Origin of the sequence: Flavobacterium panici (genome assembly GCF_903819335.1) — a bacterium.
Lineage (GTDB): Bacteria > Bacteroidota > Bacteroidia > Flavobacteriales > Flavobacteriaceae > Flavobacterium > Flavobacterium panici.
The window spans coordinates 230,687-276,429 of sequence record NZ_CAIJDE010000062.1 but is presented as its reverse complement, the minus strand read 5'-3'; the positions used below and the strand labels follow the sequence as shown (position 1 = coordinate 276,429).

The window sequence follows — 45,743 nt, the reverse complement described above, 5'->3', positions numbered from 1 at the left end:
GTATAATAAACCGGAATTGTAAAAAACATAATTTAAAATGTAGGTTACAAGTGTTCTTTGGGAGCGGTAAACAAAAATACAATTTTTCTGATAAGTATTTTGAATTTTAAACCCAAGCACTTTTACTCTGTTTTATTTTTATCAATAAGATTCGCCATATTAGAATTAAACGACGGAAGATTTTCATCTAAAGAAGAAAAGAAATCAAGATCGGCATTTTCTACTTCAATAAGAGCTTTTTGCAAAATTGTTTCGCCTGTATTCGTTAATCGAATGGTTTTTGCCCTTGTATCAGTTTCATGTTCGTGCCTTGTAATAAAACCTTTTTCTTCCAGCGTTCGCAATACTTTTGAAACCATCATTCTGTCAGCATTACTCTGGTTCGCAATATCAATTTGCGTTACAGAATCGCTTTTTTTTGAAAGCCAGCCCAAAGCAGCCAGCAGCACAAATTGAGTCTGCGTTAAATCTAACGGATCTAAAACTTTTTTTAGTTTGCGCTGCCAAAGCATTGTTAGCTGCCCAAGTAAATACCCGGGGCTGTCTTTTGGACTTTTAAAATGAAAATTAATTTCCTTAGCCATAATAATGTTGAAGCATTTGTGTCAATATTAAAAATCAAGTTTGTTGATTTCAAAGATAGCCATCAGAACCTTTAATAGATTGGATAACGGAATTTTTTTCTTCCTTAATCTGTTTCTACAATTACTGATATTTACTTTTATTTTGTCTCCAAAAAAGTAAGTTTATAACCGTCAAGATCTTTTACATGAAAAGCTCTTCCAAACGGAGTTTCTATAATTGGTCCCGCTGTTGTTATTCCGTTTTCGATAAATTTCTCTTTTAATTCGTCTACATTTTCGGTAACAGCAAACCAAAGCGCTACGCCAACTCCTAATTCCCGATCTTCTAAAGGTTCAAGCGGAGTACGAATAGCAAAACTTGCTTTTCCTTCGTCGTATTTAAAAATACAAGCCTGCGGATTAGTATTTCCAACTTCAAACCCTAATTTCTTTTCGTAGAAGTCTTTTGATGCTTCTAAATTTTTTACCTGTAGTGATGCAAATGTAAGTTCTCTCATTTTTTCTAAAATTAAATTGTTGTCGCAAATATAGTATACGCGACAACAATATGCAAATGAATTTGCTTTTTTGTTTTTGATTTTTAGAATTTACACAATCTTGTCATTTCGACTGAAAGGAGAAATCGCACTAGAAATTCTACAAAGTATGTCGCCAATCTTTGTCGATTCCCGAGTGCGATTTCTCCTTTCAGTCGAAATGACAATACTTTGCGTTTATTAGATTAATGCAAAAGATGCGGAGAAAAAAATAGACATAAAAAAAACTCCTTAATTTCTTAAGGAGTTTTTTGTTTTGTAAAAGGCTATTTTCCTTTCACTATTTTTTCGAGATATTCAACTTTATCTTTTTCGGCTTGGATTAATCGTTCATAAAGTTTTTCCTTTTCTTCGTAAAGTTCTACAACTTTATCAAGTGGATTGAATGAAGGTTGAACATTGACTCCATTAATTGTTGAACTGTCATGGCTATTAAATGTGTTGTTAATTACACTTAATATAATTTCATCACTATAACTTTTAATAGCTTCTGCTGAAACACCTAAAACTTCTGCAATAGCGTTTAGTTTTTCTTCATCAACAGTTTCACTTCCTTCAATGTTAGAAACAGACTGTTGAGATATACCAATTGCAAAAGCAAGTGCTTCTTGCTTCATTCCTCTAAGCTCCCTAATTCGGCTTATGTTTCGTCCTATATGTTTTGGTTTTAATATCGTGCTCATAATTCAAAGATAATAATTAAGTATAATAAACCGGAATTGTAAAAAACATAATTTAAAATGTAGGTTACAAGTGTTCTTTGGGAGCGGTAAACAAAAATACAATTTTTCTGATAAGTATTGGAAGAATGTATATTTTTGAAAATTGAAAGCCTTTCTTAATATTAGAAACCAGTTTATTTTATTAATCTTTATTTATACAAAAAATGAGTCTAAATTTAAAAATTCGTAATTTCAAAAGAGTAAAAGAAGAAATAGAATTTATAATTTTGATTTCGTCAATTATTTTGTTGGTGAAAATGGAAGTGGAAAGAGTAGTGTTTTAAATGCTGTTTCATACTTAAATGATGGTTTAAACTCAAAAAAATTTTTTAGTCCTGATAGTATTGTCGAGCTATCATTTGAAGGACATATGCAGAAATTGATATGGGACGATAATGATCCTAATAAAACTTCTAATATTGGTAATATAAATCCAAAAATATATCTTTTGATATTTTATGAACAAGGTAAAGGTGCCAATGGGATAGCGGGGAAAGTAAAATTAGATTCTAACATAGCTGTTCATAGTCTTGAAAGTTTGGAGGAATTTAATTCTTTTTTAGCAGATGTTGGACATGATAATCTTATTGCTAAAAAAATTATTGACAATCATGATCCTTTTAGTAAAGATACCGGTAAATTAATCTTTGAATCGAAGTTAGGTACTATAGATCCAAATATGATAGCAGATGGATTTAAAATTTTATATAACTTAAAACGTAACTTAACAAAATGGATTAAAAATGTAGAGAAGTCAATCACTTTTTTTGTTATTGAAGAGCCTGAAAGTAATTTACATCCTAGTCTACAGAAAGAAATTCCTAAAATTTTAGATCAAATTTATAGAACATTAAATCCTGAAGTTGCAAAAAAAATATTTTTTTTAATTTCAACGCATAGTCCATTTTTAATAAGTTCAGCGGCCAATTATGAACATCAAAATGTTTTTCCTTTAAAAGACGGAAAGCCATTGGTAATAGATTTTAAAACTCAAACATGGCAAACAACAAATATTGCTGAAAGTTACCATGGTTCCAAATGTGCATATGTCGTAAGTAAGATGTTGGGAGCAGAAATTACAGATATGGGATATCCTGAAAATTATTGTATTCTAGAAGAATATTCGTTGCAATTAATTTTGGATGATGCTCGAAATAAAAGAATCATTAAAAATATACAATTTGTTTCTGCTTCGGGTGCAACAAAATTATTGGGTATGTCTGAAACAATAAACGAATTGGAAAAACTAGACACTTTAGTTAAATGCAATCCTTATTATTACGATAAGTATTATCTAATTATCGATAATACGACAGATTTGGATGATAAGGCAAAAGAACGATTACAAAAAATAAAAAATAAACTTAAAAATAGATTTGTCGAATTGTCTTTGCATTCTCTAGAAGATTATTATTATAATGTTGACTCTGAACTTGCAAGTGAAGCAAAAAGTGAAATTGAAAAAGTTAATGGAGTAGAAAAAGGAAGATTAAAAGCTGAGTATGCTATGAAAATAATAGAACATATAACGGACAAAGAAAGCTTTTCAAGATTATTCAATAATGAATTAGATTTTTTGCTGTAGACTATAATAATATACAACTAATTCAATTTGAGGGGCTCTCTTAGATTGTTAACCCGATAAGGTTAATTTGTATTATAAACATGTTTGGAATAGTGACGATAAAAAACATGCATAAAAAAAACTCCTTAATTTCTTAAGGAGTTTCTTGGTGGGCGATGATAGCTTGTTCCGATTTTTCATCGGAAGGTTCGAACCCCCGACCACTTCCGATGAAAAATCGGAATGCTTAGAACCAGGTGAGCTAATCTTTATTATCAATTAATTTCTGAATTTTAATTCTGCTTTTCCAAGATTTAATTTGTAATTCTCTTTTATGTGCAAGCTCTTTTGTTTCGTAATTTTCAGTATAAACAACTCTCCAATCATTTACATTTCCAGTAAAACCTTTGCTTTTTTGATTATGACGAACAAGCCTTTCTTCTAAATTAGAAGTAAATCCAATATAAAATTTATTCTTGCTTTCGCTAAATAAGATATAAACAATAAAATTCATGAAATGTATATAACAAAAAAAACTCCAAAATCAAATGACTTTGGAGTTTTTGGAATTTCTGTGGGCGATGAGGGGTTCGAACCCCCGACCCCCTCGGTGTAAACGAGGTGCTCTGAACCAGCTGAGCTAATCGCCCTATTTTACTAGGTTGCTATCGTTTGTGATTGCGAGTGCAAATATACGCTAGTTTTTGAGTTCTGCAAAGAAAATCGAATAAAAAATAAAACTTTTTTAAAAATAAACTATATCTCGCTGTTTATGAATTTGTTATTAAATCGGTTTTTTTAGACTTTTTTCTAATATTTAAGTTTTGATTGTTACAAAGGCAATTCGGCAACGACAAAAGTGCTTCCGCCAACATAAATAAAATCATTTTTTGAAGCGTTTTGTTTGGCTTTCGCGAAAGCGCTTTCAACAGAATCGTATTTTTCTCCAATTAAATTAAATTTCTCAGCCGCATTTTGAAGCGTTTCAGTCGGTAAACCTCTTGCCGAATTTGGACTGCAAAAATAATATTGTGCTTCTTTCGGGAAAAGCGGCAAAATAGAATCCAAATCTTTATCGTTTACAACACCCAAAACAATATGTAGTTTTTCGTATTTTTCATTTTGAAGCTGATTCATCACAACAGCTAATCCGTGTTTGTTGTGTGCCGTGTCGCAAATGATTTTTGGGTTTTCACCAAGCTGCTGCCATCTTCCTTGTAAACCCGTATTTTTTACCACATTCAATAAACCTTCTTTTAATTGTTCTGTCGAAACTTTAAAATTGGTTTGATTGTTCAGAATTGAAATCGTCTGCTGAACTGTCTTCTTATTATGAAACTGATAATCTCCAATTAAATCAGATAAATAAATTTGATCAATTAAATCTGAAGCAAAAGAAATCGGTGCGTTGTTTTCTTCGGCTTTAGCCAAAAATATAGGCTGAGTTTCATCTGTATATTCTCCAATTACAACTGGAACATTTGGTTTAATAATTCCCGCTTTTTCGCCTGCAATGGCTTCAAGCGTATTTCCTAAAAATTGTGTGTGGTCTAAACCAATATTGGTAATTACAGAAACCAAAGGCGTAATAATATTAGTCGCGTCCAGTCTTCCGCCCAAACCAACTTCAATAATCGCGATATCTGCTTTTTCTGAAACAAAATAATCAAATGCCAAACCAACCGACATTTCGAAGAAACTCATATCATTAGCTTCAAAAAAATCTTTGTGTTTGGAAATGAACTCACAAACAAAATCTTCTGAAATTTCCAGGCCGTTTACTTTAATCCTTTCCCTGAAATCTTTTAAGTGCGGCGAAGTATACAAACCTACTTTATAACCCGCTTCCTGCAAAACCGAAGCCAGCATGTGCGATGTTGATCCTTTTCCGTTTGTTCCCGCAACGTGAATCGTTTGCAATTTCTTTTCGGGATTACCAAGATGCTCTGCCAGTAACTTGATGTTTGTCAGGTCTTCTTTGTATGCCGAAGCACCCTGAAGCTGATACATTGGTAATTGATTAAACATCCAGTTTGTTGTTTCCTTATAGTTCATTTTATTTGGATAAAATAGTTGCTGATTGAAATAATTTCCAGTTTTTTTAGTTTAATATAACAATGAAAATTATCTTTATTGCAAAATTGAAATATTTTTTAGAATTAATTATTAAAAACCAGAATTAAAATATGTTTAGCTACATTCAATTACAAGCTGATACTCTCGCAAACGCCTCAAACGTAGTGATCGAAAAAATTGCTCACCCAGAAACCGAGATTTCTGTTTTAGGATTTATCTTAAAAGGAGGTTTCTTCTTAATACCAATCGCACTTTTATTGTTTTACACGATTTACGTAATTTTTGAACGCTACTTATATATCCAAAAAGCGTCAAGAATTGATGCCAGATTAATGCAGGACGTTGGCGATAAATTACATGCCGGAAACATTGAATTAGCCAGAACAATTGTAGAAAGAAATGATACAGCTGTTGGAAATATTTTAAAAGAAGGCGTTTTAGTAATTGGAAGACCAATTGCCGAAATCGAATCTAACATGGACCGCGCTGCCGATATTGAAATTGGTGAAATGGAAAGACGTTTAGGTCATTTAGGACTTATCGCCGGTATTGCGCCAACTCTTGGTTTCATCGGAACTATTTCTGGGGTAATTAAAATTTTCTACAGTATTTCGGTTACAGAAAATATCAGTATCGGAAATATTTCCGGAGGTTTATACGAGAAAATGATTAGTTCCGGTTCTGGACTTATCGTGGGAATTATTGCCTATAGTGCTTACCACTTACTGAACGGAAAAATTGATGATTTTGCTTTAAAAATTCAGAAACAGATATTAGAATTTGTAAACATAATTCAAAGATCATAAGGTATGTCGATTAAGAGAAAAAGAAGATTTCACGCTGAGGTTGCGACTTCATCATTAAGTGACATTATGTTTTTCCTGTTGTTGTTTTTCCTAATTATTTCAACACTGGCAAATCCGAATGTTATTAAGATGACGCTTCCAAAAGCAAAATCAAATGAAAAAACGAATAAACAATTAATCAGTTTATCGGTTACAGAGGACAAGCAGTTTTATATCGACAAACAGCCCGTTGCTTTTGAAGAATTAGAAACGACTCTAATGAATAAAATTGGAGCAGATAAAGATCAAACTGTCGTAGTCCGAATTCCGTTTAATTTGCAAGTTCAGGATTTAGTTGATGTATTGCAGATAGGAGTGAAGAATAATTTGAAGTTTGTAATTGCTACAAGTCCGAAGTAAATTTAATATTAGGGCGTGACCACAATAAAAAAATGGGCCAATCAGCATAACGTTGATTCGCCCATTTTTTTATTCCGGTCGTCCCGATAGCTATCGGGAGCGCTACTTCGGTAGCCAGCTTCTATCCCTCACGCAAAACAACACAATCAAAGTCCTTGCGAGGAACGAAGCAATCTCACTTCTATAAGTAAGCGCAATTTTGTCATTTCGACCGAAGGGAGAAATCTCCGCAAGTAACTCCGCAACGTGAATCTAATCTTTGTCGAGCTTCTTGCGGAGATTTCTCCCTTCGGTCGAAATGACAAACTGGACGAAAAAAAGGCTTTCTGAAAATCATCAGAAAGCCTTTTTTTTATGAGAACAGATTTAGTGTAAATCCGTGAAATTCGTGTTTTTTAATTCAAATTGAAATTATAAATAATCTTTCCAACTTGTTTTGCGGCTGCATTTTCATCGGCAGACCATTTTGTGTTTAATGCGGCTATTTTTGCTTGTTCTAATAAACAACTAGCCTTGTTTGTAGTTCCTTTTATTCCGGCAGTTGCACTCACGGTTTTCCCATTTTGATCGACCGTAACTTCAACCACAACAGTTCCTTCTTCGTTACAAGTATATTTAGGAGCTGGTTTAGATAATGCTTTTCGACCATTTAAAGAGTATCCAGTTCCTCCGCCAGAACCACCGCCGCTTCCTGGTCCGTAACCGCTTCCTGTACCAATTCCATTTCCGGTTCCGTTACCGCCTCCGGTTCCTCCGCCAGAACCACCAGATCCGTAATAACCGCTGGAACCTAAGCTTCCGTTTACTTTTCCTTTATTTCCAGACGCTTTATCATCGCCGTCGCCGCCTTTTTTCGAACCTTTTAAAATGCTTGACAAAGCATCGTTTGTAGAGTTTGAAACTTTAGGTTTTTCGGGAACAGGTTTTTGTATTGGTTTTTCAACCGGAACAGGTTTTTTAGGTTTTTCTTTTACAGGAATAACAACATCAGTTTCATCAGCTTTTGTATTTTCCTGAGAAATAATAGCTTCTTCTTCAACTGCTTTTGCCGGAGCTTGTTTTACTTCATTTTTCACTTCCAGAACTTCGCTTTTATAATTGGCTCCGGAACCTAAATCGCTGTCACCAAAATTTACCGTTACGCCGCCACCGCCACCGCCGCCATCTGCAAGTGCAACGTTATTTTCCGGATTGTATGGAGGCCAAAAACGTATAAAAAACAGCAATAGAATGATTACCGCATATATAGCAGTTGTGAGTAGTAATGATTTCTTTTTATCTGAAGAAATAGTGAAACTCATTGTAATTCTGAATTTTGAAATTGTATTAAATAAAAACGTTTAAAAGTACTAAAAATTGTTTAGACTGAAAGAGCTGTGTGTAATTTAACCGCAAAGTTCGCTAAGGTTTTACGCAAAGAACGCAAAGTTTTATCTGTTTAGATTTGTGTAAATCTGTGGGCTGAATAGGAGGTAAAGTTCTCAAAGCTGGGATTTGTTTTAACGCAAAGTTCGCTAAGGTTTTACGCAAAGAGCGCAAAGTTTTTTCTGTTTAGATTGTGTAACTCTTTGTGGTGAATAGAAGGCAAAGTTCTCAAAGCTGGATCTTATTTTTAACCGCAAAATTTTACCTGTTTAAATTTGTGCAAATCTGTGGACTAAAAATTCACAAAGCAGAAATCCAAATAATCCTTTTAATCTGTGGCAAAACAAAAAACGAGCCAAATAGAAATCTGGCTCGTTTATATATAAAGTATAAAATAGCTTATACTAATTGTTTCAATGCAATTTCGAATGCCGTTGCACTAATATTTGTTTTAGATGAATTTAAAGCGTGCGCTTTAATAATCGCATTTTTTATAATTTCAGAAGTATCGTTAAAAATAGCCTCATCTGTCATTTGAACTTTTTTCTCCATGAAATAAGCAAAAACTCTTGCCATTCCGCAGTTTGAAATAAAATCCGGGATTAAACTAACTTTATGATCCACTTCTTCCATAATTGAACCAAAGAAAATTTCTCTGTCAGCAAAAGGAACATTCGCTCCGCAAGAAATAACTTCCAATCCGTTTGCGATTAAGCTGTCGATTTGGTTTTGAGTAACCAATCTTGAAGCGGCGCAAGGCGTGAAAATTTCAGCACCAATGGTCCAGATTTTAGAATTAATTTCTTCAAACGGAATCATATTATCGGCAACTAATTTATTTCCGTCTTTATTTAAAAACAACGTTCTGATTTCTTCAAAAGAAAAACCATCTTCTTTAATTAATCCGCCGTCGCGATCAATAATTCCGATTACTTTTGCGCCCATTTCAGCTAAATAAAAAGCAGCTGCAGAACCAACATTTCCAAAACCTTGTACAATTGCTTTTTTACCTTTAATGTCTCCGCCGTAAGTTGCGTAGAAATGACGAACCGCTTCGGCAACGCCATAACCCGTAATCATATCAGCAACCGTATATTTTCTTGTAACGTCTGGTGAGAATTTTGGGTTTTCGATAACCTTAATTACACCTTGACGTAATTGACCAATTCTATTAATTTTATCCGCTTCTGTAGGCTTGAAGTGTCCGTTGAAAACACCTTCCTGCGGATGCCAAACACCACATTCCTCTGTCATTGGGATTACTTCGTGAATTTCATCAACATTTAAATCTCCACCAGTTCCGTAGTAACTTTTTAATAATGGAGAAACCGCTTTGTACCAACGCTGTAAAACTCCTTTTTTGCGAGGATCATTTGGGTCAAAATTTATTCCAGATTTAGCGCCGCCAATAGCCGGGCCCGAAACAGAAAATTTAACTTCCATTGTTTTGGCCAGTGACAAAACTTCGTTCATGTCTAAGCCTTTTCTCATTCTTGTTCCTCCTCCGGCAGCTCCTCCGCGCAGCGAATTAATTACAGTCCATCCTTCAGCTTCTGTTTCAGAATCTTTCCAGTTAAAAACAATTTCAGGTGCTTTATTTTCAAATTGTTGTAATAAATCTTTCATTTTGTTGTGATATGTTTATTTTGTGTAAATGTATAAAATAGAATAATGCGAATAATGTATTTTGCATCAAATTTATTAAACAAAAAAGAAAAGCCGAAAACTATTCGGTTTTCGGCTTTCTGAATATGTAAAATTTTAAGGATTATATTCCTAATAAGTGTTTTTTCAAAGTTTCGTCAACTGGTTTATCAGAAAGCCAGATTCCGAATAATGCTTTTTTGAAATCAAATCCCTGAACTTTTCCTTTCAAAACTTCATTTTTAAAAACATTGATAGTTTGGTCCAGCGGATTGTAAGCTAAAACGAAAACATCTTTTTCTGTAATTGCGTCGCTTAAGTATGTTTTGAATTGTTCGATTCTTGGTCGTAATTGTTCCAGATTGCTTCCTGCAGATTTTTCGAAACCAACATTCATTGCTTTGGTTAATTTATTTGAAGAAACCATAGAGGATGTAATTTCAATTCGAATAGCCATTTCGGTATCGCTGTCAATAATAAATTTTGGATCCTGGCTTAATTGAGATAAATACAAAGCTTGCACATAAACTTCTAACCACATTTTAGATCTGCCGCCAGCGCCGTTAAGCTGCAAAGTTTTGTTTTGATAATCTATCTTTCTAGGAACAGTAACGCCATTTACCTCTAAATGAGTCTGGGCAGAAACTGCTGAAAATTGTAAAGTTAAAAGGAGTGTAAGTACTAGTAAAATCTTTTTCATGCTCTGTCAATTATTTAATTTTAAGGCAAAAATAATGTTAATTTATCAATATTATTGCCTTTTTTTGGAAGTTTTTTTTTGGAAGTTTTTTATTTTTTTTACTCTATCGGTTTAGTAATCAAATTAGTAAGACTAACTTTACGTAGATTTACGCGCTTTAGGAATTGTTTAATCTTTTCTGTGGAGAAAATGACTTAAAATTTACTTTTTTGAGGTTTTTAAATCGCATTTTTTAATCTTGTATTTTACAAAAAACGCTGCAAAATTATAGTCTGGTTGAAGCAAATCATAAATTATTACGAAAACGTTATCGTTATTCTTGTTGATCTATTAAATTTATATGCATGCATTGTAAAATCCGCATTTAAAAATTATCTTTGGAAGCCTTTTAACCATAAATTGGCTTTTCAAAAAAAACAAATAAAAAACCACGAAAACTGAATTCCAAATTCGGTTTAGAAAAAACAATAAAATAAAACTATGGATTTTAATCTTACCGAAGAACATTTAATGATTCAGCAAGCTGCAAGAGATTTTGCTCAAAACGAATTATTACCCGGAGTTATTGAACGCGACGAGAAACAAATTTTCCCAACCGAGCAGGTTAAAAAAATGGGTGAACTTGGGTTCATGGGAATGATGGTTGATCCAAAATACGGCGGAAGCGGACTTGATGCAATCTCTTATGTTATTGCAATGGAAGAAATTTCTAAAGTTGATGCTTCGGCTTCTGTAGTAATGTCTGTAAATAATTCTTTGGTTTGCTGGGGATTACAAGAGTTTGGAACGGAAGAACAAAAACAAAAATATTTGCCGGGATTAGCTTCAGGTCAAATTCACGGCGCTTTCTGTTTAAGTGAGCCGGAAGCAGGAAGTGATGCAACTTCGCAAAAAACAACTGCGATTGATATGGGCGACCACTATTTGGTAAACGGAACAAAAAACTGGATTACAAACGGAAACACAGCTTCTGTATATTTAGTAATTGCACAAACGCATCCTGAATTAAAACATAAAGGAATCAATGCTTTGATCATGACGAAAGATATGCCAGGTTTTTCTGTTGGTCCAAAAGAACAAAAAATGGGAATTCGCGGTTCTGATACACACTCTTTAATGTTTAGTGATGTAAAAGTTCCGAAAGAAAACAGAATTGGTGAAGACGGTTTCGGATTTAAATTTGCTATGAAAACGCTTGCCGGAGGTAGAATTGGTATTGCGTCTCAGGCATTAGGAATAGCTTCTGGAGCTTATGAACTAGCTTTAAAATATTCTAAAGAGCGTAAAGCTTTTGGAACTGAAATCTGCAACCACCAGGCAATTGCTTTTAAACTGGCAGATATGGCGGTTAATATTGAAGCGGCTCGTCATTTATGTATGAAAGCGGCTTGGGATAAAGACCAGCATAAAAATTATGACGTAAGTGGTGCAATGGCAAAATTATTCGCTTCGCAAGTTGCAATGGACACAGCGGTTGAAGCAGTGCAAATTCATGGAGGAAATGGTTATGTAAAAGAGTACCATGTAGAACGTTTTATGCGCGATGCAAAAATCACTCAGATTTACGAAGGAACTTCAGAGATTCAAAAAATCGTTATTTCAAGATCTGTTATCGCCGGATAATTTTCTTTTAAATATATTCAAAACCCTTTCAGGCTTTCTGCTTCGAAAGGGTTTTTTGTTGTCCAGTTAAACTATAATTTGAACACTGATGACGCGGATTCGCTACCGCGAAGACACAGATTGACGCGGATTTTTTATTTTCAAAAACAATAGAAATCCGTTTTATCAGCGTCTTCGCGATAGCGAATCTGTATAATCCGCGTGCTTAAAACTTATCAGAAAGATAATCACGCAATTGTTAAATTAATTACATTTACACCAACAGATTTAATTTTTATGTACGAAGATTTAAAATATTGGTACTTGCGGGATCATAAATTGTTTAGAACGCTGAGTTATTCACAAATCAAGCAATTGTGTATTATTACCGGTTTTAAAAAAGCAGCAAAAGGAGAAATCATTTATTTTTCTTCTTCAGATGTGCCTCGTATCTTTTTACTTAAAAAAGGAAATATAAAAATTGTTGCCATTGATGATGATGGCAATGAAACCATAAAAGACATTATTCAAAAAGGAGATTTATTTGGCGAATTGACTTTAGAAACAGATAATAAAGTCGAAGAATATGCAAAAGTACTTTCTGATGATGTTGTAATCTGCAGTTTTTTAATGTCTGATTTTGAAGATTTATTGTTACGGAATCCAACATTGGCAATTTCATACACCAAATTTGTTGGTTTAAAAATGAAACGCGTTAAAAATAGTTATGCCAATTTAATTTCTAAAGATGCCAAAACGAGATTGTACCAATTCCTAAAAGACTGGGCAGAACAAGAAGGCGTTAGAAACGGAAACACGGTAGCTATTGAAAACTATTTAACCCAAAATGATATTGCGCAAATCATCTGTACTTCAAGACAGACTGCTACGCAATTACTAAATGAAATGGAAACGAACCAGCTCATAAGTTATAACAGAAAAGAAATTATCATTCAGGATATCACCAAATTATAATTATTTTAAGCGAAGTGTAAATTAGCCGACATTTTGCTTTTTCATAGTACAATAATTTTACATCATCAAAAAGATGTAAAACCACTACACTATGAAAAAAATGCTTTTAATTTTTGTGGCAGCGCTAACCTCGGCTGCTCACGCGCAAAGCGAGATTCCTAAATCTGCGCTTGATATTGCTCCTTTATTAATAGGAGAAAAAATCCCGGAGTTTACTTTAAAAACTGCTGAAAATGCAGATGTAAACCTTTCAGCATTACTTAAAAAGAAAAAAACAGTTCTTGTTTTTTATCGCGGCGGCTGGTGTCCGTATTGCAATTTACATTTGCAGGCATTGGCAGAAGCCGAAAAACAAATCATTGATTCAGGTTATCAAATTATAGCCGTAAGTCCTGATTCTCCAGAAAATTTAAAAATCACAGAAGAAAAGGACAAAGTAAAATACACCTTACTTTCTGATTCAAAAGGAGAATTGATAAAAGCTGTAGGAATTGCTTATCAGGTTCCGGAAAACTACAAATCAGTAATTAACGTACATTCTAAAGGAATCAATACCAGTTTACTGCCAGTTCCTTCTGTTTTTGTTGTTAATACTGAGGGGGATATACTTTTTGAATATATCTCGCCAGATATTAAACAGCGCATTTCCACAGAATTATTAGTGTCAGTATTAAAAAACCTTAAATAAAACAAAGATGAAAAAGTTAGTATTATTGTTATTGATTTTAGTTTCAGGCAGTTCATTTGCTCAAAATGATGCCAAAAGAGTTAGCCAGTATAATTTAGAAAATAAAATAGGGATTCAGGGTTATGATCCGGTTGGCTATTTTAATCAGGGAAAAGCAGTTAAAGGGAAAAAAGAAATTTCGACTTCATATCAGGGAGTGACTTATAATTTTTCTTCGGCTGAAAATAAAAATGCGTTCTTAAAAAATCCATCAAAATATGAACCTCAATATGGCGGATGGTGCGCTTATGCAATGGGAAGTGCAGGAAAAAAAGTAGAAATTAATCCAGAGACTTTTAAAATCAGTGATGGAAAACTTTATCTGTTCTACAATGCTTATTTTAATAATACGCTGAAAAGCTGGAATCCGGATGAAGCAGAGTTAAAAGTGAAGGCTGATAACAACTGGAAAAAAATATACAAATAACCCGAAGCCATGAAAAAGGAAATTTTAATATGGATTTTGAGAATAACGGCTTCGATAATTTTATTGCAAACCTTGTTTTTTAAATTCAGCGGAGCAGAAGAAAGTGTTTATATTTTCTCGACTTTAGGCGTAGAACCTTACGGAAGAATTGGTTCTGCAATTGCCGAATTGATTGCCGCAGTTTTGATTTTAATGCCAAAAACAACCTGGCTTGGCGCACTTGGCGCAGCTGGAATTATGATTGGGGCTGTTTTGTCACATTTATTTGTTTTAGGTATTGAGGTTCAAAACGACGGCGGATTACTTTTTGCTTTAGCTGTTATTACGTTGTTATGCAGTTTAGGCTTGCTTTATTTCAATAAAAACAAATTGTTTAATCTTCTAAATTAAAAGTTATGTTACTAAAATCAATACGCCGCAGTTTAGATGAGTTAACGGATTTATTAAATCAATTATCCGATAAAGATTATTCAAAATCCTGCCAGGCTTTAAGCAATGCCACTATTGGCGAACACACACGACATATCCTTGAAATGTTTCAATGTCTTCAAAACGGATACGAGTCGGGAATTATAAATTATGATAACCGCGAGAGAAATATCAGAATTCAAACCGAAACCGAGTTTGCAAAACAATGCATTACCGAAATTAAAGCGGGTTTGCAAAGCGAGAATAAAATAATGTTTCTGGAGCAGTTTATTGACGGACTTAATATGAGAATTCAAAGTAATTATTATAGAGAGTTGCTTTATAATCTCGAACATTGCGTGCATCATCAGGCTTTAATAAAAGTAGCGGTACTGCAATTTGAAAATATTTTAGTAGATGACAATTTTGGCGTAGCGCGCTCGACTATCGAATATAGAAAACAATGTGTACAGTAAGTTTTATTAATAATAAAGGAGTTGCCATTATTACTTCAAACCGGGACGAAAAAGTAATTCGTCCCGGTGCTGTTGTGCCAAGAAATTATTGTCACAACGGTAAAAATATAATGTATCCAAAAGATTCAAAAGCAGGAGGAACCTGGTTTGCAATGGATGAAAACGGAACTGTTTTGGTTTTATTAAATGGCGGAATTACAAAACACATTCCCGCACTTCCGTATAGAAAAAGCCGCGGATTAATTGTTCTGGATATTATCGAAAAGGATTCACCAAAAGATTTTTGGAAACAAATTGATCTCCATAATATTGAACCCTTTACGCTGGTTCTGTATCAGGAAAAAGTTTTGTACGAATTGATTTGGGACGGAAGCAGTAAGCGAACAACAAAGCTGGATGAAACCCAAAACTACATTTGGTCATCGGTTACTTTATATCCTGAGGAAATTAGAAAAGAACGTTCCAATTGGTTCTTTGATTTTGTAAAAGATAAAAATGAAATCTCGGCTCTGGATATGCTCGATTTTCATAAAAATACACACAGCGATGACGCGCAAAATGGTTTAATCATTAACAGAGAAAATGTGATGAAAACCTTAAGTGTGACGCAAGTAGTTACTGAACAAAATAAAGGCGCAATGAAATATTACGACTTAATAAAAACAGAAGATTTTTCAACCTCTTTTATTCGAATTTAAAATGTAAACCTATGAAACTATTTTTTCACAAAGTAACCAATTGGGAATATTGGCCCTTTCAGGTTTTATACATTCCTATTTATTTTCTTTGGGCCTATTATGCACTCAAAGCAAGATCAATTTTCTTCTTTAATGCCTCAAACCCCAAAATTAAAAATGGCGGTTTTATTATGGAAAGTAAAAAACAGATTTACGATTTACTGCCTAAAAAGCATTATCCAAAAACAGTTTTGATTCGGGAGAAATCGGAGTTAAAAGATATTGTCAATTTATTGGTCGAAAAACAAATTTATTTTCCTTTAATCGCAAAACCAGATATTGGCTTGCGTGGTTCCGGCGTAAAGAAAATCAAAACAGTTTCTGAATTGACTGATTATGCGAGTAAAGCAAATTTCGATTTTTTACTGCAGGATCTTATTCCGTTTGAAAAAGAAGTCGGTATTTTTTACGTACGTCGTCCACTTCAAAAAAACGGAAAAATTACAGGAATTGTTTCTAAAGAATTTTTGATTGTAACCGGAGACGGAAAAGCTACAATTGAAGATTTAATCAAACAAACTCCCAGATTTGAACTGCAGTTTGAGGTTTTAAAAGAAGAATATGGAAAAGAACTGCAGCGAATTTTGCCTAAAGACGAAACATTAAATTTAGTTCCGTTTGGCAATCATGCCCGAGGCGCAAAATTTCTTGACGGCAGCGATTGGATTACACCAAAATTGACAAAGACAATTGATGAAATTGCAACCCAAATTCCGGGATTCTATTTCGGACGTTTTGATATCATGTATAACACATTTGAAGAATTAGAGCGAGGAGAAAATTTTCAAATTGTTGAACTTAACGGAGCCGCGAGCGAGCCTACACACATTTACGATCCCAAACATTCCGTATGGTTTGCCTGGAAAGAACTGGCAAGACATATTACGTATATGTATGAAATAAGTGTTGAAAACCATAAAATGGGAGTTCCATATTTAGATTACAAAGTGGGAATGCGCGAGTACAAACTGCATTTGGTGCAAAACAATAAAATCATGAATTTTTAAAAATGAAAAGTTTAAAAAATAGCTTAGTTGGATTTGTCGTGAGTTTTCTGGGCTCAATTCCGTTAGGATATTTAAACCTTGTTGGATTAGAAATTTATACCAAATCAGGACTTCATGATTTAGTTTTCTTTTTATTCGGAGTTATTGTAGTCGAAACTTTTGTTATTTATTTCACGCTGCTTTTTGCTAAACAACTCACTAACAATAAAAAATTAATGAAGATTATTGATTTTTTTGCGGTAGGATTTATGTTTGTTCTGGCCTTTGCTTTTTATTTCAATTTTAATCAGGAAACAAAATCAAACGGAATTTTACAGAACTATTTAATCTATTCTCCGTTTGTAATTGGGATTATTTTAAACTGTTTCAATTTTTTACAGCTTCCTTTTTGGGCGAGCTGGAATTTATATTTGCTTAACGGAAAGTACATTACCATCGAAAGAAAGTTAAAATATTATTATATTGCAGGAACTTTGATTGGTGTTTTTTTTGGGATGTTTAGTTTGATTGTAATTTTGCAGACTTTTTTTCAAAAAACGAATCATTTTTCAGAGTATATAATGCCGGTTTTTATTCCCGCTTTTTTCATAATTCTGGGAAGTATTCAGGTATTTAAAGTGTATAAAAAATATTTTAAATCAGCAGCTTTAGAAGTTTAAAAGCTAGAGTGCATCAAATTTTCGTTTATGAAAAAACTATACTTTCTACTTCCATTTGTTTTTATTGCCTGTAAAACGAGTACGTCGACAGTCAGTCAAAAAGAAACAAAACCAGAATCAACTGAGATCACTTATAAAGTGGAAGAATCTGATGTTTCTGATTTTTTAAAATATCTTTCTTCGGATGAACTAGAAGGACGTGAAACGGGAACAAAAGGAATAGAAAAAGCGGCAGTTTTTTTAGAAGATTTCTTTAAAAAGAATAATGTAAAACCGTATTTTGCTTCTTATCGAGATACCTTGACTAATTTTAAATCTCCGGCTTTTAATATTGTTGGCGTTTTAGAAGGAACAGATCCGGTTCTTAAAAATGAATATGTTGTTTTAAGTGCACATTACGATCATATCGGAATTGAAAAAAAGAAACAAGCTGACCAAATTTTTAATGGTGCCAATGATGATGCTTCGGGCGTAACCGCTGTTGCACAATTGGCAAAATATTTCAGTAAAACGCACTCCAATAAAAGAAGTATTCTTTTTGTGTTTTTTGCCGGAGAAGAAAAAGGTCTTTTGGGATCAAAAAGTATGGCTCCGAAACTGAAAGCAAAGAACTTCAATTTATATACACAATTAAATATCGAAATGATTGGCGTCCCTATGAAACGTGATTATCTGGCTTACATTACAGGTTTTGATAAATCGAATATGGCCGAAAAAATAAATGAATATACCGGAAAAAAGACAATTGGTTTTTTACCAAAAGAAGCCGAATATAAACTGTTTTACAGATCTGATAATTATTCGTTTTTTGAAGCTTTCGGGAAACCGTGCCAATCTATAAGTACTTTTGATTTTGAGAATTTCGATTTTTACCACCACGTTTCAGATGAATTTAAAGTAATGGATATTCAGCACATGACGGCTTTTATTCAGGAGTTTTTACCTGCTGTAACTAAAATTGCGACAACTCCAACAGAAGAAATTACAATGAATAAATAACAGTCCATTATTTTGGTTTTGCTTATTTTTGCTGCATGAAAAATATTATTGTTACCGGAACGAGTAGAGGAATTGGATATGAATTAGCATTGCAGTTTGCCAATGCCGGAAATCAGGTTTTGGCGATTTCGAGAAAAATTCCAAAAACACTTTTAGAACATCAAAACGTAACTTGCTTGTCAATTGATTTAGCCAATGAAACGGCGTTGCAGGAAGTAGAAAATTTTCTTTCTTCAACATGGAAAAAAGTTGATGCTGTAGTTCATAATGCCGGAGCTTTATTATTAAAGCCTTTTGCAGAAACCACACAAGCTGATTTTGAAAGTATTTATAAAGTAAATGTTTTTGCTGTAGCAAATCTTACCAGAATTTGTCTGCCGTATTTACAAAAAGGAAGCCACGTTGTAACAATAAGTTCAATTGGCGGTGTAAGAGGAAGTTTAAAATTTGCCGGATTAGCAGCTTATAGTTCAAGTAAAGGCGCAGTAATTACGTTAACCGAATTATTAGCAGAAGAATATAAAGAGAAAGGTATTTCATTTAATGTTTTAGCTTTGGGCTCAGTACAAACCGAAATGCTGAATGAAGCTTTTCCGGGTTATCAGGCTCCAATTTCTGCTGAAGGAATGGCGACTTATATTTATGATTTTACTCTTAACGGGAATAAATATTTTAATGGAAAAGTACTCGAAGTTTCATCAACGAACCCGTAATCAAATTCCAATTTTTTAAATTCTAAATTCCAATTGAAAAACAACTCATAACTCATACTTTATAATTCATAATTATTTTGAGCGACACATTAGCAAAATATATTCCGGAGCACGCTGTAAAGCCTGTTTTTGATTTGATTGTAGCCAATCAGGTTCATCTTAAAATCGTAAATGAGCGTCAGACGCGTCATGGTGATTATAGGAGAGGGCCGAGCGGTAAACATGAAATTACGGTTAATGCGAGTTTAAATAAATACCGATTTTTGATTACACTGATTCATGAGATTTCCCATTTAGTTGCTTTTGAGAAATTTGGACGAAATATAAAACCTCACGGAAATGAATGGAAATATTCTTTTCAACGTTTAATGGTTCCGTTTATTCGGCCAGAAATATTTCCGAGTCATTTGCTGCCTTTATTGGCACGTCATTTTAAAAATCCTTCGGCAAGCAGTGATACAGATACGACTTTATCTTTGGCACTAAAACAATACGATAAAGAGAGCGATAAGAATTATGTTTTTGAAATTCCATATGGAAGTGTCTTCCGAATTAAAAACGGAAAAATATTCAAGAAAATAGCGGTTAGAACCAAACGTTTTGAATGTCTCGAAATAAGTTCAGGAAAGACCTATCTATTTAACCCAAATGCTGAGGTTGAACTTTTGCCGGGCAATCATTAGAATATAAAAATTCCAATATATTAAATTCCAAATTCCAATTTTATTAAGATTGTAGTTTGGAATTTTTTTATTGAGATTTCCCCAATTTTATTGAATTTTAAAAACGGTTAGTTTTACGTACAAATAAGATATTCGATTTGTCTATATTTAGAAAATTATTTCATTCTTATAAATAGATTATGATAAAAAAACTACTTAAGATTATTTTTGTTTTAATGCTTTCCAATTCAATTTATGCACAAGAAACCAATGAAAATCAAGTAAAAGAAAAATCGAATCCCATTATTTACGGTGAGTTTTTTGGAGGTTTTGTTGGAATGAAACATTTTGGTTTTGCCGGTGGCGGCGAATTAAATTATCAGTATAAAAAAAGTCTTTTTACTTTACGGTATTCGCATGAAACGGGATATGTCAAAAAAGATAGTGTTTTTGCTTTTAAAAATGTAGAAGATAATGACGAATATGCTGTTTTATATGGCAGAAGATGGTTAAGGAATAGCCATTCTTTTAGTATTTCTGCTGGAATAAGTTCTAATAATTTAAAGCTGTCTTTCAAAGATTCTGATGATAATTATTATTATCAATATAAAAGATTTGTTGGTGTGCCATTCGAAGCTAACTTTAAGTGGTTTGCACCTAAGAAAAGATCTAGTTTAATATTTAATGCATTAACTCCCAGTATTGGACTTAAGCTGTTTGGCAGCATATCTAAGAATAGTTTTGTGGGAGCAGGACTGGTAATTGGATTTGGATTACCAAAAGAATATTAAATCACATCAGAACTAAAATCTCAATATATTAAATTCCAAATTCCAATCTTAATAAAATTGGAATTTGGAATTTAATATATTGGAATTTAAAAAACTTCTAGCCTTTCAAATAAGCTTCACGTACTTTTTTAAACAAGTTTGAAGAGTAAACAAATTTGACAATGTCTTTGTTGTCTGTTATGAATATTTCTTCTTTAGTTCCCTGCCAAGCTTTTACTCCTTTTTTTAAGAAAACAATATTCTCTCCAATTTCCATTACAGAGTTCATATCGTGCGTATTAATTACAGTTGTGATGTTGTATTCTTCTGTAATTTCCTTAATCAAATTATCAATCAATGTTGAGGTATTTGGATCAAGACCAGAGTTAGGTTCATCACAAAATAAATACTTTGGATTATTTACAATTGCACGGGCAATCGCCACACGTTTCTGCATACCTCCAGAGATTTCAGAAGGAAGTTTTTTGTGTGCATCAACCAAGTTTACTCTTTCTAAAACAAAATCAACACGTTCTTTGATTTTTGCTTTATTATCATTGGTAAACATCTTTAAAGGAAAAGCGACATTTTCTTCAACAGTCATCGAATCAAATAAAGCACTTCCCTGAAAAACCATTCCAATTTCAGTTCTTAATTCTCTTTTTTCATCTGGATCTAATTCAGAATAAACTCTGCCATCAAATTCAATTGTTCCCGAATCCGGGGTATGAATTCCTAGTAAAGTTTTTAATAAAACAGTTTTCCCAGATCCACTTTGTCCAATAATCAAGTTGGTTTTTCCAGTTTCAAAAACCGTCGAAACGCCTTTTAAAACTTTGCTGTCACCAAATGATTTTTCTATGTTTTTTACTTCGATCATTATCCTAATAATAATTGAGTTAATATATAATTAAAAAGAATAATACAAACAGATGTCCAAACAAATGACACCGTACTTGCTTTACCCACTTCTAATGCTCCACCTTTCATGTAATATCCGTGAAAAGATGGAATTGTAGCTAATAACATTGCAAAAATTAAAGTTTTAATGAAGGCATATGTAATGTGAAACGGAATAAATTCCATTTGAGCACCCTGAATAAAATCCTGACTAGTCGAAAATCCGCCGTATGCACAAGCAAGCCATCCGCCAAAAATTCCCAAAAACATACTAATACCAATTACAAAAGGGTACATTAGTAAAGCTACTATTTTAGGGAAAACAAGATAGTTTAAGGAATTAACACCCATAACTTCTAAAGCATCAATTTGCTCTGTAACACGCATTGTTCCGATACTTGAAGTAATGTAAGATCCCATTTTTCCGGCCATAATTACCGAAATAAAAGTAGGGGCAAACTCCAGGATTACAGATTGACGTGTAGCAAAACCAATTAAATATTTTGGAATTAATGGATTAGTTAAGTTTAAAGCCGTTTGAATGGCAACAACTCCTCCAATAAAAAAAGATATAAAGCAAACAATTCCAAGAGAGTCGATAATTAAGTCATCGATTTCTTTAAAAATCAAATTTTTCATAACAGGCCATTTGGTCTGTTTATTGAAAATTTCTTTAAGCATTAAAAAATATCTTCCTATTTGGGATAAATAACGAATTAGCATCATAAGTTTTACAAATATTGGCTAAATTAAGGATTAGTTTACAGTTTACCGTTTCACTTTACAGTTTTTTAAGTTTTAAAAAACTAGAAAAGCTTTTGTTTCATTTTTTGTAAACGGTAATTTCTAATAAATTTAGCTTGTTCAGAGGTAACTAATAAAGGAGTTTTAGCTTTTTTAGCTTTCAAAAATCCTTTGATATAATCTAAAAAGAGGAAAGGTTTTTTCTTCATCATTGCCAGTTTTGCCGAAGCAATTGCCGTGATCCAAAAACCATAACCTAAAGTATAAAAAGCTTCGCCTTGTTTATAACGAGCCGTTTTGTTGTAATTAGCGCCTGTTGGTTTTAAATGTTTTACGTGTAAAGATTCGTCGGTAACTATTTTCCAATCGTAGTATTTACAAAGTAATTCATCAACCGTGTCCCAGCCCATTGCAGGTTTTAAACCGCCAATTTGTTGATATGTTTCTTTTCTATATGCTTTTAAAGCACCACGTATATGATCTTTGTCGGTTAGATTTTCAAGAACCCATTCGCCGTTTTTGTCGATATAACAAAATCCGCCAACCATTCCGATTTTGGGATCAGATTCGAAATGTTTAATTATAGTTTCAAAATAATTAGGAGGAAAAATTAAATCGCCGTCTATTTTTACAATAATATCATAATCCTGATCCAAAGTTTCAAAACCTTTCTGGAAAGCCTGAATTACTTTACTTCCCGGAAGGTGAATCGCATCTGAAGTTTTGTTTACAACAGAAATAAACGGATTTTCCTTTGCAAAACTCAAAATAACTTCTTCTGTTTTATCAGTAGAATTATCATTTACAACTACAACTTTTGATGGCAAGACAGTTTGAAAAACCAAAGATTCTAAAGTCAAGCCTATTAAATCTTGTTCGTTGTGTGCGGGAATGACGATGTAATATTTCATTTTAAGAATTTTAGATTTTAGATTTTAGATTTTAGATTGTGTGGAAATCATCTAAAAATCAAAAATCAAAAATCGTTAATCTGCAATCTTAGTTCTTAACTTTTTCAGCCGCAACAATATAATATCTCGGAGTGAAATATCTTAATAAGGGTCTGAATCCGATTTTTTTTACTGGATGTGTAAATTGTAATCGATCGGTAATTTTCCAGCCCGTTTTTTCTAAAAGCCAATCCAATTGCCAATCTTCAAATTCATGGTAATGTCTGTCCCACATATCGGTTTTAGAACGATATGCTGGTGAAAACCATAAGCGTAATGGAATTGAAATTAATAGTTTGTCACATTTTACGTTTTGTAAAACTGTATATGGATTTAGTAAATGTTCGAAAATTTCAAATGCAGTAAAAACAGTATATTCTTCCGTTTGTAGCGCCGTATGGTCGTTGTCTAAATCTTCACCTTTTGTATTTTTTACGGTATAGCCATTTTCTTCCATTATTTTAGAAAACGGATTTGGAACACCAAAATCAAAAATGGTTTCTGATGTGCTAACGTGCTTTTGTAAAAACTCTAAGGTAAGTTTGAATCTTTTATTCGGAAACGTTTTTTCGTACATAGTTATTGCGAGGAACGAAACAAGCTATCGTTCTTGATTTTAATTAGGTCGCAAATATACTAAAAAAGTCCGCACTATTAAGATGCGGACTTTTTTAGTTTACAGTCTCAGTAACAGTTTACAGTCTGTTAAACTGAATACTGTGACTGTAAACTGAGACTAGTGTCTATAAACAAAAGCATTGATATTCATTCCGGCTCCTACAGAAGCAAAAATGATAACATCGCCTTTATTGATTTCTTGATTTTCAATTTTTCCTTGTAGAATTAAATCGTATAAAGTTGGTACAGTTGCAACACTGCTATTTCCTAAATCATGAATACTCATTGGCATAATATCTATAGGAGCCGTTTTATCGTATAATTTGTAGAAACGTTCGATAATTGCTTCGTCCATTTTTTCGTTTGCCTGATGAATCAGGATTTTTTTCACATCGTCGATGGCAATTCCGCTTTGATCCAAACAGCTTTTCATTGCTAATGGAACATTGCTCAAAGCAAACTCGTAAATTTTACGACCGTACATTTTGATGTATTTAATATCCGGATCTAAATCTGGATTGTATGATTTTCCGAAGAAAAGATAATTTGCTTCATCATTAGCATAAGTAGCACTTTCATAAGATAAAAGACCAGATTCATCAGTAGAAGCTTCTAAGATAGAAACTCCAGCTCCATCAGAATAAATCATCGAATCACGATCGTGATCGTCAACAACTCTCGAAAGCGTTTCTGCACCAATTACCATAACTCTTTTTGCCATTCCAGATTTGATAAAAGCATTAGCTTGTAAAACACCTTCAATCCAGCCCGGACATCCAAACAGAATATCATAAGCTACACATTTAGGATTTTTAATACCTAATTTGTTTTTAACTCGAGTCGCTAAACTTGGTAAAATATCAGTTTGATGCGTTCCGGTTTTTACATCGCCAAAGTTGTGGGCAAAAATAATGTAGTCTAAAGTTTCGGCATCGATTTTTGCATTTGCAATTGCTTTTTCAGCTGCAAAAAAAGCTAAATCTGATGCTGTATATTGAGGTTCGGCATAACGGCGATTTTCAATTCCGGTAATCCCTTTAAATTTTTTTATTACGACTTCATTCGGGTAACCAAAAGGGGTTCCATCTTCATTCAAAAAAATATGCTTGTCAAAATCTGTGTTTTTTACTTCTAAATTAGGAATATAACTCCCAATGCCAATAATTTTTATTTTCATTTTTTCCCTTAATTATCCGATAAATTTCCTGCTAAAGTATAAATAAAAAGATGATAACTATCATAAAAAATACTATGCATGCATATAATTATGAAATAACTATTTTTTGAATGATATAATGGTTATTTTCTAATGATTTTTTAATTTTTCCGAGATTTCAAACGATTGAAGTGAAAGTCGTAGTAAAAGTTTTTTTTGTTTCAGGTTTCAAGTTTCAGGTTTCACGTTACGTTGGAACCTGAAACTTGAAACCTGAAACTTGAAATTTCAAATAAAAAACAAAACCCGACAGGTTTTAAAAACTTGTCGGGTTTGAATATGTATAAGAAAACTTATTTCTTAGTTTTCCATGTAAGCTTCGATAGGAGCACAGCTGCAAACTAAGTTTCTGTCACCGTAAGCATCATCTACACGACGAACTGATGGCCAGAATTTATTGTCAGCGATATATTCTAATGGATAAGCCGCTTTTTCTCTGGTATAAGGAAAATCCCAAGCATCTGTAGTTAACATTGCCAATGTGTGAGGTGCATTTTTCAATACATTGTTTTTATCATCAGCAGTTGCAGCTTCAATTTCTTTTCTAATTGAAATAAGAGCATCACAAAAACGATCTAATTCTGCTAAATCTTCAGATTCAGTTGGTTCGATCATTAAAGTTCCTGCTACAGGGAAAGAAACCGTAGGAGCGTGGAAACCATAATCCATTAAACGTTTTGCGATATCACCAACTTCAATTCCGTTTTCTTTAAACGAACGACAATCTAAAATCATTTCGTGAGCTGCTCTTCCGCATTCTCCAGTATAAAGAATTGGGTAGTGTCCTTCGAAACGAGATTTCATGTAGTTAGCATTCAAAATAGCGTGTTCAGTAGCGCTTTTTAATCCTTCAGCTCCCATCATTGTGATGTAACCATAAGAAATTAAACATACTAAAGCAGATCCGTAAGGTGCAGATGAAATAGCTGTAATGGCTTGTTCGCCGCCTACTTTTAAGATTGGGTTTGTTGGCAAGAACGTAACTAATTTTTCGTTCACACAAATTGGTCCAACTCCAGGTCCACCGCCGCCGTGAGGAATAGCGAATGTTTTGTGTAAGTTTAAGTGACAAACGTCAGCGCCAATTGTAGCAGGATTTGTTAATCCAACTTGCGCGTTCATGTTTGCACCGTCCATATATACTAATCCGCCGTTATCGTGGATTAATTTTGTGATTTCGATAATTGAAGATTCGAAAACTCCGTGAGTCGAAGGATACGTTACCATTAAACAAGATAAATCATCTTTGTGCTCAATCGCTTTTTCTCTTAAATCTTTTACGTCAATATTTCCTTCCGGAGTCGTTTTAGTAACGATAATTTTCATTCCGGCCATAGCTGCAGAAGCAGGATTTGTTCCGTGAGCTGATGATGGAATTAAACATACATTACGGTGACTTTCGTTTCTTGATAAGTGGTAAGCACGAATTGCCATTAATCCAGCGTATTCTCCCTGAGCTCCAGAGTTTGGCTGTAAAGTTGTTCCAGCAAATCCGGTAATTACATTTAATTGCTGCTCTAATTTTTTAAGCATTGTAATGTAACCTTCAGCTTGCTCAACTGGTGCAAATGGGTGAATGCTGTTCCAGTTCGGCATTGATAAAGGCAGCATTTCAGAAGCTGCATTTAATTTCATCGTACAAGAACCTAATGAAATCATCGAATGATTCAACGATAAATCTTTACGCTCTAATTTTTTGATATAACGCATCAATTGGCTTTCAGAATGATGATTGTTGAAAACATCATGCGTTAAGAAAGGTGACGTTCTTTCTAATGAAGCCGGTAATTGACTTGCAGTTGCTAATTCAGAAACAGTGAAAGTTTCTTTTCCTAAAGCCTCAGCAAAAATCGCAATAATTTGGTTGATGTCAGCAATTGAAGTTGTTTCGTTTAATGAAATCGAAACAGAGTCAGCATCAGGATAGAAGAAGTTTACTTCGTTTTTCTCAGCAACTACTTTTACTTTTTGAGCATCTGCTTTTACCAAAATAGTGTCGAAGAAAGCTGTATTGGTTTGGAAAACTCCTAATTTATTTAAAGCTTCGGCAGTTGTAACTGCAGATGCGTGAACTTTGTTTGCAATATATTTTAATCCTTCTGGTCCGTGGTAAACGGCGTACATTCCAGCCATAACCGCTAGTAAAACCTGAGCAGTACAGATGTTTGAAGTCGCTTTTTCACGTTTAATGTGCTGCTCACGAGTTCCTAAAGCCATACGTAAAGCACGGTTTCCATTTACGTCAATAGAAACTCCAATGATACGACCCGGCATAGATCTTTTGTATTCGTCTTTAGTTGCAAAAAATGCAGCATGAGGACCACCATAACCCATTGGAACACCAAAACGTTGTGAAGTTCCAACCACAACCGCAGCTCCCATTTCTCCTGGGGAAGTTAAAGCAGCCAATGATAAAATATCAGCAGCAAAGGCAACTTTAATTTCGTTTTCTTTTGCTTTAGCAACAAAAGCACTATAATCATTTACTTGACCGTATTTTCCTGGGTATTGTAAAATCGCTCCGAAGAATTCATTCGAAAAATCAAATGTTTCGTGGTTTCCAACAACTAATTCAATTCCAATTGGAGTCGAACGTGTTTGTAATACAGATAAAGTTTGAGGTAAAATTTCTTCAGAAACGAAGAATTTGTGTGTATTGTTTTTCTTTTGATCTCTCGAACGAACGTCAAATAATAAAGCCATAGCTTCTGCAGCAGCAGTTCCTTCATCTAATAAAGATGCGTTTGCAATTTCCATTCCCGTTAACTCGATAACAGTAGTCTGGAAATTTAAAATTGCTTCAAGACGACCTTGAGCAATTTCTGCCTGGTAAGGCGTGTAAGCTGTGTACCATCCTGGGTTTTCGAAGATATTTCTTTGAATTGGAGCAGGAACAATAGTTGGATGATAACCCAAACCAATATATGATTTGAATACTTTATTTTTCTTTCCTAATTCCTGAATATGATTTGCAAATTCGTATTCTGTCATTGCAGGATCCAAATTCAAAGGCGCTTTTAAACGAATATCGTCCGGAAGGGTTTCATAAACAAGTTGTTCGATCGAGTCAACACCAATGGTTTGTAACATGTGTTGAAGATCTGTTTCTCTTGGACCAATGTGTCTTAAAGCAAAAGCATCTGTTTTCATCTGTAGCAGTCTATTTTTTTTAAAGATCAAAAGTAATTTGCCGAGTGTTTCTATAAGATTTCACAAGGTTTATTACAATTTATAGTAAATGTGTTGTTTTTTTGTGGCGCAAAATTAAGTATTATTAATAATTTAATGGGTATTTTTAACTTCAATTTTTATCAAATTTATAACTAAAGAGTTGATTTGTTACCAATTGATTAGATTTGAGGCATGAAACTTCTAAAACAAATATTAGATTTTTATTTAAACAGCAGTATTCACGTGGCTTTATCGTGTTATGCTTTGGTTCGAATTACTTTTCATTTCTTTCATATTCAGTATGATGAACCTATGGCATTGTTTGTTTTTTTCGGAACAATTGTAGGATATAATTTTGTAAAATATGATGCTTTGGTTCGCGTGAAAAGAAAACCGGTTGGCATTCAATTAAAAATTATCGCTGTTTTAAGTTTCATTTCGGTCATTTTAGTCGGCTATTATTTTTTCCACCTAAAGCGAATTACCCAAATTGTTTCCGTAGTAATTTTTGCCATAACAGCACTTTATACTTTACCGTTTTTCCCAAACAGAAAAAATGCCCGAAATTGGGCAGGTGTAAAAATTTATATCGTAGCACTTTGTTGGGTTGGTGCGACTTTGGTTTTGCCATACATTAATGCCGAAATTCCCTTTACAGCTAACTTTTTTATAAAATGCGTCCAGCGTTTTGTATTGGTTTTTGTCCTGATTTTAGTTTTTGAGATTCTGGATTTAGCAAATGATGATCCGCATTTACAAACCGTTCCGCAAACCATTGGCGTAAAACGAACTAAGATTTTAGGATTTTCTCTTTTAGTTCCTTTTTGGGTTTTAGGAATTTTGTCTTTTACGCTTCACGATCTTATTATCAACCTGATAATGGTTTTGACTTTGATGTTGTTTATTTTGTTTGCCAATACAAATCGATCTAAATATTATACTTCTTTTTGGGTCGAAAGTGTACCTATATTTTGGTGGCTGATGATTGCTTTTTTATAAAAAGACGTAAAAGTTTCTGAATAATTTGGGCGTGTCCCTCCGGGTCGGGCTATCCGCTCCAAGTCCTCGCACTTCCTTCGTCAGGCTGTGGGCTATCCGCTTCTATCCCTCACGCAAACCGTAAAACGAGAAAATTCATTTTCAAAAGAAGATTTGTTGCCACAATCTTGTCATTTCGACGAAGGAGAAATCTCCGCGAGAAGCTCGACAAAGATTGGATTGTCGTTGCGGAGTTACTTGTGGAGATTTCTCCTTCGTCGAAATGACAAGATTGCGTTTAAATATTGGGCTTTGCCAAATTAATTTGTTAAAATCTTCGAGAGCGAAAAATCTATTTCGCTTTCTGTTCAGCCAAAGCTTTATTTAATTCAACTTTAGCTTCATTTAGTTTTTTTCTTTTTTTATCGATTTTTTCTTTGTCTTTAATAGCTTCATTCAAATCGGCCGTTCTTTCGTTAACTTTTTGCTGTTTCTCTTTTACCTTTTTGTCCAGATCTTTGTTCACTGTTTTAGTCGTACAGTTTTTCTTGGTCTGCGCTATAGCATCTTCAACTCCTTTAATCTGATTTTGATTTCCGGCTTTTTTAGCAGCGGTCAATTTTATATTTAGCTCACATAATTTACGTTCGCAGCCTTTTAAGTTTTTGCAATTGCTCTGCGAAAAACCAATAAAAGAAATTGCAAAAAGAAATACAGTTAATATCGTTTTTAATTTCATAAGTATGTTTTTGATTAATTTATCTGAATCATTCAGAAATGAATTACTTATAAAAGTAAGAAAATTATATTTGATGATTATGATTCAGTTTTCTCCTTCAAAAATGCATTTTTTTTAAAGTTAATAAAAGCAATGATGCCTATGAATTTTAAGTCATAGGCATCATAATTAATTTAATGTTTTTAAAATATTATTTTTTAATAAATGCCGTATTTAAAACTCGATTGTTTGAATTTACTTTTATAAAATAAGACCCTGAAGGCAATTTTGAAACGTCAATAGAAGTAAGGTTTTTAGCATTTGTATATGCTATTACAACTTGTCCTAAAGTATTATATATACTTAAAGATGAAATTTCCTGATCTTCTGCTTTGTTTATAAATAATACATTATTTACAGGATTAGGATAAAAAATAAGGCTATTTGCAATTGAGAAATCTTCATTTCCAAGAGTTGATTCGATTTTAGTCGTAGCTGTATTTGTGTTTATAGCAGAATTATAATCAAAATAAATACTAGATGAATTACTAAATTCATCACCTAGCTTCAAAGTAGATTTTGTTTTGATTTTAAAAGCTACATAGCCGTCATTATTAGCATCATCAAATGGTAAATTTATACCTTCAAACAGAAATTCAACTTTATTTGCATCAGAGATTTTGGTCGTAAAAATGTGACTGCCAGTTTCAGGAATCAAGGTCGATATGTCAAATTTATTTGTATCGATAACATCTTTTACTGTAATATTTTGTGCTTTGTAGGTTCCTGAATTCTCAAAACGAATGACGTAGTGAACATATTCTCCAATCTTAGAAGATTGAATTGAAGCTCCTTCCAAACATGTTTTATCATTTGGATCAAGTGAGTTTACTACTAATTGATCAAAATTAAATTTATTATCGTTTGGGGTATCATCTGTCGAAGAAGAATGAATTTCAGCAATATATTTTAAAATAGTCCCTGCATTAGTAGGAGGTGTATCTGTAGGTTTGTTTAAACGAACATTAACAGTGGCTTCACGAGACTGAAAAGGTTGTAAATTACTAAAATCCCAAGTTAAAGTATTAGTAGTTTTACTTGATGCTGCAGGGGTTGTTGAAACTATATTTAAAACAGAATTGTCAAATGTAAGGGTTACAGACCCAGATTGCAGTTGATTTCCTTTGTTTTTATAAAGCAGTTTATACTTAGAATTAAAGCCCGGAATTGCTGCATTTACAGGGATTAAAATAACTTCTAAATCAGGATGTGTACCATTCGGGGTGATGCAGAAATTAGAAATTGAGGGACTAGTTTGTGAAGGAAAATCCACATTAACAATTTTAGGACTTATATTAAAATAAGATGGGTTTTCTAATTTAGGAGTAATTGCGTGTTTTCCTGAAGGCAGAGAAATGGCATAATCTCCAGAATTGTTTGCTATAAATTCGTTATTTAGTCCACCAGATGCAATGGCAAATTTCAAATTAGGAAATGCCACATCATTTAAATCACATCCGTTATTGTTAGAATCAAATTTGTTTTGACCATTTAACAAAAATGCATCTCCTCCAAGTAATCTGACAGATCCGTTACACCAGGCACCATTATAATTGGTAAATGACCCAGCTGCAAGGATTTTTCCATCAGGTTCAATAGAAACAGATTCTACTGGGCCGTTAAAGCCTGTTCCAATATTAAAAGCAGGGTCAAGTGTTCCGTTAGTATTTAATCGTATTAACCCTTTGATGTTAATGTCATTATAAGTAGAAAAATTACCGCCGCATAAAATTTTTCCATCTGTTTGAATTGCAATAGATGTTTTGCTTGTAAAATTAAATGTTCCATAATTAAAAGAATTGTCAATACTTCCATCTTTATTTAGACGTTGTAATTTGTATGAGTCTATAACCAGTATTTTTTCATTACTTAATAATTTGATTTTACCAAAAAGACCTGGAACAATTTCACTTTTAAATGTTGCATCTACTGTTCCATCGATATTTAATCGTATTAAACCTGGCCCATTTATTAATATTTTCCCATCTGTTTGAATTGCAATTTGATTTACGCTGTAGGAATCAGTATTCGTATAATGAAAAGAGTTATCTAATTCTCCAGTTTTAGTTAAACGTAATATTCCACCTGTAATAGCTACTCCTTTGTATGAATCCAAATATCCTCCTACCAATATTTTTCCGTCGGTTTGAAGAGCAATACATTTTATATCAGGAGATTTACCATTATATTTAAAATTTTGCCCAATACTAAATGTTTGATCAATAGAATAATCATTGTTTAATCTGATTAGTCCATCTGCACTAACATCATTATATTTGGTAAAAGTACCTGCGATTAAAATTCTTCCATCAGGTTGAATTATGCCATCTATGCAAGAAGAAGCTTGACTTTGTTCATTTAAGTCTGCTTTATTGTCAAAACCATTAAATAAATTACTATTAAGCGAAAGTGTACCGTTATTATTTATTAGTTTCAAACCTCTATGATAGGGAGATCTTGATTCACCTAATAATATAACTTTTTCATTTGTTTCTCTAATAATTTTTTTAACAGCTATTTTAGAACTTTTCTCTCGGTTTACTAAAACACCATTTTTGTCTAATTCAAAAAAAGTACCTATAGAATAATTATTATATAATAAAGGGGTATAACTTGTATTAGAACTGTAAGACGCACTAACGAATAAGTTGCCATTTGGACGAAGATTTATTGAATTTATTCCTGCATTAGTTCCTATACCTGTTACAAAAGTATTATCGGTAGTTCCGTCACTATTCAACCTTATCAAATTTCTTGAAGGAGCTCCATTATAAGGAGGAAATACTCCTCCAACCAATATTTTTTTGTCAGGTTGTTCCATTACAAAAGTGACTTTAACACCACTGCAAGTACCTAGATATTCACCAACTAAGTCAGGGCATACAAAAGATTGATCTAAAGACCCATCAATATTTAATCTTAACAAACGATTCACAGGAATATTTGTTTGATTATATTTTTCGCCAAATACGGCAAATAGGCCTCCGACTAGTATTTTTCCATCAGATTGAACAGCCAGAGAATAAATAGGACAATTAAAAGTATAATTTCCATTAGTGAATTTCGAGTCTATACGACCTGCAGCATCTAACTTGAAAATTTGTAAGTCTTGTAAAGAAGAATATCCGCCAGCAATAAATAAACTGCCATCATTACTTGGAGCAAAAGCTAATACGGTATTTGGGAAACTACTACTTTTTACAAATGTAGGATCAGAGTCACCATTTGGATTTAATCGCCATAAACTTCTATCGTAAAGGGCATATATTTTATCGTTTGAGTCAGTTTGTATCTTATTGATAATACCTATTTCTACTTTTTTAAAAGTCTTATCCAGGCTTCCATCTGCATTAAGTCTGATTATAGAGGTACTTAATATTGTATCATCGTAAGAATCAATTTTACCAGCTATAACTATTTTTCCTGTCGATTGCAGCGCGATTGAATAAATTCTGCCTTTTAGCCTTGTGCCCAGATCAAAAGTGCTGTCATAGGATAAATCAGTATTAAGCCGAATGATATTTCCTGTTTTTTGAAACGCCCCATTAGTGAACTGATATCCTGTAAAATCACCAATAATTATAGTTTTGCCGTCAGGTAAAACAACGCTTTGAGAAACATTACCATTTAAAAATAAATTATGATCAGTATAGTCGTAAGTAACATCAATGGCTGCGGGATTTTGTGAATATAATATTGAAAATAAAAAAAAAGAAATTAATAAGTAGAGTTGTTTCATATAGATTATGGTATTTGTTTTCGGTATGTAAAAGTATATAAAAACTTATAGTATATTAAGTTTGTTGATTTTTTTAAAAACAACAACTAGAATTTAATTACGGTTTCTGATTTGTAATTGAAGTTTTTTCTGAAACTTCTTTCAAAACTTTATTTCTTTCCAAAAGAAAATTAGTAAGATGCTTTTCTAAAAATAAAATATCGAAAAGTTCTCCAAATATCCCAAATGGAGTTTCATATTGTAATACATCTTTCATGATTGTTATTCCATTTTGTTCCTCAAAAATATGTTCATGCCTGAAAGATTTGAATTTTCCGTCCTCCATTTCATCCACAAAATAATCGTAGAAATCCATTACAGGAATTCGGGTTTTGTGTGTAAGATAAAATCCGAAATGTTTGCCACGCCAGGTTACCGTTTCGTTTAAATTTATTAAACCAGAAGTTACACCGGCAATTGCTTTTTCTTTTGTGGGACTTGCAGATTGTTGGTGAATATCAATATTTCGTGAAGCATCAAAAACGATTTGTTTTGGTGCTTTTATTTTTGTTGTGAGGTGTATTGTTGTCATGATTTGTTAGGTTTAAGTTTTTTTTGCACAATCTTGTCATTTCGACGAAGGAGAAATCTTCGCAAGTAACTCCTCTATGTGAATCCAATCTTTGTCGAGCTTCTCGTGGAGATTTACTTCGTCTGTTCGCTATCGCTCGAGTCTCCTTCGTCGAAATGACAAAACTGTGTGAATTTGGGATCTATATTAAATCTCGAAAAGCATTATCAATATCTCCAAACTTAAATTGGAATCCATTTTCCAAAAGCCTTTTCGGAATCACATTTCTACTTTTTAAAACGAGTTCTGTTTCTGTGCGAATAAAAAATGCTCCAATTTCTAGAAAGAATTTGTTAAGCGGAATTCCAAAAGGAAAACCAACAGCTTTTCTAAGTTTCTGCATAAAATCGATATTTCGAATAGGTTCTGGAGAAACCACATTTATAACGCCTGTAATTTCTTTTTGAATAATAAGATCAACCGCATTCGCAAAATCTTCCTCATGAATCCAGCTTACAAACTGATTTCCGTTTCCTTGTTTTCCTCCAAAACCAATTTTAGCCAAAGTCTTCAACGGAATTAAAGCACCGCCATTTTTGCCTAAAACAATTGAAGTCCGCAAAGCCGTTTTTAAGGTATTGGGAGTTTCGGTTTTAAAGAATGCTTTTTCCCAAGATAAAGCGACATTTATAGAAAAATCATTCCCAATTTCGCCGTCGATTTCATCCATTTGTTTGTCTAAAGAAAAACGATAGATTGTTGCTGTTGAAGAATTCAGCCAATGTTTCGGCGGATTTTTGCAATTCAAAACAGCTTTGTTTAAAATCTTGGTACTTTCAATTCTAGACCAAAGAATTTCTTTTTTATTCTCTTTAGTATAACGACAATCAACAGATTTTCCGGCGAGATTAATTAAAACCGTCGCATTCTCCAATTCATTTTCCCAACCAGATAAAGTTCTGGCATTCCAGTTTATATATTTAATTCCATCAATTGTCTGAGATTTTCCTCGGGTCAGAATTACAATTTCTTCAAATTTATCTTTAAAATGATTGACTAAAACTTGTCCAAGAAAACCAGTTCCGGCTGCGATTATGAGTTTTTTCATTGGGTGTAGATTTTTTGCCACTAATTGCATGAATTTCCACTAATTTTTTTGTTGAATATTAATTCGTGAAAATTCGTGCAATTAGTGGCGAACATTATTTGTCAATTAAAAAGTGTTCTTTTTTTCAATATCTGGAAATACATCATCAATTCTTCTTGCCAATTCTGGTAGTTTAATTGTTGGGACAGCCGGAAATAAATGATGTTCTAAATGATAAAACATGCTGAAAGTAATTTTGTTTTTCCAGCCTTCTCGCTGTGTTCTGGCAAATTCCGGAGAATCTTCTGTATCATGGTGCACGGTCCAGACAGCAAAGAAAGCCATTAAAAATTCAGCGAAGACCATTATAATAAAATGATAGATCAGGAAATGAATTTGAAAATAGAAAATTATAAAGGTTACAACTGCAATTGAGAAAAGCTCTAAGATTACGTTTTTGACATAATTTCTATTTCCTTTTTGCAAGGTTACTTTATGAATCAAAAACATGTGAACTGGCCCATAAAGAATAGCGCCGTACCAAGTCATTTTTGCTGATTTTCCTTCGTAATCTTCATCAGACAAACAATATTTATGATGTCGGATATGATTGAATTTAACAGCATGAATTGAAACCATCAATAAAATACTGTTTGAATAAAGTGTAAACCAGGTTAAGAATTTGTTTGTTCCCAATGAATTATGAAAACCATTATGCACTTGTCTTAGTCCGGCTAGAAAGAAAAAAGCTGAAAAAGGAATAGCTGCTAAATAATATCCGAAGTAAGCAAGCGTCATAGAAATTAGAAACCACGGAATTGTCAAGTTGTTTTCAATTAGCATTTCTTTAAAGCTAAGCGTTTTTAAATCTTTCCATTGTACTTTTTTGAGTATTTCCTGATGTGTCATTTTATCTAAATTTAGGTTTTATCAAACCCGACAGGTTTTAAAAACCTGTCGGATTTAGAACTGATAGTTATGCTTTAAAAACCAATCTTTCTTCTCTTTGAGCTTCTTTGGCTTTTCGTTTTCCTCTAAAAAAGAAATACAAATTGAAGAATAACATGATACCAAGATAAATAGAAAAACCGCCAATTTTATAACTTAAGTTTTCAATTAATTCCTGATAACTGTCTCGGTATAATTGCATTTCTAAGATCATTAAGGCAAAACCAATGTTTAGAAGATAAAATCCGGTTTCAAAAAGTTTGTTGGTTGCTTCTGCAATTTCTTCTCGGCCTTTAAAGATGTCAAGCATAAAGATTTTTCCATTTTTAAAAAGCGTTTTAGAAACGTAATATGTTAGAAATAAAGCGACTGGTAAATAAATACTGTAACCGATTAAGATTTTTGTAGTTTCCATAATATTTAGTTTTTGTTGTTATGAATTAGTTTTTGAATGTATTTAGTTATAATTAAAATGTTGAGGTAATGCAGGATTGAAATAATAAAAATTATGACAGCTGTTTTTATACAGATCGTTTCAATCAATTGTGTTGATGAAATAATTTTCCGCCAGGAAATTAATGTCATAGCGCAATAACCAATATTTAAAAGGTAATAAGCTAAAAGCAAAACCTGATTAATTTTTTGACAGAGGTCAGCATGATTCGGGATTAGATCTGCCACATAAATATTTCCGTTTTTGTAGCAGATTTTTCCAACTTTTAGAATGATGAAAGTCGTAATGCTGAGATATATTAAATATCCAATGATGTTGAAATTCATAATTTCTTTTTTTGATTGTAAATAATAAATGTTAGGAAGAATATTAATGAAATAGGCAATAAGAAAAGCCAGGTAAATTCTCCGTTCCAAATGAGGAAGAAAAGGATTACTAAGCCAAAATAGATGTAGATTAGTTTGTTTCTTGGAAATAGTATTACAAATAAAATAGCGGCTAAAACTTGTAACGCTCCTGTAAATGCTATTCCATAACCGCCAAGTAATAGAAACATTAGAGCAGCTATATTTATAATTTCTAAAACTTTGAAAGTTGTTTTCATAACTATTTATTGTTTTTAAACTTTCAGAAAAAAATGAAAGTTTTAATTAAATTTTTTTACTTCATCATTTTGATAACTAATTTCCCTAACCAGTTTTCATTGAATTCAGTCATTTTATCTAACATATTATCTGCCTTTAAAACGAAATCGTATAATTTGGAAGTTTGATCAACAAAGTGTTTTTCTTCTGCAGAATCTTTTGCTTCAATCGTCGAAACTTCTTTCAAGATTTTAAGCGCAGGTTTAATTTCTCTTTTGCTTCTTTCTCTGGAGATTTTTGCCGCTAGTTCATCTAAATCTTTTTCGGCAGTAAAGAATTCTCTTCTCTCGCCGGCTTTAAATTCTTTATAAACAATTCCCCAATCCATTAATCCTCTTAGATTCATGCTTGCGTTTCCGCGTGAAATCTGCAATTCTTCCATAATGTCTTCCATAGAAACAGCTTCGTTTGAGATCATTAATAAAGCGTGGATTTGCGCCATCGTTTTATTAATTCCCCATTGAGAACCTAAAGCTCCCCAGGTTTGTACAAACTTATTTTTTGCTTCTTTGAATTCCATAGATCAAATGTAAGTAAAAGTTTTTAAACTTTCAAAAATAATTGAAAGTTTATTTTTTTTGGACCTTTTTAGCGGAATAACTTTTAGTGTAAGAATATTTTTATGTTGTGTTTTTAAGTATTTCATTACTAGTATTTTGTGTTTTGTGACATTTTTTAGATTGTAGGAATTGTTCCAAGGTAAATTAGCTGCTGAAAATTTTAATAGGCTAGCTAATCTATTTTCAATTTTATTTTAATGTGGAGCAGAACCCACTATAAAAAACGAGGCGGAATCTGAAAAGCCTTATGAGTAGGAACCCAAAAACAAATTTATCATGGAAACTTTACAAGAAATTTTAAAAGAGAATGCAACGGTGAAAACTATTGGTACACCAGCAGAATATGAGGTTTATGCGGAGTATATATCAAATATTATTAAGCAGCTTCCTAATCCGGGTAAGTTGAAATTATTAACGAATACTTCAAGCGCACAGGCTTCATTTTATTTTCTGGACGACTCGACTAGTGCAGTTAATGCGACTTTGTACAATAACTTATTGAATCAAAGAATTGAAGGAGAAGGAACTGCTAATGGTGTTGAGCAGGTTGGACTTACACAGGATGCTTTTACAAACAGTTATCTTAGTGTTTTTACAAAATTAAGATATCAATTATCTCCAAATGACAGAGCAACACAGCAAATAGTGAATGCTGAAGTTGCTTCTACAGTAAGAGCACTTATTCCTATTTGGAATGCCTGGTATGAAGCAATTGAACCAAAAGATGTTAAAAAGTTAAATGCTACCAATACTGACATAGCGTTGATTCAAATGACTAATACTTTAAATACGGTTTGGCTTAACCCTGAATACAAAGAAATTCTAGAAAAAGATTCAGCTTATCCATATACACATTTAAATGATTTTAATAGAATTTACAGTAAAATTCCGTTATCAGTTTCTAAACAAATGAGAGATTATATGATCGAAGTGTTTAATAAATCTGGTGCTGCGGGAGCTATTACTGCAGATATTGCAAATGCAACACAGACTTTAGCAGGAATTATTGATAATATTCAAAAACCTACAACAGGTGATAATGGAAATGGCGGAATAGCAATTACAGGATCAGATAAAGCAGTTCCGGGATTGGTATTTGAACCAGCACGATCAAATGCTCTTGTAAATCAGCTTAGAACTAATCCACCTTCTTCAGAGTTTAGAGTTTCAAAAAGAGTTACTAAATCTACAGAAACAACATTAAACGTTCAGGCTTCTGTAAGCGCAGGTATATCTATTCCAATTTTATCATTCTTTTCTATTGGAGCTAACGGCGGTGCTAAAACCAGTATTTTTGAAAGAGATTATTCAGGCTCAAATTTTACAGTAGAGGTAGTAGTTAAAAATGCTACAGTTAGTCCGCTTATGAGCAGTAGTCCATTACTTTATAATATTTCAACAAATCAGGGATGGATGTCAACTTCTCCGGTAAAAGATGCCATTAAAAACGGATATCCTGCTCCAACTGGTGTTACGGGTTATGTGTTTAATAGTAATCCAAATTTTGATTTTAAAGAAGGTGCAGATTTTGGATATATTAATTCATTGATATTTAGCCAATTTCTTGAAATAAACATTGGTTTCGATAAATGTGACAGCAAACAAGTTAGAAAATACTTTGAAGAGCATATAAATACAGGCGTATATTTCTTAGGCATTCGTTTAGGAGGAGCAAGCCAGTCTTCAAGCTATAGCTATTCTTTTAGTGATGAAACAGCTACTTCAATCAGAGTTACTATAAAACCTGAAGCTCCTGGTTATGTTCCTGGAACAGACAGTATCACTCAGTCATTATCTCAATTAGTTGCTGTAGGAGTTGTATATCCTTTTGCCTAATTATTGTAATTAATAATTAAAGAGGGTTGTTAATCATACGAGATGATTGATAACCCTCTTGTTATTAAACTTTGAATCTAATTTTTAGAATTTAAAAGAGTACCAATGGAAAATCTTATATCAAACATTGTTGACAGAACATTTGTTGAAAGTGTGCTTGATGATTCTGTCGAAAATCAAACTTATGCTGAATATATGTCTAATATTATTCTGCAATTGCCAAATTCTGAAAAACTCCAGCTTTTAACCGGAACGTCGAGCGGACAGGCCTCCTTTTATTTTATGAACAATGGAGGACAAGTTAATGGCAGTTTATATAATAATTTTTTAAACCAAAGAATAATTGGCCAGGGAACTCAATATGGAGTTAGACAAGCAGGCTTAACATTAGATTCATTTACAAACAGCTATTTAAGTGTTTATCTCAAATTAAGATATCAATTATCTCCAAAAGATAAAGCGGAGCAAGAAGAAATAAACAGCAAAGTTGCCTCAACAGTTAAAAATTTAATTCCATTATGGAATGCTTATGTAGATAAATACCATCCAAAGAATATTGGTAAATTAAGTGAAACGAATACCCATATTGCCTTAATTCAAGTTACAGATGCTTTAAATACCGTATGGATAAATCCTGAATATATTTCGGTTTTAAAAACAGATCCTTCTTATCCTTATACACATATTAGTGAGTTTTCTATAATTTACAGCAAGTTTCCAACAGAAGAATACTTTACTTCAGATATGAAGAAACTAATGGAAAACATCTATAGTTTATCTGGTGTTTCAGGAGCAGTTACGGCAGAAATTGCTAATGCGGTTCATACTTTAGCCATTATAATTTATAATCTTTATTATCCCAGTATCGAAAATAAAGGACTTTCAGTAACCAACTCAGATAATTTAATTCCGGGATTACTTTTTGAACCTTCAGATCCTAATAATATTTTAGAACAGTTACGTAAAGTTCCTGTTGTTTCCTATATGAACAACAATAATGTGCAGAAATTATCCTCAGAACTCTTAAAAATAAACATTCTCAATTCAGAAGAAATTACTATTTCTCCATTAAAATTTTTGTCGAATGTTTTAGAAGATGGTACAATGAGCAGTGTTTTTAAAGAAACATTCTCAGGAACATCTTATTTTGTTGAAGCAATAGTTAATAATCCGGTTATTAATCCGCAGTTTATGACGACTCCGGTTCCTTTTGATATTATTACAAATACAGGCTGGATGTTTGCTGAACCGGTAAAAGATGCTATTAAAAATGGATATCCGCCTCCATCAAATATTACAGGATATATTTTTAATAGTCAGCCAAATTTTGATTTCACCGAAGGAGGAGATTTTGGATTTATCAACTCTATGGTATTTAGTCAATTCCTGGAGTTGTATATAACCTTTACAGATTGTAATGCAAGAAAAGTGAAAAATTATTTTGAAGAGAATAAATTTTCAAACTTTAATTTTCTTGGACGATCAATAGGAAATCCATCAGAAGAATTATCTTATTCATGTCAGATCGAAAATGAAAGCAACAGTGCTGCGACAGTAATCATTAAAACTAATCCGTCGTTTATACCGCCAACCGCCGACATAACAGAATCTTCATGTCAAGTAGTAGCTGTTGAAATCGTTTATCCATTTGCCTGACATTTTTTAAAACGAGTGTTTTTACGCATCCTATTTTCTCGTGTCGCTTTTTGTTTGATTCATGTCAAAGAATCAGCACTTCATATCATTTTTTATATTATGTCTACTTATCTAATATAGTTTTGAAGTAGAAATAAACCAAAGTATTCTTATTTAAATAAGAATATAAAAATAAAATATCAAATAGGTGGAGCAGACCCCACTTAAAAAAACGAGGCGGTTCCGAAAAGCCTTATGAGTAGGAAAACCAAAAAATACAAAAGTTATGGCAGATTTATTAGCAGGTGCTTATTTAGTAAGCGGAACAATAGGAAATGTAGGAACACCAGGTGCTCCAATCGTATCATTTAGTTTAGTTGTTGTACCATCACAAAATTCAGTTTCTGGTACGGCAGTTATTAAACAAGCAGTAAATGGTCCTGATTCTCATATTGTTGTTCCTGTGACAGGAAAAATATATGCAGCTGGACTTGGACAGTATACACAATTAGTTAGTTTTAAAGGACAATATGTTCAAACTTTTCCAGCTCCGGCAATTGGTGCTTTTTTAGCCGATTTTGACGCTCATTTATCTGTTGATGCAGAATGGAACGGAGTAGGAGGTTTTTCATACTACCAACATCATATTGAAAACGTACCTGTAAAAGCAGTAAAAAATTTACAACCAGAGTTGGCATAATAAAAGACCCAAATATTAACAACTCGAATTACGAAACATATTAGGATTTAATTGCGCCTGATTTGGTTACAGTTTTGATTGAAAGGGTCGTCTTTTTAGACGGCCTTTTTTATTGCCAAAAAAATAAATCACAAAAACATGAATAGAAAACCGATTATTATAATCGTATTAGTTGTCTTTATTGTTGCAGCTGTTACAATATTCTTTTTGAATAAAGAAAAAATATTTGGAAAAGCCGGAGTTTCAGGATATGCTAAAACGGAAGCAGCAGCTACACCTTGCGAATGCGAAGCAAGCTGGTTTCCGCACGAACAAACACCGCCGCCTGCAGAAGGAGACGGAAGCCCTTTTGATACTTCAAGTACCACAAATTGTATTTTTCATCAATGGTCATGGCAGAAATTCCTTTGGGTCACAAAACCACTTCCATCTGGAAATCCGTTGTTTTTAGATTCTTTGGATGTTGTTAGTCCTGAGATGGCGCCAGTTGCTCCGCAATTGGGATTAAAATTAGTTTTAAGCTCCATTAATCAGGCAGGTCCGGAAGGTGTTTTAGTTTCTAACCCAAAATTTGTTTCTGGAAAAACAGCTGGCGATACGGTATATTATTCTATACACGTTAATAAGACATTACATGATAAAGCTATTATTGCGGCTTCTGAAATTAACAGCGGAAAAGTTCCTTATTCTAATTTAGAAACATTTCCTGTTGGTTCATTGGAGTTAAAAGTTTCATGGATTAGTACCGATGCAATTCCGAAAGAAAAAATTGGAGAGTATTTCGTTACTAAAGCAGCATTCAAAAATAAGCAAGGACAATATGTAGCAAAACCTGTTGCTTTATTAGGAATGCACGTTGTGGGTGTTGTAAAAAATCATCCTGAATTTATCTGGGCAACTTTTGAACATAAAGAAATAGCTCCGGTTTATGACTGGAAAAATAACTCTGTTACGTCAGCTACTGAAATGCTGCTTTATCAAAAGGGAACAACTTCTGGCTTGAAAGGAATAAAATGGGATAAAGTAAACAAGAAACCATTAGAGCCGTATAAAGCTTTTGTTCTTTATGAATATGGAGTTCCTAAAGTGATAAGTACAAATGCTTATATGACAACGAGCCAGGCAGAACCTGCTAATTTTGACAACATCGATACGATCAATAAATGTGTAGCTTCAAAATTAACAGATGTTTTCAAGAATTATTTCTATAACGGATCGATTTGGTTAAATACAGACGGATTAACTCCGGCACAGCAGGCACAAACTATTGTAAAAAGTGATATATCAAGTGTTCTTCCAGATTCATTGGCAAGAGGTTCTGCTAATTTAGCCAACATTACAATGGAGACTTACACGCAGACTTTTCAGGATAGTATACATAAAATTAATGCTGGTAATTTAGCAAATTGTTTTAGCTGTCATCAATCTCAAAATTTTGACACTACAAGAGGAATTGGAAAATCTCCTTTGTATTTAAGCCACGTGTTTGAGTCTTATTTGTATACTACAAAACCTCAGCCGGCAACTGCTAAAAATGTTAACTTAAAAGCTAAACGCATCGAAGAAACAAAAGCACTTAAACTTAAACAGTTTGAAGAAGTGTTTGTTCGCCGACATAAATAGTTCATTTTTTGCAAAACAAAAAATGTCTTATTTTAATTTTGCTCCAAATGAAAAGCCGAAGTATTACTTCGGCTTTTCTATTTTTATCGTTTATCTTCTTTAGAATAATTAGAAGGGCCATTAATGTTAATTGGAGTTCCCAGAAAACGAGGTTCCCGATTTCTTAAAACATCAAAAAAGGATTTAAAAATGGAACCATATTCTCTAAAACAAACATATTTATATCCGTGATATTCTCCATTGTTTGCAGAATATCCAGCGGATTTTATTCCAAGTTTTTGTCCAATATAAATCGCTCGGTTCAAATGATATTCCTGAGAAATTAATGTCGCTTTTTTAATCTTGAAAATATGTTTTGCACGATACATTGTTGAATAAGTATCGAAACCTGCATAGTCAATAAATATTTTTGTAGTGTCAACTCCATGATTAAAACAATAGTTTTTCATAACCGTTAATTCATCATATTCATCACGGCCATTATCTCCCGAAAGTAAAATTTTATTGATGCGTTTCATTTTGTACAATAAAATTCCGGCATCAAGACGATCTTTTAAATATTTACTTGGCTGATTTCCATTAATTCCCGCACCAAAAATAATTCCGACATCATTTTTAGGAAACTTTTTAACCGAATAATAAATCTTGTTTTTGGTAGAAGATTTTACATAGTAGTTTACAGAAACAATAGCAATCAATCCAGTAATGGCAAGATAAAGAACTATTCTAAAATATTTTTTCACGGCTTGTATTTGTAAGATTAAGATTTAAAAACACGAAGATAACTAAAATTATTTCTAAGAGAAATCAAATAAAAAAACCGAAGTGATTATGCTTCGGTTTAATGTAAAAATTTATTAGAGATTAAGATTAAAAAATCTAAAATCTACAATCAAAAATCTGCAATTACAGAAGTCCCGCTCTTTTTAATAAAGCTTCAGGTTTAGGTTCTTGTCCTCTAAAACGTTTGTACAAAGTCATAGGATGTTCAGTTCCACCTTTAGAAAGAACATTATCTTTAAATTTCTTAGCTATTTCTTCATTGAAGATTCCGTTTTCATGGAAATATTCAAAAGCATCAGCATCTAAAACTTCTGCCCATTTGTAGCTGTAATATCCGGAAGAATATCCGCCTTGGAAAATATGAGAAAAAGCTGTACTCATCGCATTTTCTTTTACATCAGGATACAATTGCGTGTTGGCAAATTGTTCTGTTTCGAAAGTTTTTAAATTGGTAATGCTTGTTGGATCTTGTCCGTGCCAAGCCATATCTAATAATCCAAAACTTAATTGACGTAACGTTGCTAAACCTTCCTGAAAACTTGCACTTTCTTTAATTTTCTGAACATACTCAATCGGAATAATTTCTCCCGTTTCATAATGATTCGCAAACAAAGCCAAAGCTTCCGGTTCGTAACACCAGTTTTCCATAATCTGACTTGGTAATTCTACAAAATCCCAGTAAACAGAAGTTCCAGATAAACTTGGATAAGTTGTATTTGCCAGCATTCCGTGTAAACCGTGCCCAAATTCGTGAAATAAAGTCGTTACTTCATTAAAAGTCAATAAAGAAGGCTTTGTTTCTGTTGGTTTTGTAAAATTACAAACGTTAGAAATATGTGGTCTTTCGTTTACACCGTCTTTTATAGATTGTGATTTGAATGAAGTCATCCAAGCACCGTTTCTTTTTCCTTTTCTTGGGAAGAAATCAGCGTAGAAAATTGAAACTAAATTGTCATTAGCATCTCTTACTTCATAAGTCGTAACTTCTTCGTGGTATTTATCGATATCAAAAACTTCCGTAAAAGTTAAACCGTATAATTTTTTGGCAACGGTGAAAGCACCATCTAATACTTTCTCTAATTGAAAATAAGGTTTCAGTTTTTCATCGTCTAAATTAAAAAGCTGTTGTTTTAATTTTTCAGAATAATAAGCTCCGTCCCATTTTTCTAATTGCTCAATTCCGTCTAGTTCTTTTGCGAAAGCAGTTAATTCAGCAAATTCTTTTTGAGCTGCCGGTTTTGCTTTTGACAGTAAATCATTCAAAAAAGAAA

The 45,743-nt window shown here is 33.0% G+C and carries 46 protein-coding genes and 1 tRNA gene (1 of these 47 cut by a window edge); 21 read left to right on the top strand and 26 right to left on the bottom strand.

Features of this window, described 5'->3' with window-relative positions; all coding sequences use genetic code 11:
• Nucleotides 1-122 precede the first annotated feature (122 nt).
• From FLAPXU55_RS21255 to FLAPXU55_RS21245, 3 genes are all read right to left on the bottom strand, one after another.
• Nucleotides 123-584 (bottom strand): MarR family winged helix-turn-helix transcriptional regulator, encoded by a 462-nt coding sequence (locus FLAPXU55_RS21255; protein ID WP_180861150.1) that lies wholly within the window; start codon nt 582-584, stop codon nt 123-125.
• 137 nt (nt 585-721) lie between these two features.
• Complete coding sequence (locus FLAPXU55_RS21250; RefSeq protein WP_180861148.1) at nt 722-1,081, bottom strand: VOC family protein; 360 nt, start codon at nt 1,079-1,081, stop codon at nt 722-724.
• 305 nt (nt 1,082-1,386) lie between these two features.
• Entirely contained in the window at nt 1,387-1,803 is a 417-nt protein-coding gene (locus FLAPXU55_RS21245) for a helix-turn-helix domain-containing protein (RefSeq protein ID WP_180861146.1), read from the bottom strand.
• A gap of 418 nt (nt 1,804-2,221) precedes the next feature.
• Between FLAPXU55_RS21245 and FLAPXU55_RS21240 the strand changes: the two genes are divergently transcribed.
• On the top strand, nt 2,222-3,427 hold the full coding sequence (locus FLAPXU55_RS21240; protein WP_219637279.1) for an AAA family ATPase: 1,206 nt from the start codon (nt 2,222-2,224) through the stop codon (nt 3,425-3,427).
• 241 nt (nt 3,428-3,668) lie between these two features.
• On the opposite strand, the gene FLAPXU55_RS21235 is transcribed toward FLAPXU55_RS21240, so the two are convergent.
• The 3 genes from FLAPXU55_RS21235 to FLAPXU55_RS21225 form a co-directional block, all read right to left on the bottom strand.
• Nucleotides 3,669-3,920 (bottom strand): GIY-YIG nuclease family protein, encoded by a 252-nt coding sequence (locus FLAPXU55_RS21235; RefSeq protein ID WP_180861142.1) that lies wholly within the window; start codon nt 3,918-3,920, stop codon nt 3,669-3,671.
• Between the two features lie 61 nt (nt 3,921-3,981).
• Nucleotides 3,982-4,056: transfer RNA gene (locus tag FLAPXU55_RS21230), tRNA-Val, on the bottom strand.
• A gap of 181 nt (nt 4,057-4,237) precedes the next feature.
• Complete coding sequence (locus tag FLAPXU55_RS21225) at nt 4,238-5,461, bottom strand: bifunctional folylpolyglutamate synthase/dihydrofolate synthase (protein WP_180861140.1); 1,224 nt, start codon at nt 5,459-5,461, stop codon at nt 4,238-4,240.
• A gap of 131 nt (nt 5,462-5,592) precedes the next feature.
• Here FLAPXU55_RS21225 and FLAPXU55_RS21220 point away from each other — a divergent pair, with 131 nt between their 5' ends.
• Together FLAPXU55_RS21220 and FLAPXU55_RS21215 are read left to right on the top strand one after the other, a co-directional pair.
• Nucleotides 5,593-6,288, top strand: coding sequence for a MotA/TolQ/ExbB proton channel family protein (locus FLAPXU55_RS21220; protein WP_057124348.1), 696 nt, complete (start codon nt 5,593-5,595; stop codon nt 6,286-6,288).
• Nucleotides 6,289-6,291: 3 nt separating this feature from the next.
• Nucleotides 6,292-6,687: an ExbD/TolR family protein gene (locus FLAPXU55_RS21215; protein WP_053470764.1), complete on the top strand. Its 396-nt coding sequence runs from the start codon at nt 6,292-6,294 to the stop codon at nt 6,685-6,687.
• A 395-nt stretch (nt 6,688-7,082) separates the two neighbouring features.
• Here the strand turns inward: FLAPXU55_RS21215 and FLAPXU55_RS21210 are convergent, their stop codons facing one another.
• The 3 genes from FLAPXU55_RS21210 to FLAPXU55_RS21200 form a co-directional block, all read right to left on the bottom strand.
• On the bottom strand, nt 7,083-7,988 hold the full coding sequence (locus tag FLAPXU55_RS21210; protein ID WP_180861138.1) for an energy transducer TonB: 906 nt from the start codon (nt 7,986-7,988) through the stop codon (nt 7,083-7,085).
• A 463-nt stretch (nt 7,989-8,451) separates the two neighbouring features.
• Nucleotides 8,452-9,678: a Glu/Leu/Phe/Val dehydrogenase dimerization domain-containing protein gene (locus FLAPXU55_RS21205; RefSeq protein WP_180861136.1), complete on the bottom strand. Its 1,227-nt coding sequence runs from the start codon at nt 9,676-9,678 to the stop codon at nt 8,452-8,454.
• 142 nt (nt 9,679-9,820) lie between these two features.
• Nucleotides 9,821-10,396 (bottom strand): chalcone isomerase family protein, encoded by a 576-nt coding sequence (locus tag FLAPXU55_RS21200; RefSeq protein ID WP_053470767.1) that lies wholly within the window; start codon nt 10,394-10,396, stop codon nt 9,821-9,823.
• Between the two features lie 480 nt (nt 10,397-10,876).
• Between FLAPXU55_RS21200 and FLAPXU55_RS21195 the strand changes: the two genes are divergently transcribed.
• The 13 genes from FLAPXU55_RS21195 to FLAPXU55_RS21135 all read left to right on the top strand — a co-directional run bounded on the left by FLAPXU55_RS21195 (nt 10,877) and on the right by FLAPXU55_RS21135 (nt 20,579).
• Nucleotides 10,877-12,019 (top strand): acyl-CoA dehydrogenase, encoded by a 1,143-nt coding sequence (locus FLAPXU55_RS21195; protein WP_053470769.1) that lies wholly within the window; start codon nt 10,877-10,879, stop codon nt 12,017-12,019.
• Nucleotides 12,020-12,295: 276 nt separating this feature from the next.
• Entirely contained in the window at nt 12,296-12,973 is a 678-nt protein-coding gene (locus tag FLAPXU55_RS21190; protein ID WP_053470939.1) for a Crp/Fnr family transcriptional regulator, read from the top strand.
• A gap of 91 nt (nt 12,974-13,064) precedes the next feature.
• Nucleotides 13,065-13,661 (top strand): peroxiredoxin-like family protein, encoded by a 597-nt coding sequence (locus tag FLAPXU55_RS21185; protein ID WP_180861134.1) that lies wholly within the window; start codon nt 13,065-13,067, stop codon nt 13,659-13,661.
• Nucleotides 13,662-13,668: 7 nt separating this feature from the next.
• The gene (locus FLAPXU55_RS21180) at nt 13,669-14,127 is read left to right on the top strand and encodes a YHS domain-containing (seleno)protein (RefSeq protein WP_180861132.1); all 459 of its coding nucleotides are present in this window, start codon (nt 13,669-13,671) and stop codon (nt 14,125-14,127) included.
• Nucleotides 14,128-14,136: 9 nt separating this feature from the next.
• Nucleotides 14,137-14,517, top strand: coding sequence for a DoxX family membrane protein (locus FLAPXU55_RS21175; protein ID WP_180861130.1), 381 nt, complete (start codon nt 14,137-14,139; stop codon nt 14,515-14,517).
• A 5-nt stretch (nt 14,518-14,522) separates the two neighbouring features.
• Nucleotides 14,523-15,011, top strand: a complete 489-nt coding sequence (locus tag FLAPXU55_RS21170; RefSeq protein WP_053470773.1) for a hypothetical protein — start codon at nt 14,523-14,525, stop codon at nt 15,009-15,011.
• On the top strand, nt 14,999-15,709 hold the full coding sequence (locus tag FLAPXU55_RS21165; protein ID WP_180861128.1) for an NRDE family protein: 711 nt from the start codon (nt 14,999-15,001) through the stop codon (nt 15,707-15,709). Before FLAPXU55_RS21170 ends, FLAPXU55_RS21165 begins: the two co-directional genes overlap by 13 nt.
• A gap of 11 nt (nt 15,710-15,720) precedes the next feature.
• Nucleotides 15,721-16,755, top strand: coding sequence for an ATP-grasp domain-containing protein (locus FLAPXU55_RS21160; protein ID WP_180861123.1), 1,035 nt, complete (start codon nt 15,721-15,723; stop codon nt 16,753-16,755).
• Nucleotides 16,756-16,757: 2 nt separating this feature from the next.
• Complete coding sequence (locus FLAPXU55_RS21155) at nt 16,758-17,414, top strand: hypothetical protein (protein ID WP_180861122.1); 657 nt, start codon at nt 16,758-16,760, stop codon at nt 17,412-17,414.
• A gap of 27 nt (nt 17,415-17,441) precedes the next feature.
• Complete coding sequence (locus FLAPXU55_RS21150) at nt 17,442-18,413, top strand: M28 family peptidase (protein WP_180861121.1); 972 nt, start codon at nt 17,442-17,444, stop codon at nt 18,411-18,413.
• 35 nt (nt 18,414-18,448) lie between these two features.
• Nucleotides 18,449-19,126 carry an SDR family NAD(P)-dependent oxidoreductase gene (locus FLAPXU55_RS21145; protein WP_180861120.1) on the top strand — a complete coding sequence of 226 codons (678 nt, stop codon included), beginning with the start codon at nt 18,449-18,451 and terminating at the stop codon, nt 19,124-19,126.
• A gap of 77 nt (nt 19,127-19,203) precedes the next feature.
• Nucleotides 19,204-19,809 (top strand): SprT-like domain-containing protein, encoded by a 606-nt coding sequence (locus FLAPXU55_RS21140; RefSeq protein ID WP_073486799.1) that lies wholly within the window; start codon nt 19,204-19,206, stop codon nt 19,807-19,809.
• A gap of 179 nt (nt 19,810-19,988) precedes the next feature.
• Nucleotides 19,989-20,579 (top strand): hypothetical protein, encoded by a 591-nt coding sequence (locus FLAPXU55_RS21135; protein WP_180861119.1) that lies wholly within the window; start codon nt 19,989-19,991, stop codon nt 20,577-20,579.
• Between the two features lie 97 nt (nt 20,580-20,676).
• Here FLAPXU55_RS21135 and FLAPXU55_RS21130 read toward each other — a convergent pair whose 3' ends face one another.
• The 6 genes from FLAPXU55_RS21130 to gcvP form a co-directional block, all read right to left on the bottom strand.
• Complete coding sequence (locus FLAPXU55_RS21130; protein ID WP_053470781.1) at nt 20,677-21,438, bottom strand: ABC transporter ATP-binding protein; 762 nt, start codon at nt 21,436-21,438, stop codon at nt 20,677-20,679.
• Nucleotides 21,438-22,184, bottom strand: a complete 747-nt coding sequence (locus FLAPXU55_RS21125) for an MlaE family ABC transporter permease (protein ID WP_053470782.1) — start codon at nt 22,182-22,184, stop codon at nt 21,438-21,440. Before FLAPXU55_RS21125 ends, FLAPXU55_RS21130 begins: the two co-directional genes overlap by 1 nt.
• Nucleotides 22,185-22,264: 80 nt before the next feature.
• Nucleotides 22,265-23,113, bottom strand: coding sequence for a glycosyltransferase family 2 protein (locus FLAPXU55_RS21120; protein WP_180861118.1), 849 nt, complete (start codon nt 23,111-23,113; stop codon nt 22,265-22,267).
• 88 nt (nt 23,114-23,201) lie between these two features.
• Nucleotides 23,202-23,729 (bottom strand): methyltransferase, encoded by a 528-nt coding sequence (locus FLAPXU55_RS21115; RefSeq protein ID WP_180861117.1) that lies wholly within the window; start codon nt 23,727-23,729, stop codon nt 23,202-23,204.
• A gap of 159 nt (nt 23,730-23,888) precedes the next feature.
• Nucleotides 23,889-24,947 carry a 3-oxoacyl-ACP synthase III family protein gene (locus FLAPXU55_RS21110; RefSeq protein ID WP_180861116.1) on the bottom strand — a complete coding sequence of 353 codons (1,059 nt, stop codon included), beginning with the start codon at nt 24,945-24,947 and terminating at the stop codon, nt 23,889-23,891.
• A 339-nt stretch (nt 24,948-25,286) separates the two neighbouring features.
• Nucleotides 25,287-28,136 (bottom strand): aminomethyl-transferring glycine dehydrogenase, encoded by a 2,850-nt coding sequence (gcvP, locus tag FLAPXU55_RS21105; protein WP_180861115.1) that lies wholly within the window; start codon nt 28,134-28,136, stop codon nt 25,287-25,289.
• A gap of 213 nt (nt 28,137-28,349) precedes the next feature.
• Here gcvP and FLAPXU55_RS21100 point away from each other — a divergent pair, with 213 nt between their 5' ends.
• The gene (locus tag FLAPXU55_RS21100; RefSeq protein ID WP_180861114.1) at nt 28,350-29,156 is read left to right on the top strand and encodes a UbiA prenyltransferase family protein; all 807 of its coding nucleotides are present in this window, start codon (nt 28,350-28,352) and stop codon (nt 29,154-29,156) included.
• Between the two features lie 331 nt (nt 29,157-29,487).
• Here the strand turns inward: FLAPXU55_RS21100 and FLAPXU55_RS21095 are convergent, their stop codons facing one another.
• The 9 genes from FLAPXU55_RS21095 to FLAPXU55_RS21055 form a co-directional block, all read right to left on the bottom strand.
• Complete coding sequence (locus FLAPXU55_RS21095) at nt 29,488-29,874, bottom strand: DUF1090 family protein (RefSeq protein WP_180861113.1); 387 nt, start codon at nt 29,872-29,874, stop codon at nt 29,488-29,490.
• A 190-nt stretch (nt 29,875-30,064) separates the two neighbouring features.
• A complete protein-coding gene (locus FLAPXU55_RS21090; protein ID WP_180861112.1) occupies nt 30,065-33,652 on the bottom strand; it encodes a DUF7619 domain-containing protein in 3,588 nt (1,195 codons plus the stop codon).
• 97 nt (nt 33,653-33,749) lie between these two features.
• Nucleotides 33,750-34,223 carry an SRPBCC family protein gene (locus FLAPXU55_RS21085; protein ID WP_180861110.1) on the bottom strand — a complete coding sequence of 158 codons (474 nt, stop codon included), beginning with the start codon at nt 34,221-34,223 and terminating at the stop codon, nt 33,750-33,752.
• A 181-nt stretch (nt 34,224-34,404) separates the two neighbouring features.
• On the bottom strand, nt 34,405-35,310 hold the full coding sequence (locus FLAPXU55_RS21080; protein ID WP_180861108.1) for a TIGR01777 family oxidoreductase: 906 nt from the start codon (nt 35,308-35,310) through the stop codon (nt 34,405-34,407).
• Nucleotides 35,311-35,415: 105 nt separating this feature from the next.
• Nucleotides 35,416-36,198 (bottom strand): fatty acid desaturase family protein, encoded by a 783-nt coding sequence (locus tag FLAPXU55_RS21075; protein ID WP_180861106.1) that lies wholly within the window; start codon nt 36,196-36,198, stop codon nt 35,416-35,418.
• 67 nt (nt 36,199-36,265) lie between these two features.
• On the bottom strand, nt 36,266-36,652 hold the full coding sequence (locus FLAPXU55_RS21070; RefSeq protein WP_053470792.1) for a hypothetical protein: 387 nt from the start codon (nt 36,650-36,652) through the stop codon (nt 36,266-36,268).
• Nucleotides 36,653-36,657: 5 nt separating this feature from the next.
• Entirely contained in the window at nt 36,658-37,017 is a 360-nt protein-coding gene (locus FLAPXU55_RS21065) for a hypothetical protein (RefSeq protein ID WP_180861104.1), read from the bottom strand.
• Nucleotides 37,014-37,295: a hypothetical protein gene (locus tag FLAPXU55_RS21060; protein WP_180861102.1), complete on the bottom strand. Its 282-nt coding sequence runs from the start codon at nt 37,293-37,295 to the stop codon at nt 37,014-37,016. The genes FLAPXU55_RS21065 and FLAPXU55_RS21060 overlap by 4 nt, the downstream gene beginning before the upstream one ends.
• Nucleotides 37,296-37,351: 56 nt before the next feature.
• Nucleotides 37,352-37,855, bottom strand: coding sequence for a GbsR/MarR family transcriptional regulator (locus FLAPXU55_RS21055; RefSeq protein ID WP_053470795.1), 504 nt, complete (start codon nt 37,853-37,855; stop codon nt 37,352-37,354).
• Nucleotides 37,856-38,171: 316 nt separating this feature from the next.
• Here FLAPXU55_RS21055 and FLAPXU55_RS21050 point away from each other — a divergent pair, with 316 nt between their 5' ends.
• From FLAPXU55_RS21050 to FLAPXU55_RS21035, 4 genes are all read left to right on the top strand, one after another.
• Nucleotides 38,172-39,731, top strand: a complete 1,560-nt coding sequence (locus FLAPXU55_RS21050) for a hypothetical protein (RefSeq protein ID WP_180861101.1) — start codon at nt 38,172-38,174, stop codon at nt 39,729-39,731.
• Between the two features lie 105 nt (nt 39,732-39,836).
• Nucleotides 39,837-41,387, top strand: a complete 1,551-nt coding sequence (locus FLAPXU55_RS21045) for a hypothetical protein (protein WP_180861100.1) — start codon at nt 39,837-39,839, stop codon at nt 41,385-41,387.
• A 265-nt stretch (nt 41,388-41,652) separates the two neighbouring features.
• Nucleotides 41,653-42,066: a DUF1842 domain-containing protein gene (locus FLAPXU55_RS21040; protein WP_053470798.1), complete on the top strand. Its 414-nt coding sequence runs from the start codon at nt 41,653-41,655 to the stop codon at nt 42,064-42,066.
• 138 nt (nt 42,067-42,204) lie between these two features.
• Nucleotides 42,205-43,689, top strand: a complete 1,485-nt coding sequence (locus tag FLAPXU55_RS21035; protein WP_180861099.1) for a hypothetical protein — start codon at nt 42,205-42,207, stop codon at nt 43,687-43,689.
• An 83-nt stretch (nt 43,690-43,772) separates the two neighbouring features.
• Here the strand turns inward: FLAPXU55_RS21035 and FLAPXU55_RS21030 are convergent, their stop codons facing one another.
• Together FLAPXU55_RS21030 and FLAPXU55_RS21025 are read right to left on the bottom strand one after the other, a co-directional pair.
• On the bottom strand, nt 43,773-44,432 hold the full coding sequence (locus FLAPXU55_RS21030; RefSeq protein WP_180861098.1) for a SanA/YdcF family protein: 660 nt from the start codon (nt 44,430-44,432) through the stop codon (nt 43,773-43,775).
• Between the two features lie 163 nt (nt 44,433-44,595).
• Nucleotides 44,596-45,743, bottom strand: the 3' portion of a protein-coding gene (locus FLAPXU55_RS21025; RefSeq protein WP_180861097.1) for a M3 family metallopeptidase. The gene runs 880 nt beyond the window's last position; only the last 1,148 of its 2,028 coding nucleotides appear in the window; the start codon falls outside the window, past its right edge — the gene reads right to left on this strand; its stop codon occupies nt 44,596-44,598.

What these genes read in the sequence shown, in the direction of transcription:
- FLAPXU55_RS21255 (WP_180861150.1), bottom strand. Translation starts at nt 584, where the DNA reads ATGGCTAAGGAAATTAATTTTCATTTTAAAAGTCCAAAAGACAGCCCC.
- FLAPXU55_RS21250 (WP_180861148.1), bottom strand. Translation starts at nt 1,081, where the DNA reads ATGAGAGAACTTACATTTGCATCACTACAGGTAAAAAATTTAGAAGCA.
- FLAPXU55_RS21245 (WP_180861146.1), bottom strand. Translation starts at nt 1,803, where the DNA reads ATGAGCACGATATTAAAACCAAAACATATAGGACGAAACATAAGCCGA.
- FLAPXU55_RS21235 (WP_180861142.1), bottom strand. Translation starts at nt 3,920, where the DNA reads ATGAATTTTATTGTTTATATCTTATTTAGCGAAAGCAAGAATAAATTT.
- FLAPXU55_RS21225 (WP_180861140.1), bottom strand. Translation starts at nt 5,461, where the DNA reads ATGAACTATAAGGAAACAACAAACTGGATGTTTAATCAATTACCAATG.
- FLAPXU55_RS21220 (WP_057124348.1), top strand. Translation starts at nt 5,593, where the DNA reads ATGTTTAGCTACATTCAATTACAAGCTGATACTCTCGCAAACGCCTCA.
- FLAPXU55_RS21215 (WP_053470764.1), top strand. Translation starts at nt 6,292, where the DNA reads ATGTCGATTAAGAGAAAAAGAAGATTTCACGCTGAGGTTGCGACTTCA.
- FLAPXU55_RS21210 (WP_180861138.1), bottom strand. Translation starts at nt 7,988, where the DNA reads ATGAGTTTCACTATTTCTTCAGATAAAAAGAAATCATTACTACTCACA.
- FLAPXU55_RS21205 (WP_180861136.1), bottom strand. Translation starts at nt 9,678, where the DNA reads ATGAAAGATTTATTACAACAATTTGAAAATAAAGCACCTGAAATTGTT.
- FLAPXU55_RS21200 (WP_053470767.1), bottom strand. Translation starts at nt 10,396, where the DNA reads ATGAAAAAGATTTTACTAGTACTTACACTCCTTTTAACTTTACAATTT.
- FLAPXU55_RS21195 (WP_053470769.1), top strand. Translation starts at nt 10,877, where the DNA reads ATGGATTTTAATCTTACCGAAGAACATTTAATGATTCAGCAAGCTGCA.
- FLAPXU55_RS21190 (WP_053470939.1), top strand. Translation starts at nt 12,296, where the DNA reads ATGTACGAAGATTTAAAATATTGGTACTTGCGGGATCATAAATTGTTT.
- FLAPXU55_RS21185 (WP_180861134.1), top strand. Translation starts at nt 13,065, where the DNA reads ATGAAAAAAATGCTTTTAATTTTTGTGGCAGCGCTAACCTCGGCTGCT.
- FLAPXU55_RS21180 (WP_180861132.1), top strand. Translation starts at nt 13,669, where the DNA reads ATGAAAAAGTTAGTATTATTGTTATTGATTTTAGTTTCAGGCAGTTCA.
- FLAPXU55_RS21175 (WP_180861130.1), top strand. Translation starts at nt 14,137, where the DNA reads ATGAAAAAGGAAATTTTAATATGGATTTTGAGAATAACGGCTTCGATA.
- FLAPXU55_RS21170 (WP_053470773.1), top strand. Translation starts at nt 14,523, where the DNA reads ATGTTACTAAAATCAATACGCCGCAGTTTAGATGAGTTAACGGATTTA.
- FLAPXU55_RS21165 (WP_180861128.1), top strand. Translation starts at nt 14,999, where the DNA reads ATGTGTACAGTAAGTTTTATTAATAATAAAGGAGTTGCCATTATTACT.
- FLAPXU55_RS21160 (WP_180861123.1), top strand. Translation starts at nt 15,721, where the DNA reads ATGAAACTATTTTTTCACAAAGTAACCAATTGGGAATATTGGCCCTTT.
- FLAPXU55_RS21155 (WP_180861122.1), top strand. Translation starts at nt 16,758, where the DNA reads ATGAAAAGTTTAAAAAATAGCTTAGTTGGATTTGTCGTGAGTTTTCTG.
- FLAPXU55_RS21150 (WP_180861121.1), top strand. Translation starts at nt 17,442, where the DNA reads ATGAAAAAACTATACTTTCTACTTCCATTTGTTTTTATTGCCTGTAAA.
- FLAPXU55_RS21145 (WP_180861120.1), top strand. Translation starts at nt 18,449, where the DNA reads ATGAAAAATATTATTGTTACCGGAACGAGTAGAGGAATTGGATATGAA.
- FLAPXU55_RS21135 (WP_180861119.1), top strand. Translation starts at nt 19,989, where the DNA reads ATGATAAAAAAACTACTTAAGATTATTTTTGTTTTAATGCTTTCCAAT.
- FLAPXU55_RS21130 (WP_053470781.1), bottom strand. Translation starts at nt 21,438, where the DNA reads ATGATCGAAGTAAAAAACATAGAAAAATCATTTGGTGACAGCAAAGTT.
- FLAPXU55_RS21125 (WP_053470782.1), bottom strand. Translation starts at nt 22,184, where the DNA reads ATGATGCTAATTCGTTATTTATCCCAAATAGGAAGATATTTTTTAATG.
- FLAPXU55_RS21120 (WP_180861118.1), bottom strand. Translation starts at nt 23,113, where the DNA reads ATGAAATATTACATCGTCATTCCCGCACACAACGAACAAGATTTAATA.
- FLAPXU55_RS21115 (WP_180861117.1), bottom strand. Translation starts at nt 23,729, where the DNA reads ATGTACGAAAAAACGTTTCCGAATAAAAGATTCAAACTTACCTTAGAG.
- FLAPXU55_RS21110 (WP_180861116.1), bottom strand. Translation starts at nt 24,947, where the DNA reads ATGAAAATAAAAATTATTGGCATTGGGAGTTATATTCCTAATTTAGAA.
- gcvP (WP_180861115.1), bottom strand. Translation starts at nt 28,136, where the DNA reads ATGAAAACAGATGCTTTTGCTTTAAGACACATTGGTCCAAGAGAAACA.
- FLAPXU55_RS21100 (WP_180861114.1), top strand. Translation starts at nt 28,350, where the DNA reads ATGAAACTTCTAAAACAAATATTAGATTTTTATTTAAACAGCAGTATT.
- FLAPXU55_RS21095 (WP_180861113.1), bottom strand. Translation starts at nt 29,874, where the DNA reads ATGAAATTAAAAACGATATTAACTGTATTTCTTTTTGCAATTTCTTTT.
- FLAPXU55_RS21090 (WP_180861112.1), bottom strand. Translation starts at nt 33,652, where the DNA reads ATGAAACAACTCTACTTATTAATTTCTTTTTTTTTATTTTCAATATTA.
- FLAPXU55_RS21085 (WP_180861110.1), bottom strand. Translation starts at nt 34,223, where the DNA reads ATGACAACAATACACCTCACAACAAAAATAAAAGCACCAAAACAAATC.
- FLAPXU55_RS21080 (WP_180861108.1), bottom strand. Translation starts at nt 35,310, where the DNA reads ATGAAAAAACTCATAATCGCAGCCGGAACTGGTTTTCTTGGACAAGTT.
- FLAPXU55_RS21075 (WP_180861106.1), bottom strand. Translation starts at nt 36,198, where the DNA reads ATGACACATCAGGAAATACTCAAAAAAGTACAATGGAAAGATTTAAAA.
- FLAPXU55_RS21070 (WP_053470792.1), bottom strand. Translation starts at nt 36,652, where the DNA reads ATGGAAACTACAAAAATCTTAATCGGTTACAGTATTTATTTACCAGTC.
- FLAPXU55_RS21065 (WP_180861104.1), bottom strand. Translation starts at nt 37,017, where the DNA reads ATGAATTTCAACATCATTGGATATTTAATATATCTCAGCATTACGACT.
- FLAPXU55_RS21060 (WP_180861102.1), bottom strand. Translation starts at nt 37,295, where the DNA reads ATGAAAACAACTTTCAAAGTTTTAGAAATTATAAATATAGCTGCTCTA.
- FLAPXU55_RS21055 (WP_053470795.1), bottom strand. Translation starts at nt 37,855, where the DNA reads ATGGAATTCAAAGAAGCAAAAAATAAGTTTGTACAAACCTGGGGAGCT.
- FLAPXU55_RS21050 (WP_180861101.1), top strand. Translation starts at nt 38,172, where the DNA reads ATGGAAACTTTACAAGAAATTTTAAAAGAGAATGCAACGGTGAAAACT.
- FLAPXU55_RS21045 (WP_180861100.1), top strand. Translation starts at nt 39,837, where the DNA reads ATGGAAAATCTTATATCAAACATTGTTGACAGAACATTTGTTGAAAGT.
- FLAPXU55_RS21040 (WP_053470798.1), top strand. Translation starts at nt 41,653, where the DNA reads ATGGCAGATTTATTAGCAGGTGCTTATTTAGTAAGCGGAACAATAGGA.
- FLAPXU55_RS21035 (WP_180861099.1), top strand. Translation starts at nt 42,205, where the DNA reads ATGAATAGAAAACCGATTATTATAATCGTATTAGTTGTCTTTATTGTT.